We start from the raw sequence: 53,506 nt of genomic DNA on the forward strand, positions 1-53,506 counted from the left end.
CCCCGCCCTCGAATGCGACCACCCCCTCCCCGAAATACTGCCTTAGCAAGTGTAGGAAAGACACTGCGCCCCTCCCCCCATCTTCGTCAAACGAAGTGGTTTTTAAGTATTTAAATCCTTCCCCAAAACTTTCGCTTTTTGATTGATTTGCCTTGCTTGATTTTTTTGTTTTGTTTTATTTTTTTGCCCCCCCCCCCCCCCCCGCATTTTGCTTTGTGGGAAGCTTATCCTCATTTGCAGGATTTGGCACAGGGTGGCTGTGTCTATCGCAGTGGTTTATTATCATCGTGCCTATGTTGGTGCTAGCAAGCACAAATGGCAGTGGGCGCAAAATATGATTCATAATCTCTCTCTTTTGGTTGGATTTGACTAGATTTGCTTAGGCAAGTTTGGGTGCGATATGAGCGATGACTTTTTGCGCTTGGGAAAGCGCACAAGCGATACTTGCACCAGATTTAAACAAAATATCCCCTATCACAAACACACCTTTCACACTGCTTTGTAGATTTTCATCGACTATGGGCAGGCTATTTTCATCTAAGTCGATATGGCATTTTTTTAGAAAATCCACAGGCGAAGACCCGCCGATAGCATATATCGCCCTATCAAACTCCTCCACACTTCCATCGGTAAAGTGCGCATTTATCTTGCCGTTTTCATCGCTTAGAGATTCTATGTCTATGCCTAGCTTGGTTTTTAGCTTACCACTTGCTATGGTTGATTCTAGCTCTTTGGCATTGGTGTCATTTATGCGGGCAAACTCACTTCTGCGGTAGTTTAGCGTTGTGTCATTGCTTTTGGCAAACTCACAGGCGTATTCCACAGCGGAGTTACCCCCACCTACGATTAGTAGCTTCTCGCCCTCTTGGACACTATTTGCGTTGTAGTTTACTTGTCGCAAAATCGATGAGGGAATCTTATAGCTTGGTTTGTTTGGTTGCCCCATTTTGCCTATGGCGATGATGACTGCTTGGGCTTGGTAGGACTTGCCTCCACTAGTGTTTATAGTGAAGTCATTTGCTTCTCCCTCTGTATTAGCCACGATAGATTCTATGTCGTTTTGATAAGCGACATTGATATTATGCTTTGAAAGTAGCCCTCCAAACATTTCCAAAGTCGCTTCTTTGTTGCTATCGCTAAAATCTATTGCGCCATTTAGCTGGATTTTATCGCCTTTGTAGTCTCTATCTACGCGTTTGCCGTCTTTATAAAATTTATTTAGCGTGGCATTGTGCGTAGCGGTTTTTTCAAACAATATTAGGGAATCTATCCCCGCTAGCTTGGCTTCTATGCTCGCACCTATGCCACCCGGACCAGCTCCTATGATAGCTAGTTTGTAAGTTGTATTTTCACTCATTGTTGCTCCTTTATTTGATTTTATAGAGGCTTGATAGGCTAGATTTAAATCATCTTGCGTATCAAACAACGCTCCGTGCGTGATTTTCACCGAGTCATCAAACTGCCCACTTCTCAATCCCCACAAAAACACCACAAGCCCGATAAGCCCTATGGCTACCGAAACGATAAGCATTATAGTGAGGATTGGTGTATTCATCTGCATTTTCCATTTGCTTGGCTTATTATCACTAAATAATCCCCAAAAAAGGCAAAATCCGCTCAAAGCTTAAGCCCAAAGCGCAAGACTCTAGCCCATTTTGAGAGAGGATATAGCCCTTGTGAAATCCCTCGACTTTGACACTGCCTGCACTACCCTGCCAAAGAGATGATTTGACATACTGCTCTATATCATCTTGGCAAAACTCATCTAGCAAAAACTCCGCGCAATCAACATTGCAAAAAAAGCCCTTGTGGCTTTGATAAGCAAAGGCAGTGATGATACTGATAGGATTGCCACTTTGCAATTCTAACATAATTCTAGCTTGTGTTGGTGTTTTTGCTTTGCGAAGCAAAAGATTTGTGCGGGTGTGATTTTTTGTGTTTTGGTTTTTTATGTGGTTTCTTGTGTCGTTATTTTTTGCGTCTTCGCTTTTTGCGTGGATTTGATTTTGGCTAAACCCCACCTCAAAATCCAAACTAGAATCTAAATTTTGAGTGGATTTTGCAGCGATAGCAGTTTTTGAAGCGATGAGAGATTTTGTAGTCAAAGTGGGTTTTGGAGTAGAAGTAGATTTTGAAATAAAGGCAGAATTTGGGGCAATGAGGGATTTTGAAGTAGAAGCGGATTTCATAGCGGAGCTTTCACTAAGATTTTTAGCGATATGTGGCAAATGCACCACCACGACACTATCACAGGCTAAAATGCCCTCTTTTAGCACTTCTTGCATATTTCTTTCTCTAAAATCCTCGCTTGAAGTGAAATAATTTTGCGTGATTTTCTTAAGCACGGATTCTAGCTTGCCCTTAGCGCATTCCCACGCGATTTGCTTAGGATTTAGTGCTAGATAGCCCTCCACATTTTCCCCGATTAGATTTTTGATATGCGCTAAAGTCTTAGATGAGAGATTTTTGCAAAAATCTCCTTGCAGATAAAATCCTCCTTGCAAGCGCAAATCCCGCCCCTCACATTCTCTAAATCCTCGCACCTTTTTTGTCACACTCTCTAGCAATGCTTCAAACAACCCCTCCTCATCAAACCCACTATCAACTTGGCAAAACTCCACACCAAAGCCCTCCAAAATCTTAGCCCGAGTGCTTGAAGTGCTTGCCAAAATCATTTGCTTTGATTGTTTTTTTGGATTTTGTGATTTTAGCGTGCTGGGATTTGGACTTGCATACTTGTTTTATGGATTCTCTCCTCCATATTTTGCTTCTCATCTATCATTTTTAGGGCAAATTTTACGGCATTTTGGTAGCTTTGCGTGCTTGCTATGCCTTGATATGCTATATCATACGCCACGCCGTGGTCTACTGAAGTGCGGATAATGGGTAGATTTAGGCTGATATTTATGCTTTTTTCAAAGTAGAGGGCTTTTAGCGTGGCTAGCCCTATGTCGTGATATGGAGCGACAAATAGCGAAAATCTCGCGCGATTGGCAGGGGTAAAAGCACTATCTGGCGGGACAATCCCACAAAAAACCTCTTTTTTTAGGAATTTATTGACTTTGTTTATGGCGGATTCTATTTTTTTGTCCTCCTTGCCACCGATTGCCCCGCTATCGCCACAATGCGGATTAAACCCAAGCACAAGTGCTTCCTCAAACTTAAAGCTACGATACAAAGCGATTAAAAAGCGCACATATTTATCCGTGCTAATCGCGCTACTTACCGACTTTAGCGGGATATGCTCGCTAAAGAGAGCCACCAGCATTTCCTCACAGCCTAGCATCATTATGGCGTCTTTTTTGTATCGCGCCCTTAGCACTTGGGTATGTCCTGCGTAGTGGATACCTGACTTTTTCCACGCAGCTTTGTGGATAGGGAGTGTGATTAGCGCGTCTGCTTGTGATTTGTCCACCAAGTCAAGCCCGTGAATGAAGCTAGCAAAGCTATATCGCCCGCTTGCTTTGTGTAGCTGTGAGGGTGAGATTTTGGGGATTCTAGTGTCGTGTGGGTGAGAGAAGTGCATATCTTTGGCTATCATCTCTTGGAAGTCTTGTTTTTTACTCAAAGATTTGAAATGGTGCAAAGACTTGGCAAACAAAGTCTTGTGGGCGCAATATATCGGCTCGCAAAGCGTAGAGATATATTTGTGAGATTTTAGGATAATCTCTATCCCCACGCCATTTGTATCGCCTATGCTTATTGCTAGTTTTTTCTTGTGCATTTTTGTTTCCTTTTATGATTCATAGATAAGTCCCGTGCATTTTATGAGGGGATTTGCTAGCTTTTAAGGGAAAATTTTATGGTTTTATTATATTTAAAAGTCGGCAAATATAATAGAAACAAATGCCAAAAACACAAGTGCAATTTTGCTAATGGGTTTTTAGAAAGTCATTTTGGATAATGCTTTTTTGAGATATTTTGCTTCGCTTGATATGACAAAAGAGTATAAATGCTTCGCACAAAGCCATTTAAGCAAAGTCCCTAAGCACGATGACGCTCTACTATATATAGTTTTACAAACTTGTCATATTGAGCGAAAATATCTCTCTTATATTTTCTCACTTTTTAAGCGCGTAACGCAACTTCTTGGCAAAAGCAAAACTCAAATCCACCCATAAATAAGCGCAACTTTTTAGCAAAACCCACCTTTGAACTTACGCCAAAATCAAAAATCTAAAGAAATCTAAGCACTCCCTAAAACACGATTCTACTACCGAGATTTGCTTGCACGCCTATATCTTTGTAGCTAAGCCCATACTTCCCACCAAGTGAAAAATTCACAAACATTCTCCTGCCTAGCTGGACTTCGCCCCCCGCACTTGCTAGAGCGAAAGTGTTTAGATTGTCGCTTTTTTTGTAGTTTAGCGATTCTTCGCCTACAAATCGCACTTGCAATACATCTCCGCCCGTGATAAACATATCTCTTTGCGCACCGACATTGACAAACCAATACGAGCCTTTGGATAGATATTGTCTTGTTTCTAGGGCGAGATTTAGCGCGAAAAGATTGCGCGAAACCTCTGGAGACTGAACGGCTAGATTTTGCGCTGGGGCATTTGGATTATCCGCGCTTAGCACCTGCTTAGAATCCGCATCTAGCGCACCTGTAAATATGTGATAAAAGCTCATTCCCAAAGAAGGCTTAAACACAAAACCGCTAGATTGTGTGCTAAAGATATAGCCATAGCTAGCATTAGCGTTTATGGTGTGGGTATTGTATTTGTAGCTTTGGTCTAGACTGCTTAGCCATACATTGTTTCGCGTGTATAAATCCTCACTATTCATACCAATAGTGTAGCCGACATTTATATCAATCTCATTGTTTGCAAAGATTGAGCGAGAGTAGATTCCCGCATTTACATTATGGCTTTGGTTTTTTAGCAAGTCTGCCTTATAGCTACCATAGCCATAAGAAGCCACAAGCCCGACTATTAGCCCGCCCTCGCCAACAGGGACAAATCTATCATACCCTACATTTGCTCCATATAGCGTGCCATATCCCCCATCTGTAAATGTGGCACTTCCTAGCGCGTTTGCCCAAAGATTGTTATAAAACTCGTGGCGGTTTGAGAACTTATACAAAAATCCAAAATCCCCTCCCGCATCACTTCTAATCCCACCGCTTGCAGCATATCTTTTTTGGCTTAGCAGATTTGCGAAGCGATACTCTTGCTCATCATTATCGATTCTAGCGAGCTTGACTAGCCTTTGAGCTTTTGCCAAATCAGAGGCAAATCTAACAGCCGTAGCCGCATTTGATTTGCGCTCGGTAGATACAAGCTGTCCTAGTGTGTTGTTTAGCTGCTTAGCCGTATCCTCAAAAAATCCCAAATCTCTATCTATGACATTTACCGCTGTCCAAGCGACACCTTTTTGATGAAGTGCTAGGACATTAAACCACTTAAAAATATCAGATTCTATGTGGGTTACTTTCTTTTCTACCGCACTTGCTTTTTCTGTTTCCGTTAGAGTTGTATTGCTTTTTAGTTCGCTTTGTGTAAAATCCCCCTTACCACTTATGGTGTAGATTTTGTCATTTATCGTTTTCTCTTGGGAATCTTTTTGTGTAGTCGTGCTACTTAGCCTTGTTTGTGTTGTTTGCTCGGTGTGTGCGCCTTTTGAGATTCCACCGATTTGGGCTACTGCTTCATCGCCACCTTTTTGCCAAATATAGTAGCGTATATCATCTATATCATAGGGGTTTTTATAGTCTATGGCTGTGGCTTTGATACCGATAGTGGAGTAGTCTGCTACTTTTTCAAACTGCAATCCCAGCTTTGCAGACCTTAGTATGCCATCTTCGCCAAATCCCACATCAAGCCTTGTAGAATCCGCCCCACCCGCATATACACCTACCATATTTTTGATAGTGTTGCATTTTTCTTTATTATCAGTGCAGTGAAAAGTCTCTGTGCTACCACCACTTTTTAGCTTATACTCTATCTCGCCCGCATCTATGAAGCGATAAGTCTTTCCTGCTTGGATATTTAGATTTTCTAGATTGCTACCTGCATAGGCGATAGACAAAAATGGCTTGCTATCACTCGCATCAACATTTAGCGTAACCTTGCCAAGTGTGGGCGTAGCATTTGCCTCATAAGCGCGAGATTTCACTTGGATTTGGCTTGTGGCGTCCATAGTGATATGCCCACCCTCTTGCAAAGTGAGGTTATGAAAGACAGCAGTTGAGAGATTTGACATACTTATGTTTTTGACATTTGTAGTCTGTATGTTGCTCGCATACAGCCCTGCCATAGTGCCTAAGCTTAGATTTTCTATGGTTAGGGTAGAGCCTTTTACAAATGAATTTGTCCCGCTCCCACCTGCACCATTTGTATCTGTGCCACTCGTGCCAAAAAAGCTAAGCCTAGCTGTGTTTGCCACCTCGCAGTGATTCCAAGGGGTAAGCCCACACTCGCCTAGATTTATATTTGTGAAAGTGTAGCTCCCGCCCTCTTTTGTCCATATCTGCGTCCCTGTGCCATAAAACCCACCATTTGTCTGACGAGCATTGATAGTGATAGAATCCGCACTCAAAGTCTTATTTGCATTTAGATAGAAAGCCGAGCCTATGATATTGCCTAGCTTCGCTATTCCTTTCACACCGCTAATATCTAGCATAGCTCCCTCCCAAGTCTGCTGATTGGTAAGGAAACTTATCGTGCCACTATGGGTTAGATTGCCCCCTGCGATGAGCTTCATACTATCAGGAGCACCGATTCCAGCTAGCTGATTTAGCAAGAAAATATCGGTATTATTTAGGGTAATGTCATTGCCCGCTTCAATAGTGGTGGTAAATCTCCCTGCAGTATCTGTGGAGTTATTTAGCCCACGATTTGAGTATATCGCGCCATTTGTCTTCACGCTTATGCTACCACCTGCTTTGATATGCGCATAAGTCCCAAACGCACTGATTCCGTTATTTCCTACTAGCTCTAGTTTGTCAAAAGTTATGTCGCCATTTTCTGACTTCACTTCTATGCGCCCATCCATAGAGCCCACAAGTGAGGAGGCATTTACTTGAAGTTTGGCAGTGCCTAGCTCGATTTTATCTTCTGCCAAAATTTCGATTACCCCGACATATATAGGCGTGCCAGAGGAGAAGTCTAAATTTCCATTGCCTGTGATAGAGCCATTTTGCGCTTTTAGGCGGATAACATTCCCGCGTGAAGTAAGCGAAGAATTGCCCGTGAGGTTGATATTTTTGCCAGAAGTGATTACTAACTCGCCACCAAAATTTGCATTTGAGCTATCAAAGGTAATATCGCCACTACTTGAGCTCAAGTGCATTTTGAATCCATCAGAGCGGGCGTTTAGTTGGGAATTTTTTATGTTTATGTCGTTTGCGCTCACAAAGAAATTGCTATATTGCAATCCTGCGTGGTTAAACTTCAAATCTAGCGATTCTGCCTTGAAGCTATTGCTTGCATTGAAGTTTAGCTCCGCGCCACCACCCGTAGCCCACGCATTCCCCGCACCTATCGTGCCTGTGAGATATATATCTTTTGCTTCAAATTTCGTCTTTATGTAGCCTACTAGCCCACTTTGCCAATCCGTGCCACCAAACCATATATTGCTATCTGTTTTGGGGGATTGCGAAGTGTTACCAAAGATGAGTGTGCCATTTTTGTAGCTTTGGGTAAAATCCGCTCCAGCAGTGCTCCAAGTGCGCGTGCTTCCCACAGAAAAAGTCCCACTACTTTCATTTGACTTATTTTGTAGCTCATATACAGAATTTGTAATGTCAGTAGCCTGCGCATTTGCATAGAGGCTAAGTGCTAGCACCGCACTTAGCGTGATAGGATATTTGGTAGATTTTGATAGATTTGGTAGTTTTGCTAGTATGGTTTGTTTCATTTTGCGACCTCGTTTAGAGTTGTCCTCTTTGGAGTCTATTTTGCTTTAACACGATTGTCTTAAACCCATATTGCTTAGTTTTGCTTGCCATTTGTATGCTTGGCTTTTCACACACCTTATTTGATGTTTAAATAGCGTGATTATAACAAAAAAAAAAAAAACTATACATTTACCTTTGGATTTATTTGGGTTTATTTCTAGGCTTTTTGTCTCATAGCAAAACATTATAAGCGCAAAAATCGTGCCACAAACACAATCCCAAATCAAAGCAAGCTAAATAAGCCAAAATATGTCCTTAGCTTATTAGCAGTGCGTATTGACTAGATTTTGCCTTAGGGATAGTCTTTGTCGTGGGGATTGCTAGGACTTGATATGTCTTGCTTGAGTCTAAAAATCTTAGCGTGATTTTATCACCCACTTTGACTTCTTTGCTAGATTTTGCCACTACGCCATTTACCTCTATCACACCCGAAGCGCACATATCTTGAGAGATTTTGCGTGATTTTAGGACATTTGTGGAGTTTAGAAATTTATCAATTCTCATTTTGCCTCCTTCCTCATTTTGCTCTTGTTTTTTAACTTTCCTTATCAAATCACTTGGATTTTTGGACTTTTTGTATTTTTAGCGATTTTGGCATTTCTAGTGTCGCAGGATTTTTGCCTTTGTCCTGCCTAGCTTGTAGATTTTGCTAGGTTTTGCCTCATATAGAGAATCTATCACGATAATATCGGCATTTTGCACTGCCCACTCTAGTGAAAATGGCTTGCCACTCTCATTTGCCGAAGTGCTATATAGCCCACCAAAATGTGCCAAAAAATCGCTATGTAGCGAGCTAGATTTTGGTATATCACCACCAGCCACGATAGAGCCAAGCCCTAGCACATTAGATTTTTTCTTGTTAGATTCCCTAGATTCTCTTTTGCGCTCCATTGATATGTGTTGTGGTTTTTTTACCACGCGGAAACTTCTGCCATTTGGCAGGACAAAGCTCGTTTTCCTTGCATTTCGCACCATTTTTTTGGCAAATGGTGGAATCCTAAAACGCTTTTTTAGCTCTATAAAATCACTAAGCGCAAGGAGGATTTTTTGATTTTCATCACGCTTTTTTAGCCTATTTAGTTTTTTGGGATTGGCACAGAGAAATCCCGCTGTGGTATCGCTCTGCGCCAAAAATACAGGAGCACAATCATCAAAATCATCTACACAATCTAATAAAGCAAAATCCAAACTAGAATCTAATATTTCCATAAATGCTCCAAAAACTCTGCATATAAATTTCCAAAAGCACTTCCAAAGGCATTTCTAAGGTATATTTCCAAAGATTTGTTTTAAGCATTTTAACCTATTAAAGTTATGATTAAATCTACACGCAAGGCTATTGTGGCTTATAAGCGCGTATCAAAAATACAAAAACACAAAATCTGTGCAAATCTAAGCAAAAAATTGATAAAATACGCGTTTTGCAAAAATTTGCGCAAAAATCTAAATACATAAAATCTTATAGTGAGGTGATTATGCAATATGCGTTTGTTTTCCCCGGGCAAGGCTCTCAAAGCGTAGGTATGGGCAAAGAGCTATATGAAAACTTTGAAATAGCAAAAGAAATGTTTGGCATAGCAAGCGAGAAACTAAAGGTTGATTTTACAAAGCTACTTTTTAGCGAAAATGACTTACTAAACCAAACCCAATACACCCAGCCAGCGATATTTCTTGTAAGCCAAATCGCTCACACCATACTTCAGCAAGAATCCCCACTCCTAGCCAAGTGCGCACTAGGACATTCGCTAGGCGAGATAAGCGCACTATGCGTGGCTTTGGGCGTGGGATTTGAAGATGGGCTTTATCTCACTAGCAAGAGAGGTGAGCTAATGCAAAAAACTTGCGAGGGAATAGACGCAGGAATGCTTGTAGTCGTAGGGCTAGAAGATGACAAGCTAGAAAAAGCGTGTGAAAATCTACGAAAAGAGGGCAAGCAAATATGGGCTGCCAACTACAATGGCGATGGACAAGTGGTGTGTGCGGGGAAAAAGGCGGATTTGGACTTCGCACAAAACACACTAAAAGACTTGGGAGCGAAGCGAGTATTGTTGCTTGCTATGTCTGTGGCAAGCCATTGTCCTCTACTAGAGCCGATGAGGGAGGAATTTGAAGCCTTACTAAAACCAATGCTAAAAGAAAACTTTGCTCTGCCTATCATTTCAAATGCCACAGCACAAAGCTACAATAGCGCAAAAGACGCTCTAAAACTACTAAGCCTCCAGCTTACCTCCCCTGTGCTATACAAACAATCTATCCAAAGCATAGACAACGAAGTGGACTGCTATATCGAGCTAGGGCACGGAAGTGTGCTAAAAGGGCTAAACAAACGTCTAAGCCAAAAAACCACGCTAAATGTCAGCGACATAGAATCCCTAAAAGCCACCATAGCCCAAATAGAACAAAATAGCTAGACAAATCCTAGAAATATCGCGATAAAAGCAAAAAATAGGAAAAATAGAGAATTTAAGGAAAAACAAAAATGCAGCAATCCGCCTCGCAAGATTCACAAAAATCTACTATCACTCCAAACTACCAAAAAATCGGCATCATCGGTGCTATGCAAGAAGAAATCACGCCACTGCTTAGCCTATTTCCCACACACACAGCGCAAGCTATGGGTGGCAATGTGTATTATGAAATCCCTTATAAAAATGCCACGCTATATGTCGCATATAGCAAAATCGGCAAGGTGCACTCTGCAATGACAGCGACCACGATGATAGCTCACTTTGGCTGTGAAGCAATAATCTTTGGTGGTGTGGCAGGTGCGCTAAACAAAGACCTAAAAATCGGTGATATTTTAATCGCCACCAAGCTATGCCAGCACGATGTAGATATTAGCGCGTTTGGGCATCCGCTAGGATTTATCCCAGAGAGCAAGCTATTTATCGAATCTAGCAAGATTCTAAATGGCATAGCTAGCCTTGTCGCACAAGAATACGGCGCACAAAGCGCGGGGACAAAAGAGGGGATTTTGCTAAAAGAGGGCGTTATCGCTTCGGGCGATGAGTTTGTGCATAATGCAGAGAAAAAGCAATGGCTTATTGATACTTTTGGTGCAGATGCCGTAGAAATGGAGGGTGCGAGCGTAGCAGTAGTATGCGATAGCTTTGGCGTGCCTTTTTGCGTGTTTCGCTCTATCAGTGATAGTGCCGATGGTAGCGCAGATGTGAGCTTTGATGAGTTTTTGGACTCAAGCGCGAAAATATGCGCGGAATTTGTCAAAAAAATGCTTGATAAGATTTTAGGCTAGAATCAAAGGTGTAAAAAAGCATAAAATCTAAGCGAGCTAAAAATACATAAAAAATCCACAAAATCTATCTTTAAGGAAAAATATGCAAAACAAAGCAAAATCACTTCAAGGGGCGTTTAGCCTTATTGAGTTAGTGTTTGTCATCGCAGTGGTTGGGATACTAGCAGCCATAGCGATTCCCAAACTTAGTGCCACGCGCACAGATGCCCAATACGCCGCGATAAACAAAGACATACAAGCTATCATCTCATCTATCCAAGTAGCTGCCACCACACAAGACAATCTTGCAAATGTCCTAAATGGTGAGTTTATAATGCGAACCGCAGGACTATCTCCACTGCGCTGGATAGCTCAAGCCAATGGAGTGCGACTAGGCAAAGAGGGCACACTAGATACCCAAAACAACTGCGTGATAATCGACACAAATGCGACAACCCTAAGTATAGAGATTTCCCCTATTGCTAGCTCCCCACTATGCCAAAAACTACTAAAAGCCTACCCCCAACCACTTAGAATCAACCTGCAAGATTCTGTGCTCTAGCCTTGTGCCTAATCATCATAGAGTTTTACTAGCATAGATTTGCAAGCATAAATGAACCGTCATAAATTCAGCACAAAATCAACCACAAAATCCGCTTTTAGCACGATTGAGCTAGTGTTTGTCATCGCACTTCTAGGCGTGCTTATACTAGCTATCCCTAGCTCTTTGCACTTGAGGGAAAAATCCTGCTATGCCACCCTTGCTTCCTCGCTTAGCAACTTGCAAGAAAGACTATCTCTGCTCTACACGGATTTTACCCTACACCCAAAGCCACTAAGTGCTATGAGAGAATCAAGTCTAGCAATCCTAAGCTCCATAAACGCGTCCAATACCCCCAACTGCGCATTAGAGTTTGCCAAAAATCGCCTAGTAGCACGCGCAAATAGACAAAGTGTAGCCTTTAGCATAGAGCCAAATGACTTTAGCGAGCAGCCCGCTTTTAAGTGCAATTTCACTACTAGCCCACTTTGTCGCAAAATCTTAGAGCGCACCAAAATCCGCTAAAATTAAAAATCTTATAGATTTTAGGATTTTTGCGCCTTTTTGCGCGACATTTCCAAGTGCGAAAGGCGCAAAAATCATAGCTAGATTTTATAGCACACCACAAAAATTATCAAATCCAAAAACCACAAAAATCAAATCCCACAAGCAAAACCCAACATTCCCTTTAAGAAAATCATTTTAAGTGAAAAATGATTTAAGATTTTGTGGATTTTGGAGTAGATTTTGCTTTGTGTTATTTAGATTTCACTACAATTCAAGTTTTTTAAAGCCACATAGCTTTTTTGGCTTTTCATAGATTCTACTTGGCTTTCATAGATTCTATCTGCACTATTTGGGGACTTTAGAGATTCTCACAAGCGCAAAAATAGAATTACAAAAAGGATAAACATTGAAACAGCAAAAAATCCAAGCAATAAAATTACTAGCGATAAATTTGGCGATATTGTGCGGATTTAGCGGTTGCTCACTCTTTGATTTTATCCAGCGCAAAGCTACGCAGGGCAATCTCCCAGCAAACCAATGGTATGTCGAAAAAATCATCATTACAGATGAGGAGTTTTTCTCCCCTCAAGTGCTAGCACAAAACGCACAAGAATCACTAAAAAATGGCTTGCCGCAAGAATCTAGCCAAGCACCTAGCAATGCTAGCAACGAGACAGGCACAAGCAATGGCAATAATAATGGCAATGCCAATGGTGGCAGTAACGGAAATGGTAGCACCAGCTCTCAACCAACCCCACTATACGAGCTAGCCCAAATCGACAAAATCGCCACAATGGAATTTGAGACAAAAGAAAATAGGATTTCAGGGGAGAGTGGCTGTGGCTCGTATTATGCGCGGTATTCGTGGAATGACAAAACACACCTAGAGATTGTCCCGGGAAGTGCTACGCGCAAAATCTGCACTCCACGAGAAGTTAGCCGCTTTGAGTTCCGCTTTGTTAGGGGACTTGAGGGGGTGTTTGAGATAACGCACAAAGATGAAAAAAAGCTAACCCTACAAAGTGAAAAAATGACAATCCACCTCTATCGCTAATTTTTTTAGATTTTATAAGATTTCTCTTATGTGATTTTGGTAGTAAGCACATTCATAGTTTCTATCTTTGTAGCTAAACGCAACAAAAATGCTTAACCGCCAAAATCCACTTCCAATCCTAACACACAATTAGCACACATACAAACACACAAAATCTATCCCAAAAACAAATACTAAGATAATACGCAAATATGCTACAATATGCGTTTTGAAATTGTAAAATCTAAAATAGCCACAAGCAAAAATCTTAAGCAAATTAAAAAACAAAATATAGAGCAAAACAAAACTACAAAACCACAGGTAAAGGCAAAAAATGGCAAAAAAATACCGCCCAAATGTCGCAGCTATAATCCTTTCATCACATTATCCCAAAAAATGTGAGTTTTTTTTGGGCGAGAGAAGCGATGTGCGCGGAGCGTGGCAATTTCCACAAGGTGGTATAGATGAGGGGGAAAATCCACAAGAAGCACTATTTAGAGAATTGCTAGAAGAAATAGGCACTGATGAAGTGGAGATTTTGGCGCAATACCCACAATGGATAAACTACGATTTCCCCGAAGATGTGCGGACAAAAATGCAACCCTTTGATGGACAAACACAGCGATATTTTTTGCTTAGACTAAAGCCAAATGCCAAAATCAATCTACAAACAGCACACCCAGAGTTTGTTTCATATCAGTTTGTGGAGATTGCAGAAGTGTTTAAGAGAGTAAAAAGCTTTAAGCGAGATGTGTATAGCAAGGTGCTAAACTACTTTAAAACGCAAGGGTATCTATAATGCTAATCGTGCAAAAATACGGCGGGACGAGTGTGGGGGATTGTGAGCGAATTGATAGCGTAGCAAATCGCGTGATAGACGCACTAAAAACCACGCAAGAAAAATCCACAAATAAAAAAAATGAAAATCCCCAAAATAATCAACTCGTAATCGTAGTATCTGCTATGAGCGGGCAAACAGACGCACTTATCAACTACACCAAATACTTTAGCAAGCTACCAAATGAACGCGAAGTAGATATGGCACTAAGCGCAGGCGAGCGCGTAACCGCCGCACTTCTAGCTATCGCCCTAGAATCAAAGGGCTACAAAGCAATCTCACTAAGTGGCGAAAAAGCGGGCATACTCACTGATTGCACACATACAAAAGCGCGAATCGAATCCATAAACACCGCACGCATAAAAGAACTCCTAGCACAAGACTACATTGTCGTGGTGGCTGGATTTCAGGGCGTGAGCGCAGAGGGAGAGACCACTACGCTTGGACGAGGAGGGAGCGACTTATCAGCAGTGGCGTTAGCAGGTGCGTTAAAAGCGGATTTGTGCGAAATCTACACCGATGTCGATGGCGTCTACACCACCGACCCTAGAATCGAAAAAAACGCACGCAAAATCGACAAAATCAGCTACGATGAAATGCTAGAGCTTGCTTCTATGGGTGCAAAAGTCTTGCTAAATCGCTCTGTGGAGCTAGCAAAAAAATGGGGTGTTACACTTGTTACGCGTAGCTCATTTACCCAAAAAGAGGGCACACTCATCACAAAAGAGGAGGACATAATGGAAAAGCCAATCGTAAGTGGAATCGCACTAGATAAAAACCAAGCGCGAGTAAGCATAGCAGATGTGATAGATAGACCGGGCATTGCCGCAGAGATTTTTAGCGCACTTGCAAATGCCAATATCAATGTAGATATGATAGTGCAGACTATCGGGCGAGATGGCAAGACAGACATAGATTTTACTATCCCCCAAACCGACATAGAGCAAACAAAGCTAGCATTAGAGCCATTTAAAAAAGATGTAGAATCTATCGAATATGACTGCGACATAGCCAAAGTCTCTATTGTGGGTGTGGGTATGAAATCTCACAGCGGCGTGGCAAGTGCTGGATTTCGCGCACTTGCAAACGAAAATATCAACATAATGATGATTTCCACAAGTGAGATAAAAGTCTCTATGGTAATCGGGTTACGACACGCCGAAAATGCGGTGCGCGCCCTGCATAGCGCATACAAGCTAGAATCCTGCCCCGTGTGAGAATATCTAAGCTACAAATCCACAAGCAATGCCCTTAAAAGCAAAAGCGACAAAATCCAAAATCTTAGCTTTATGCAGATTTTGTCTTTATATTTTTGTGCCAATCAAAAAAGCGCGTTAGCTATGTTTTTTAAGTTTGGCTAAAAATATTAGCGAGACTTAAGCTATCACAACCAAAAAGGGAAATATTTTTTAAAAAAGGAGATATTATGCAAGAAGTGTTAGATTTTCGCTCGTGGCTACTAGATAATATCCGCAGTGATTGCAAAAAGTGGGCAAACGATAGACAATGGCTTGAGGTAGCAAGAAATATTTGGGCAGATACTTCACTCCCTGCGATAAAGCATATTTTAGATGGCGGGGCATTGCTACTTGCTACTGATGAGCGTAGGGATTGGTTCATATCTTATGCGCTAGCGAGATTTCATAGCTCTAGCAAACCTCGCCCGATTTTGCCCGTGCTTAGCCTAAAAAGTCTTTTTCCCGCGCATTTTGTGCTACAAAAAGAAAATATGGAAAATATCCGCAATATGCTAAAAATCGCTTACAAAGATTATATGTTTTGGTATGTGGGGCGAAGCGATACGATTATGGCGGATTTGTGTATGGGGAGGGGAAATGGACTTTTTTGGGTGCTAAATGAGGGCGTGCGACAATCTTTTGTGCTAAAAGAAAGCGATGAATTTTTGGATTATAAACTTATTGAGATGCTCCAATTGTTTGAAAAATCGCTATATGCTTCCGTGCTTGGCAAAGTTGTCCTAGAATAGCCAATCTAGTGAATCAAAACAATCGAGGCAAAATGCAATACACAGGCAACATTATCCTAAGCTATGATATTTTTGAAAAAGCACAATCGCTAAAAGATGAGATTGCCTTGCGCAACGAAATCGTGCGTGATTTTGTCTGCGAGGAAGTCAAAATGGAGGACGCCCACGCCATAATCGCCCAAGCCTATATCGCCGAAAAAGAGAAAAAAACTATCATCATTGCTGCACAAAACTTCCGCAACGAAGCCCAAAACGCTCTACTAAAAATCCTAGAAGAACCACCACAAAATATCCATTTTATCATCATCACGCGCAACAAAACCGCTTTGCTACCTACGATTCGCTCTAGGCTTGTGCTAGAGGATTTGCGCGAAAAAAGCGAGATTGCTTCCTTTGGACTTGATATAACAAGGCTAGACTTGGGCAAAATCTTTGATTTCCTAAAAAACATAAACGCAAGCGAGGGGACAAAAACAAGCGGCAAAGAAATGATAGAATCCCTACTACTTGCTATCCACAAAGCAGGCATAAAGCTAAGCGAGGAAGAGCTAGAAATGTTTGATAACGCGCTTTTGGAACTACACAACTACCGCAGAATCTCGCTAGTGATAACCCCGCTGCTACTTATGCTACTACTTAGACAAAAAACAAACAACGCTAAAAGGGTTTTATAAAACCCAAAAACTAAGCAAAATCTAAAAAGAGCCAAAATGCCAAAAAAACCCCCAAATCCCACGCAAGAAGCATATAAGCTATCCCCACAAACAAACACGCAAGATAAACAAGCGAGCACACAAGCTAGCAAAAAAGAAGTGGTTTTGGAGCGAGTAAATATAGATTTGCTTCCAAAATGGCTTAGCAAAATCGGCACAGAAAAAATGGGTGCAAAGATTATGCAAAAAAAGGGCGAAGTGCTTGCTTTCTCACTGCAGGATTTAAGCCTGCCCGCACTAAATATCCTAAAGCAAGAAGCACTAAGTGCAGGAGGGGATTTAGCCACACCAAGAGATGCGATACTAGGAGAGCAAAAGCTATATAATGCCCTGCTTATCGCTACACACACACAGCTAGAAAAAATCATTTACAAATGCAAAATCCAACCCTTTGGACTAAAGCAAATAGCAAAAAAACTGCAATCCCATCTCGCCACCAAATCTAGCCAAAGCAAAATCATTATGCCAATCATCAATATAACCCCTGATAGCTTCTATGCAGACTCTAGGCACAGCTCAAAAAAGGCGATAGAATTCATAATCTCGCTTATAGATTCTGGTGCTACTCTCATCGACATAGGTGCAGCTAGCTCTCGCCCCGGAAGTGAGCTAATAAATCCAAGCGAAGAAAAAAAACGACTTAAAGAAGTATGTGAATTTATAAAAAAAGAAAATCTAGCAAAAAAGGTGTCTTTTTCTATTGATACCTACAACGCTGAAGTAGCGGATTTCGCACTTAAGCACGACTTTGTAATGATAAATGATGTAAGTGGGATAAAAAGCAAAAAAATGCTTGAAGTCATCGCTCACTACCGCGCTCAAGTAGTGCTTATACACACAAAAGGCACGCCAAAAGATATGGCAAATCTTAGTGAATATACTCATCTCATAAGCGAAGTAGATGAGTTTTTTGCGCACAAAATTTGTGAGCTAGAAGCACACAAAGCAAGCAGGATTGTGCTAGATATTGGCTTTGGTTTTGCCAAAACTCACGCCCAAAATCTAGCCCTTATCCAAAACCTAGCGCATTTTAGGCACTTTGGGTATGAGATTTTGATAGGTGCTAGTCGCAAAAGCACTATCGGTGCAATCACAAGCAGACAATCCCCAAGCGAGCGACTAAGCGGTAGCTTGGCTTTGCACTTGCTCGCACTTCAAAATGGAGCAGACATTATCCGCACACACGACTTTGCTGAGCATATTGATATGCTAAAAATCCTTAGTGCGTTTAATGAGCTATGCTAATCTATGCCAGCTTCTGTGCTAATGTGTGCTAATGGATTGACAAAATCTAAAATACCCTTATGTCTTTTGAGTGCGAGAGCAAAAACAAGCTAGCAATAATCTTTTATTATTTTTTTGCGCAGATTTTAATCCACTCACAACTAAAAAATCATTTGATTTAAAAAAAAAATGCTAAAATTTCCTCATATACTTAACTTTAAAAGGAGTAGCTATGAAAAAAATAGCGATTGTATTAGCGTTTGGGTTTTTTGGATTTGTAGCGTTTGGAGAGACTCTAAGCACGGATTCTACCCAAGAGTCTAGCCCAGACTCTCGACAAGAATCTCAAACACAAGTAAATCCTAGCGAACAAGCAGATTCTCAAGCTCAAAATGCCCCTCAAGCGCAAGCTGATTCTAATGAACAAGCTGATTCTCAAGTGGCTTCTAATACTCAAGTAGCCACTAGCACACAAGCTAACACACAGCAAGACATTGGAGAAGGCATCGAGCTAAAATACCCAAATAGCGATTGGGAAGTGTGGAGCGAGATAGATACTAGCGAGTGGAGCAAAAAACAAGCCGAGTGCAATGCCCTAGATAAAGGTGCAGAGCGTGATAAGTGTAAATCTACGCAAGTAAAAAAGTTTCACAAACTATGCAAAAGCAAGGGCAATGACAAATCCTGCGTCCTAAAAGTCGCAGTGCTTACTAGCGAAGAAGTAAAATCCGAAGACATAGACATTCTATACAAAACTTGCGATAAAGAGTATGCTTCGGCTTGTGCTTTTTATGGCAAGGTAGTAGGCGAGCTAGGAGATAAAGCAAATGAAACAAGACTATATGAAAAAGCCTGCGAGCTAGGAAGTGCTATGGGTTGTCTTGGTATGGGGAAATCATACTTTGAGCAAAACAAAGACACGCTTAAGGCAAAACCATACATTGACAAATATATCGACAAAGCAGTGGATTTGGCAGACAAAGGCTGCAAAGGTGGCTTTGAAGTAGCGTGCAAGCAGCTAGAAAATATCAATAAGCTAAAAGCAGAGATTACCGCAAAAGCACAAGCCCAAAGCCAAGCACAAGAAGCTAGTGCGGGTAAAAAGCCAAAAAAATCTAAGAAATAAAAAGCCTAAAATCTACCCAAAAAGTCTTTAGGAAGTATTCTCTACCATATCTCTCCATTATTCACAAGCGAAATGTTTATGATAAATGTTTCGCTTGTGCTATCTAAAACACACCGCAAATGACACGCGATACTTTTTTGCATAGTTTATATACCATTTAGCTAGCGCATTATAAAATCTGTGTGAAACCCTCCCCTACATACCAAAACCTTAAAAACCACTTAAATACCTTAAACCTCGCTTAAACCTCCAAAAATCCCTCAAAAATCATCAAAAATACCTCTAAATCCCCCCAAAAATCCAACTACAAAAAAAAAAAAAAACGAATGTTACTTATCGTAGCTTGAGAAAACCACGCTATACACGACATTTGCACAAATTCTGCAAAAAATCCGCAAAAATTTTTACAAAAATTTTTGCAACTATGTTGCAGACGACAAATGCTGTCGCACCCCTTTTGTATAATTTATCAAAAACAAAAGGAGGCTTTATGGCTTACAGATATGATGAAGATTTGGAGTTTTTGCGCTCTATGCAAAGTGCGGATTTAGACACATTAGTAGAAATACTTACAGGCAAAGACAAGTCAAATGCGACTGAAAATTTAAGTCAGCAAAGTGGCTACAAAGCGCACTATCCAAACCACATAAAATATGTAGATGAGATTATGGAGGAATTGCAACGATTTGGTGGCAATACCTTTGTGAATTATCTTTTTAGGTTTGGCGAAGGTGTGCTTTATAAGGAAATCCTTTGTGATGTGTGTGATAACTTGAGGGTTAATTACAACAAAAATTCATCTGTGGAGCGCATTGAGGGCGAATTGTTTGCAAAGATTTTGGAAAAAGCAATAGAAAAAATGGACTCAAAAGAGCTAGAACAAATAGTCAAAGAAATAAACAAAAACACAAATATTAGCAGTGCGCTAGGATTTGGCAAGCAAGCAGCACTCGTTGCTATGCAAGGCGCAATAAAAGCTGGTGGCTTTGCTTCATATCAACTTGCCCTAATCGTAGCCAATGCTGTGGCAAAGCAAGTGCTTGGCAGAGGGCTTACTCTCGCAGCAAATGCAGGGCTTACAAGGGCTATGAGCGTATTTGCTGGACCGATAGGCTGGGTTATCACAGGGCTTTGGACGGGAGTAGATTTGGCAGGACCAGCATATAGGATAACTATACCCGCTGTGATAGAAGTGGCATATTTGCGACTAAGACAGAGCAACACTTACAATGTGTTTTTGACAGGCGAAACGGGCGTAGGCAAGGATACGATATTTCATATCCTAAAAGAGGGCAAATTTAGTAGTAGCTATAATGCCACAAGCAAGATTGGCAGAGAATCCTTTGATACTTGCCAAAAGACATTGCGCGTGATAAATACTGCTGGAGCTAGGGCTAATGATGACGAAAATATCGAGGCACGCAGGGGCTTAGAATCTAACACAAAATATGTCTATGTCTTTAGAGCTGATGATTATCTCACAAATGAAAAAGTCAAAGAGCAAGTGCAAATGGATTTGCAAAATCATAAAGAGCTGTGCGAGAGAAAAGGCTACACGCTAAAAATCATCGGCACACATAAAGACAAATGCCTTGAGAGCGGTATTATAAGCGAAGATGATATTCAAAAGCTAGAATCTTGGCTTGGCGAAAAGGGTAAATGTCAAATTTTAGATTTAACACAATTCAACGGCAAAGAAAAGCAACAAGAACTTTGCGATTTTATCACGGACTAGGGGGCAATGATGATAAGTGCAACCATACAGGGCATAGACAAGTCAAACAACCGCGCACATATCACCGCGCAAAATGGCAAACTAATTACAGGTGAGGCGCAAAGAGAATGTGTCAATGAGATTTTAAGGGATTGCAAGGAAGTAAGCGCAGATGATGAAGTGTATTGTAAGTTAGACAATGGCAAACTTTTTTGCGCACTTTATCACCCTATAAAAGACGACATAGGGCGAATGCGAATCGCCCTAATAGTTTGGGATAAAGATACTTCAAATGAACTCATACAAAAGACACTTGAGGTAATGGGACTTGAGCTTAAACGCTTTTTAGAGCTAAAAAGCGCATTTGAGGAGCGATTCGTAGCTAGGGATAAAAGTGGCGGTAGAAATATATGGATTGCAGTAGGTGGCGTAGCCTTAGTGGCTTTTGTGGCTTATTTGATATTGAAAAAATAAAAGGAGTAAAAAATGGCACAAGAACAAGAAAAAATTTTCATCGCAGATGAAAAAATGCAAAACGCAATGAGATTAGACCCCGAGTATGCGGACATTAAAAAAGAACTTGAAAGAGAGGACTTTAAGGTAGTTTGCTTTGATGATACGCGCAATAAAGAGCTATTTAGTGGCGATAAATCTACGCCTATTGATGACTATCAAGGAATGGTGATTAGAAGTGATTTATATGTAGATGATAAATCATTTTATCCATTGCGCTATTATTCGCAGAGCTATTTCGTTCAGCTAAATATGCTAATGAAGCGAATCGCTGGATATATGGGCGCGTGTAAATGGGAATTTAGCTATGTAGAGGAGATTTTTGAGTATCTATCGCAAAATGATAGCGCGGATACAAGCGGTAGTGTCGAATCTAGAAGCTGGAGCGAGGGTAGAGGAGCAAACAAAATAACGCACGGAGTGGATTTTGGCATAGGATTCGGCTATGCAAGTGCAAGTAATAGCCTACAAAGCAATGATGCTAAATTTAGCTATCAGCATAGCGAGGAGCTTATAGAGCGTAAAAAGAGTCCGCAAGAACTTGCAGATTTTATCAAAAAGCAAGGAATCAATCTAAACGCCTTTGACCCGTCATTTAAAGAGCAAATATGCGACTATATAAATGGCGAAAAAATCGGCACGACAAGCCAAATAGTCGATAAAAGTGAGCGAATCATAGAGTATAATAAAACTATACGCAAAATAACTGCAAAAACTAATATATGCGAATTTTTCAAGGCTAATTTTAAGCTAGATTTGCAAGATGAGCTAAAGACAGAGCATAGGCAAAGAGTGAAGTTGCTTTATAGAATGAGTTTTGATAAGGCAAAAAATTAGATTTTGCATTGGGCATAAATTAGCTAAGCATATTTGTTTTGCTAGGGGGGTTTTTGTTAAAAAACTTGCTTGTTTTGCTAAAGAAGCCGAAGTTTCTTTAGCAATGACGGAAATATTTGCATTTGCTTTGTTGATAATGTAAGCATTCGCATTGCCAGCAGTTGCGTTTTTGTCGTTTGTAGTTGCTGACTTTGCTTGAGAAGCGGAGGTAGGATTTACCCACCCCCTTACCCCCTCCGCAAGGGAGGGGGAAATTAAAGATTGCCCCTCGTAAGTGGAGGGGGAACTGATTGGTTTGCACTCGCTCGCAATAGAATCAACTTTGTCATATCAAGCTTTCGTAGAAAACCAAAATATCTCTAGATTCTATCAGCCCATTTTCCGTTGTCATATTGATAACAAGCGAAATATCTCTATTTTGCTTTTGAGACACTTTGGCTAAAGCCTTAAGTATGACAATATTTTTTTCTCATTGCGAGCAAATGAGCGTAGCGAATTTGCGTAGCAATCCAAAATAAAAAAATCAAAAAGAAAAAAATAGGCTATTTTAGGCTTAGTCGCAATAGCGTTGCTAATAATATCCTTGCTTGCGATATAAGCCCCACAATAACTTTACTTACAACAGTCTTTCAACAGCCTTGCTTGCGATAAAAAATCTAGCAATATTGATAGCCCCTCTTTCCGTGCTTATGTTTGCACTTGCCTTATGAGTTTTAACCATTTCTTAGCCATTTTTAGCTACAATTCCAAGATTTTCTTAGCTAGATTTTGCTTAAAATATTTATTTGCAAACTTTCTTAACCTCTAGCAAACACCAAAACGACTTAAACACCAAAAGGCTCGCTAAAAATGGCAACTGCAAGGCAAAACATTTATAAACGACTTTTTTCTTTTTTGGGCACACTTCAAAAATCCAAAGACTTGACCGTCGTAGCTTTTTTGCTCTGTATTTTAGTCATCATCATTGTCCCACTCCCCCCTGCGATTTTGGATTTTCTCATCACTATTTCTATTATGCTTTCAATCCTTATCATTTTTATAGCCCTCTATATCACTAAGCCTACGGATTTTTCAGCTTTCCCCACACTTTTGCTTATCGTTACACTCTATCGCCTTGCGCTAAATGTCGCCACCACTAGAATGATTCTAACCGAGGGGTATAAAGGACCAAACGCAGTTAGTGATATTATCGCTGCATTTGGGGAATTTACCATAGGTGGAAACTATGTCATCGGCACGATTATCTTTACAATATTGGTGCTTGTAAATCTACTTGTGGTTACAAACGGCTCTACACGCGTAACCGAAGTGCGAGCGAGGTTTGCGCTAGATGCGATGCCGGGTAAGCAAATGGCGATTGATGCGGATTTCAACAGCGGGCTTATAAGCGAAGATGAGGCAAAAGCTAGACGAGCAGCACTTGCCCAAGAAGCAGATTTTTATGGCTCTATGGATGGTGCTAGCAAATTTGTCAAAGGCGATGCCATAGCCTCTATCATCATAACCATTATAAACATTATCGGTGGATTCCTTATCGGTGTGTTTCAGCGCGATTTAAGTATAGCAGATTCTGCTAGCACTTTTAGTATTTTGACTATCGGCGATGGGCTAGTAGGACAAATCCCAGCCCTAGTCATCGCCACTGCCACAGGCATAGTCGCCACACGCACAGCTGCTAGCGAAAACTCAAAAGAAAGTTTCGCCCAAAATCTCATATCCCAGCTTACTTCGCAGTCAAAAACCCTTATCATCGTAGGTGCGATTTTGCTACTTTTTGCCTCCATACCCGGCTTGCCGACTTTGTCGCTTATGTTTGTAGGCTCACTTATGCTATTTATCGCGTGGGTTCTCTCTAGAGAGGATAAACGAAGTCTTTTATCTATACTCATAGATTGGATAAACAAACGATTCAATATGGATTTGTCATTGCCTAGCTTTGATGAAGAGGAGCAAGTAAAAGAAGCTAGCCACGCCCCCGCACCCAAAGAAGAAAAATCCCCAGAGGAAATCAAAAAAGAAGAAGAGCGAAATCTAAATGACGCACTAAAAATTGACTTCTTAGAGCTAGGGCTGGGATATGAGCTTATCGGGCTAGCCGACCAAAAACAAGGAGGAGTGCTTATCGAGCGTGTGCGCTCTGTGCGCAAAAACCTCGCTTCAAATTTTGGGTTTCTTATGCCACAAGTGAGAATCAGGGATAACCTCCACCTTCCACCACAAAACTACGAAATCAAGCTAAAAGGCGTAGTCATCGGCGAAGGCTCGGTAATGCCTCACAAATTTTTAGCAATGGATACAGGCATCGTTGGCAAAAAAATCGAGGGCATAGAAACCACAGAGCCAGCATTTGGTATGAACGCCCTATGGATAGAGCCAAAAGACAAAGAAGACGCGCTAATGAGTGGCTACACTATCATCGACCCAAGCACGGTGGTTTCTACACATATAAGCGAACTAGTCAAGCGACACGCAGAAGAGTTTATCACGCGTGATGCTATCAAAGAAATCCTAGACAGAATGGCAGAAGACTACCCAGCACTTATCGAGGAAGCACGCAAAATCCCAGCTATGATTCGCTCCGTGCTACAAAAGCTACTATCTGAGCAAGTGCCTATACGAGATATGCTAACTATCCTAGAAACTATCGTAGATAAGCAAAATATGGATATTGACTTAGTCGTAGAAAATGTCCGCTCCAAGCTTGCACGAGTGATAACACATACTTTTGCCGCTGATGATGGAAGCCTAAAAATTCTTACCTTTGCACCACTTGATGAAGAGTATCTAAACTCCAAAATCCGCATAGACCCAGATTTTGGGCTGATTTTGGAGCTAAGCACAGGAGAAACCCAAAAGCTACTAGAAGCGTGCGAATCCAAAGTAGGTGAGCTAAAAGCAAAAAATATCCTGCACTTTGTCATCGTAGCAGGACCAAAGCTACGGCGTCCGCTATACAACAAGCTAAAAGAGTTGCGAATTGATGTCGTGCTTCTTAGCTCCGCAGAAATCGATATAAACTCCAAATATGAGTTTGTAGGAATCATCGAGCCTAGCTTTAGAAGTGCCTAAGCACACAAAGCTAAAAAGAAATAAATCATAAGGAATAAAAATGAAAGTTTTTCATCTCTCTCATACAGATTTGGACGGCTATGGCTGTCAATATGTCGCAAACAAAGTATTTGATGATATTTGCTTTTTTAACGCAAACTACGGCAAAGAAGTGAGCGTGCGACTACAACATATCTGCACAAAAATAGACGCACAACTCACAAAAGGCAGTATGACTTCCACGCTTAGCTTACTAGAATCAAAGTTTCGCCCCAAGCTAAGTGATAAGTCAAATAACAAGGCTGATAAAAAGCTAGATTCTAGCGACAGTGGCGAGCAATTTTTGATTTTAATCACGGATTTAAACCTAACTCCTAGCGAGGCAAAATGGCTAAATGAAAAAATAGCAAGCTATGAAGCAAGCGGACACAATGTCAAAGCCCTACTGCTAGACCACCACATAAGTGGCGAGGAGTGCGCCAAAATCTATGAATGGTATCATCTAGATGATACACGCTGTGCTAGCAAAATCACTTATGAAACACTACCAAAAATGTTTTCGCTAGAAAATCAAAAACTAGAGAATCTATCTAAGCTAAAAGACTTCATAGAGATGATAAATGCCATAGATATTTGGCTAGAAGATGGAGAGAATTTTGAGTTTGGCAAAGTCGCGCTTGGAATGATAGCTATGAGCAATGAGCTAAATCGCTTTATGTTTGATGAACCTCATAGGGCGTATAAATTTGCCCTTTTGGATTTTGCTTTTGAGTATTTACAAAAAGGTGCGGTAGAATTTGACAACGCTGTGTTTATGCTAAAAAAGCTCGCCCTAAAAGGCACGCCAGATAAAGAAACAATGGATAGCGTCTGCTCTCGTATCCAGTGCGAACTTTTGGAGGGAATGAAAGAGAATTGCACGATTTTTTATGGCGACAAAAAGGGCTTTTTGAGCTATTGTATGGGTGGGATTAGCGTGCTTGCCAATCGCTTTTTGCGACAAAATGAGGAGTATGATTTTTATATGGATATAAATATGCGTGGCACGATTAGCCTGCGGGCAAATGGTGCGTGCGATGTAAGCGAGCTAAGCAAAGAAGTATTTAACGGCGGGGGACACAAAAACGCCGCAGGAGGCAAGCTAGATAATTTCAAAGAGGGCTTTTTATATGAGGATATAAAATCCCAAGTCCAAAGTGCCTTACAAGGCTAGATTTTTTAAACTTTCTAGCGTGCGGTTTTTTTGAAATCCAAAAATTACTTAGGAGTTTTTACACAAACAAAATCATTTGAACCTTATTTTTGTCATAACGCGTTTTGCAAATTTCCCTCATAGTAAAACCACTTAGAAAATCTATCTATTTTTAGCCAAATCGCTCCAATGCTCTTTGCAAATCCTCTTTTGTGTCTATGCCGATACTTTGGCTTTGCACGATTGTCATTTGTATGCGTTTGCCATAGTATATCGCACGAAGTTGCTCTAGCTTTTCGATATGCTCTAGCGGACTAGAATCTAGCTCATTTGGCAATGCACAAAACTCCGCCAAAGATTCTGCGCTATACCCATATACACCCAAATGCCCATAATAAATCGGTGGGCTTTTGGACTCTTTATCTCGCCAAAAAGGAATGCTTGCGCGAGAGAAATAAATCGCTTCATTTTGCTTATTTAGAACGACTTTTACAAGATTTGGATTTTCTATTTCGCTTTGGCTTATCACTTTTGCACAGCTCCCCATCCAAGCACCTTTTTGCATTATGTCTTTTAGCGATTCTATCACGGCTGATTCCAAAAACGGCTCATCTGCTTGAATATTTATGATGATTTCTTTGCTATTTAGCCCGAGCTTTTTTGCTGCTTCGTTGCATCTATCTGTGCCACTTTGGTGGTGCTTAGAAGTGATAAGGGCTTGGAGTCCCGCTCTTTTGCACAGCTCTAGCACACCCTCATCATCACAAGCTATACACACTTCATCGATTTTGCTAGCATTTTTAGCAGTTTTTATTAGCATCGGTTCGCCTTGTATATCTGCCAAAATCTTGTTTGGAAAGCGGGTGGAGGAAAGCCTAGCTGGGATAATTATCATTTTTTCTCCTTAAAGTGTTTTTGGGATTTTACTAGATTTGACCTGCTTTTATCTCTGTCAATTCTTAGTTTTTGCTAGTTTTTGCTTCATAGCCCGCCAAATCGCCTAACCCTCTTGCTAAAATCCACTATAATTCGCTCTAGCTCACGCGTGCCAAAATCTGGAAAAAGCGTCTTGCTAAAATACAGCTCCGCATAGCTTGCCTGCCATAGCAAAAAGTTTGATAATCTCTGCTCCCCACCTGTGCGGATAAGCAAATCCACATCTGGCAAATCATAAGTGTCTAAATTCTTGGCTATTAGGGCTTGTATGTCGCTAGATTTTTGTAGCGTTTGTGGCATTTGTTGTGCTTGAGTAGGTTTTGATAGTTGCTTAGATTTTAGGATTTTGCCAAATGCACGGGCTAGCTCATCTCTTGAGCCATAATTGAGTGCCAAAACTTGGGTTAGATTTGTGTAGCTATGTGTGCTAGATTCTAGTTGTGTTATGAGATTTTGCAGTGTCTTGCTAAACGCGCCAATATCGCCAATAGCGCGAAATCTTATTTGGTGTTTATGATAAGTTTTTGCTTCATTTTTTAGGTATTTTTCAAGTAGTTTTAGTAGGAAATCCACTTCTTGCTTTGGACGAGCCCAATTCTCTGTGGAAAAAGCATAAAGCGTGAGATAAGCAATATGATTTTTGGCGCACCAAGTAGTGATTTCGCGCACCTTTTTTGCCCCCTCTTTGTGTCCAGCCTTGCGTCCTTTGCCACGCATTTGTGCCCATCTACCATTACCATCCATTATGATAGCTATATGAGATAAAGAAGTGGCTAAGTCTTTTGCCATTTTTTGCCTTTATTACCAAACCCCCCTGCAATTATGTCCCTAAAACAAATCAACAGCCACACAAAACACAAAAGAAATCTAAAATACAGACTTCCTAAGCTAAAGTATTAGTTAGCTTTGGCACTTGGTGTTTTCTCTGCACTTAGGATATTCCACGCAGTGAGAGCATCTATGGCAGATTTTAGCTGTATATCATCGGCTATGTCTGATTGAGAGATTAGCTTTTGAGATTCTTTTTTGGACTCGGTTGGTTTTTCGCCTTTGTTATCGATTTTGCGAAGTTCATTTTCTAGATGATTTCGTAAATCTGCTTCTTTTATCTCAAGCCCGCCATCACTTTGTGGCACGCTCCCCGGATGGACTATTATATCTGGCTTGACGCCTACAGCTTGTATGGTTCTCCCACTTGGTAGGTAGTATTTGGCAGTAGTTAGCTTGATAGCTTCATTTGAGCTTATGGGGATTACCATTTGCACGCTTCCTTTGCCAAATGTCTCCTCGCCCACCACGATAGCGCGTCTGTGGTCTTGGAGTGCGCCTGACACGATTTCGCTAGCACTTGCTGTGCCTGCATTGACAAGGGCTACGATAGGTAGCTTTGAGTATGGTGCTTTACCTGTGGCTTTGTAGCTTATGTTTTCCTCATTGACTTTGCCTTTTTGGGATACGATGACGCCGTCTTTGATAAAGAGATTTGACAAATCCACCGCTTGGTCAAGTAGCCCACCCGGATTATTTCGCAAATCTAGCACAAGCCCTTTTATCTTTGTGTGCTCTTTTAGGGCTGCGCTTGCAGATTGTGTTACATTCTCATCAAATGAATTTACACGCAAATAGAGATAATCTGTGTCTTCAATCTTTTTGGCATACACGGATTTGACTTTGATGATGTCGCGCACGAGCTTGAACTCCATAGGCTTGCCCTCGCCCTTTCGCACTATGCTTATAGTGATAGGTGTTTTTGGCTTACCACGCATTAGATTTACAGCATCATCTATACTCATTCCTATCGTGCTTTGATTTTCGATTTTTAGGATAACATCGCCACTTTTTAGCCCTGCTCTTTGCGCGGGAGTGTCATCTAGCGGGGCGATTACCGTAAGTGCACCATCTTTTAGTCCCACTGTGATTCCTAGTCCGCCAAACTCGCCTTTGGTTTGGATTTTTAGCTCTTTGTATTTTTTCTCATCAAGGTAGGCAGAGTGTGCGTCTAGATTGCTTATAAGCCCATCAATAGCCTTATCCACAATCTCTTCTACCCCCACTTCATCGACATAGTAAGATTCTATGATTGAGAGGGTTTTAGAAAATTTTTCAATCGCTTGAGCGCGTTGCTTCCTGTCTGCTTGCGGATTTTGTGGCTTTTGAGTGCCTTGTGATATAGCAAACACATTGCTAAAAGCTAGCAAAGCCCAAACAAATGCGATTCCTACGCCCAAGAAAAAGTATTTCTTATTCATCGTGTCTTTTTTCTCCTAATCGTGCTTAAAAATTTGCAAAATCTCGCCTAAACCAAAGTCTTTATCCCAAATATTTTAGGCTTAAAAGCAAAGGCGTATTTTATCCAAAAACTAGCAAATATCAAGCCAAATCCCACAAAAACGCTTAAAAACAAGCAACAAAGCAAAATTATTGCTAGATTCTCACTAAATTTTCAAAACCTTAACAATAAATGAGTAAAAAAAGTTTATATGTTTAGACTAAAGTATTATAATGCCTTTTGTATAAAGTTTGATTTTGACAAAAGCAAACAATACACATAAATACAAAACACTAAAAACGCAAAGACAAAACTTAAAGGAGTGAAAATGCAAAATTCTCTTTTTGACAAACTTACAAATCATTTCAAAGAAACACTAGATTCTGCTGCTTCGCTTGCCCTGCACGCAGGCAATGCCGAGCTCACAAGCAAGCATATCATCTGGGCTATGCTAGCAAATCATCAAAGCCTGCTAAACCAAGCCCTAAACAAAATGGACGCACAAACACAAGCAATAGAGCTAGAAGCAAAAAGCGCGGTAGAGTCCCTACCAAAATCCTCTAGTGTATCAAGTGAAAATATCTCTCTATCAAGCGAGCTAAAAAACGCACTAGATTTAGCCCTAGCCCACGCCACGCAAAATGGCGATAACTTCGTAGCACTAGATAATTTCATCATTGCCAACCTAAAAAGCGATGATTTTAAGCAAATTTTGGGGAAATATATAGACACCCACGAGCTAGCAAAGACACTCGAATCAATCCGCGCAGGAAGCAAAATCCTAAACCAAAACGATGATTCAAACTTGCAAGCCCTAGCAAAATACGGCATAGACCTTACAGCAAAAGCACTAGAGGGCAAGCTAGACCCCGTCATCGGCAGAGATGAGGAGATACAGCGACTTATGCAAATCCTCATACGCAAGACAAAAAACAACCCAATCCTACTAGGCGAACCCGGTGTAGGCAAAACCGCAGCCGTAGAGGGACTAGCCCAAAAAATCATCAAAAAAGATGTGCCACTCTCTTTGCAAAACAAACGCGTAATCGCGCTTGATATGAGTGCGCTTATCAGCGGAGCGAAGTATCGAGGCGAGTTTGAGGAGCGACTAAAGGCGGTTGTCGATGAAGTCAAAAAAAGCGCGAATGTGATTTTGTTTATCGATGAGATTCACACTATCGTGGGAGCGGGGGCGAGCGAGGGCTCTATGGACGCGGCAAATATCCTAAAGCCCGCACTCTCTCGTGGTGAGCTACACACTATCGGCGCGACCACGCTAAAAGAATACCGCAAATACTTTGAAAAAGACGCCGCTCTCACACGGCGATTTCAGCCCGTGCCACTAAATGAGCCAACCGTGAGCGAGTCGCTACAAATCTTGCGCGGACTAAAGGAGCGATTAGAAGCCCACCACAAAGTAAATATCACAGATTCAGCACTTGTGGCTGCTGCTAAGCTCTCATCACGCTATATCACAGATAGATTTTTGCCTGATAAAGCCATTGACTTAATCGATGAAGCAGCTGCCGAGCTCAAAATGCAAATCGAATCCGAGCCTTTTGAGCTTGCAAACATAAAGCGCGTGGTGCAAAATCTAAAAGTCGAAAAAGAAGCCCTAAAAATGGAAAAAGACTCCACAAGTGCGAGCAATCGGCTAAAAGAGATAGAAAAGCAAATCAGCAATGCCGATGAGGAGAGGGCAAAGCTAGAAGCGAGGTTTGAGAATGAAAAATCTGTCTTTGAGCAAATCGCCAAAGCAAAAGATGAAATCGAGAATTTAAAGCGCAATAGCGATATTTTTAAGCGCGAGGGCAAGCTCGAAGAAGCCGCCAAAATCGACTATGACACGCTACCAAAGGCGATAGAAAACGAAAAGGCACTTAATGAGAAATGGGAGCAAATGCAAGATGGAGGCACGCTACTAAAAAACGCCGTTACCCAAGAGAGTATCGCTAAAATCATTAGTCGCTGGACGCAAATCCCTATCCAAAAAATGCTCCAAAGTGAAAAAGAGAAAATTCTAGGCATAGAGGAAAAACTCGCGCAATCTGTCATCGGGCAACAAGCCGCGCTAAAGGCAATCGCTCGGGCAATCAAGCGCAACAAAGCAGGGCTTAGCGATAGCAATCGCCCTATTGGGAGTTTTCTTTTTTTGGGACCCACAGGCGTTGGTAAGACAGAATCGGCTAAGGCATTGGCGCGATTTCTCTTTGATAGTGAGAAAAACCTCGTGCGCTTTGATATGAGCGAATATATGCAAAAGCACGAGGTTTCGCGCCTTGTGGGAGCAGCCCCGGGCTATGTAGGCTATGAAGAGGGCGGGCAGCTTACCGAAGCGGTGCGCAGGAAGCCCTATTGTGTGCTACTTTTTGATGAAATCGAAAAAGCACACCCCGATGTGTTTAACCTGCTTTTGCAAGTGCTTGATGATGGGCGTCTAACGGACAACAAGGGCGTAACGGTGGATTTCAAAAACACCATTATCATTTTGACAAGCAATATAGGTAGCGACAAAATAATGCAAATAGAGGACAAAAACGAGCGCGAAAACGCCGTGAAAGACGAGCTAAAAGGCTACTTTAAGCCAGAATTTCTAAACCGCCTTGATGATATGGTGATTTTTAATCCTTTGGGACAAAGCCAGATAACACAAATCGTGGATATAATGTTTGCCCACATCGCTAGCAAACTCAAAGAGCGCGACATAACTATCACTCTAGATTCTAGAGCAAAGGAGTTTATCGCAAGTGTGGGCTTTGACCCTGTGTTTGGGGCGCGCCCGCTAAAACGCGCACTCTATGAAGAGATAGAAGATAGACTTGCCGAACTTATACTAGAAGACAAGCTAAAAGACGGAGACAAAGTAGAATTTAGCGCGGACAAAGAGGGGATAAAAGCGAAAATTTCACACTAAGGAGTGTGCTTGTAGTCAAAGGGTTGCAAGAAGCATTGCGAAGTGTTTTTGCTAGGTTTGTCAAATAGTCATAAGCAAAAAATTGCGCCACCCACTTTGTAAAAATACTTTTTATAGATTTTTGTCGTGGCGTGTATTTTACACCACCAAACAAAGACTTTTGCAAGCTTCCTTTTGCGCTCCTTTTGCTAATGTGCCTAAAATCTCAAATTGCGCTTTTTTAAGATTTTTACAAAAGCATATTTTATAATCGCACGATTTGCGTGCCCATACCACCTAGCTTTGGTGGCGCATCACAAAAGCTAACCACCTTTGGGTGTGTGCTTAAAAACTCGCGTGTAACCCTTGCTAGCACGCCCCCACCTAGTCCGTGGCATATCGCCACCTCATCAAACCCAGCCACCAAACTTTTAGAAATAAAATCTTCCATAGCCTCTATCGCTTCCTCTACGCGAAATCCGTGCAAATCAAGGCTAGGGCTTGCGCCACTATGCGCTAGCTCTAGAGTGTATCCTTTTGTTGCGACACTTTTTGAGCTATCTTTTTGGAGTTTGTGAGTAGGCAAAAGATTTGAGTGGCTTTTTTCATTTGCCTTTGCAAAATCCACCTTTAACCTCATACCAGAATCTAGCTCTACCAAAAAATGCTTGCTATGGACTTCTAGGATTTTGCCTCTTTTGCCATTATACTTGATAGTATCACCCTTTTTGTAGTTAGATTTTGGATTTGTCTCGTTTGTAGTGTGTGCTTTTGTGTGCCCAGCATTTTTGCCACTCTCATCTCTACTCTCATCATCTTGCGCATAAAAAGACTCCAAAATCTTATGGGCAGTATTGATATTTCTATGCGCTTCACTCATCGTATTTGCTTTTTGCTTCAATACATCTAGTGCTTCTTTGTATGCCCTCTCCATTACCATTTCTTTCTTTGCAAATTTTTCTTTGAGTGCGATGATGAGCTCGTCATATTGTGCTGATTTTTTTTGTAGATTTTCTAGCTCTTTTTGCGCTTGTTCTTGCTTGGATTTTAGCTCTATTTCTAGCTTGCTAGATTGCTCTATAAGCTCATTTAGTCGCTCTTTGTCCTCGCCATAGTGCTTCCTTGCCCTCTCAACCAAAAGAGTAGGAATCCCATATCTCTCCGCACTCTCAAAGGCATAGCTTTTACCAATGCTTCCGTGCAAAAATTCAAACAAAGGTTTGCCTAGATTGACATCAAAAAGTGCCGCACTCATCTGCACACGAAAATCCCCAGCCATAAGCGAAGCAAGTCGTTTGTGATGAGTAGTAAGCACGATTTTATTACCCTTTTTTAGAATCTCATCTAGCAGGATTTGATAAAGCGAGCTTGCCTCATCAGCATCTGTCCCTAGCTCGATTTCATCAATTCCCAAAAGCATATTCTCTCGCCCCAAATTTTGGCTAAACTCAAGCATTCGTCCTGCAAAAGTAGAAATATCATTTTTGGTGTTTTGTGGGTCAGAGATGATAGCAGTGATTTGCCTAAAGTGGGGAATCCTACTTTTGTGAGGATTTATTTTCATAGGCATTAGAAGTTTGGCTAAAAACACCGCACTTAAAATAGATTTTAGCAGCATTGTTTTGCCACCAGCATTTACGCCCGTTAGGATAAGTGCGTCTTTGTCAAAAATGATATTTGTAGGCTTTGGGTTTGCTAAAATCGGGTGGCAAAAATCGTGCAAAATGATTTTTAAAGAGTCGCTATAAAAACTTGAAATATCTTTTGCTTGCTTTGCTTTTTTTGGATTTTGACTAGCGACATAAGGCAAGATAAATTCCAAATTTTTAGATTTTGCAAAATTTAGCCGCGCTTGGAGCAAGTCAAATTTATCAAACTCCTTATCAATAAAGCGCAAAAACAAAATATGCTTTTTAAGCAAAACTGATAGATTTTTAGCGATATTTGCTATCTCTACTTCAAGGCTATCTCTTAGGCTATTTTGTCGCTCATAAAGCCTAGCAATATCACTAGGCAGGACATAAAAATACCCACTTTGCGTGCGCTCTAATATATTGCCATTTAATGCCTTACTAAAACCAGCTTTTAGCAAAAGCGTTTGACACTCATAGATAAAATGCACTTGCTTATCAACCAAATAAGATTCTAAATGTTTGGAATTTAATAGTGCAGAGAGTTCGGATTTTATATTTAAAGCGACATTTGAGATAGAGGATTTTATAGAATCTATTTGCGGGAAAATACCGTCTTTTATCTCGCCATTTTGTGTAAAAATAAGCAGAGATTCTAGCAAGTTTGGAGGAAAAATGATTTTTTCTATCCATTCTTTTAGAGTGCTTTTATCAGGGATTTGAGAGTTTTTTTGGATATGTTTTTGCAATGTGCAAAAATACCCCAAAATCTTGCTAATGTTATAAATTTGACTTAAGTGCAGATTTCCATTTTTGTTTAAGTGCATTAGCGCAGGCTCTAGCAAATCTACGCGTGGGATTTGTGGCAGGTGGATACTATCACAAAATGCCAAATCTAGCTCATCTATCATTTTCTTATACACAGCTAAATCGCCGTTTAAATACATTGGCTTTTTACGCGCAAGAAATGTGGCAAAATCTGCAAAAAAGGACTCTAAATCAAGTTGCTTGATTAGTTTGCAATCCGCACTGCTAGCCAAAAATTCATAGCAATCATTGCCTAGATTTTGCTCTTGCTCTTTTTGTTCTTTTTGTGTATCGCTAAGTGCTTCACAAACTTGTGATTTTATATTTTTGGCGTTTTGTGGATTTTTTTGCGCTATTTGCATTTGGGATTCTTTAACTTATATTTATGAAGTTTAATACCCTATTTCATAGAGTTTTTTGCGTTCACTTGAGCTTGCGATATTGAGCTGTTTTCGATACTTGGTTATCGTCCTGCGCACTATTTTTAGCTCAAATTTTTCCTCTATCATTTTTAAGATTTTTAAATCACTTAGCGGTTTTTTCTTGTTTTCACTTTTTATGATTTCGCTTAGAAAATCTTTTATCGAAGCATTGCTTACATCGCCCTCAATCGCAGTGGTAAAAAAGCTCTTTATAGCAAAAATCCCCCTTGAGCACTCCAAATATTTATTAGAAATCGCTCGTGAAATCGTGCTTGGTGCATATCCTAGCTCTTCAGCAATATCTTTTAGCTTCATAGGCTTCATCTCCCCTCCCATAAAAAAATCATACTGATAATCCACTATCATAAGCCCGACTTTTTTTATCGTGGCTTTGCGCATCTCAAGCGCGTCTATCAAGTCGCGTGCTTCTTTGATTTTTGTTTTTATGTAGATTTGTGTGTCTTTGTCTGTATCTTGGAGTGTATCTGCCATATTTGCATTTCTATTATTTCTTAGTGTATCAATCCTAGATTCTCTATTTTCTAGCTCAATTATCGGGTAGTATTCATCATTGCTTCGCACGATTACACTTCCCTCCTCCTCAAGCACATAAATATCAGGAATTTTATAGCTTTCCTCATAGTCAAAATCTAGCCCGGGTGGATTTTTAAAACTTCGTATGATTTTCATCGCTTCTTCATAAAAGGGCGATTTTTTGTATTGGGTATGCGAGCTTAGGTTGTGGATTATCTGTGTGCAAAGCTCATAAGTATCATTATCCGTGCCACTTGATTCTAGCTGAAAGCAAAACGACTCAAGCACATCTTTTGCCCCCACCCCGCGAGGCTCTAAGTAGCAAAATCGTAGCCTGATTTTCTCATACTCCGCTTCCTCTACGCCAAGCCTCTTAGCACACGCCTCGCTATCCTCTCTAAAATACCCCTCACTATCAATCCCCTCAATAATATCAAAGGCAATTTGCTGACTAATATCTGTGGGAAAAAGCGGGGGAGAAATCTGCGCTCTTAGGTTCTCATAGAAGCTATCTTTTGCGATTGTTAGCTGCTCGATTTTCTCGCTTATGCTAGATTTTGCACTTATGCTATTGCTTTTTTTGCTTGCCTTACTTGCTTTATGAACCCTCCCAAAATCCTCCTCCCTAGCATTTTTTATATTGATAAATGGATTTTGCATAGCGCAATCTTTTAGGATTTCTTCTACTTCGGATAAATCCCCTTGCAAAATCGGTAGCCAGCTTTTTAAGGTATTAGATAGCTTGCCTTTGATATTTTGCCGTAGCCGCATAGAAGCCTGTGCCATTTATCCACCCCTTGCCAAATCTATGCTCTAAAATGCTCGCCCAAGTAGTAGCGGCGCACAAGGGAGTTTTGATAGATTTCATCTGCGCTTCCGCTTGCAAGCAGTGAGCCAGATTTTATCACATAAGCCCTTTGGCATACTGATAGCGTTTCTCGGACATTGTGGTCAGTGATAAGCACGCCTATATCCATTTCTACAAGTTTTTGGATAATCTTTTGAATATCAATCACAGCAATAGGGTCAACCCCAGCAAAAGGCTCATCAAGCAAAATAAACTTCGGCTCTTTGATGAGTGCGCGGGCGATTTCTACGCGCCGTCTTTCCCCGCCACTTAGGCTTAGCCCTTTGCGCTTGCGTATAGGCTCGATATTAAACGCCTCTAGCATTTGCTCGATTTTGTGCGAGGCTGCTTTTTGGTTTTTAAATGTAGCTTCTGCAGCTAGTGCTAGATTTTCCTCTACGGTTAAGTCTTTGAAAATACTTGATTCTTGTGGAAGATAGCCTATGCCTAGATTTGCCCTCTTGTGCAAAGGGTAGTTTGATAAATCCTCCCCATCCAAAAACACCCCCCCAGAGCTAGGCTTTAGCAGTCCGCAAATCATATAAAAAGTCGTGGTTTTCCCCGCTCCATTTGGTCCTAGAAGTCCTACCACTTCGCCACTCTCAAGCGATAAAGAAATGCCATTTACGATTTTGGTTTTTTTGATATGTTTAGCTAAATCTTTCGCTTCTAGCTTATGCTCTCCCAATTTCACTCCTTGTGTTTTGGCATTTCCTATTTAAATGTCCTAATATTTTAGGCTTTTAGATTTTGCGGTTTTTATTAAAATTAGTTAGAACAAAAATTGCTTGGTATTATAGTCGGCATTGTCTTAATTTTCAATGTTTTTAGTGCTTTTATGGAGAAATTTTATAAAATCTGCAACAATGAGCACGAAAATCAATTTTTGCACTGCGCTGTATCACTTCTTTTTTGCACTCTGCATTGTCTTTGTCGCCTATCATCTCATCTAGCAAATCCAAACTCTCCGTGATACTCACTTCCACACACTCAAAGCCACTTGACTTTAGCAATGGCAACACTTGCTCCCCCCACTCGATGAAATGCCAACCATCTTGGCTTAGCCACTCCAAAAGTCCAAGCTCTAAAACTTCATATAAATCTACATTATACAAATCATAGTGATATACTTCTTCATATTTATTTTCGTATTTTTCTTTATCCGCATTTTTGCTTTCATCTTTGCTTGCTTCATTATTTGTGCTTTGGGGCTTTTTGCCTACTCTACCATACTCGTGTCGTATCCCAAATGTAGGTGAGCTAACCGCCATAAACTCCCCACCCATACTTGATAAAATCGCTTGTATAAGCGCGGTTTTCCCACTGCCTACCGCCCCACTTAGCACAAAGATTCTCTCTTTTTTCTCCAAAATATTCAACGCGATTTTGCTTATATTTTTTACATTTGCGCAAAAAATCCTATTTGGCACAATCACTTCAAAGCCACTAAAATCTTGCTTTGGTGTATGTTGATTGTTTTGCATTGCTTAGTTTTATTTGCTTATAAAGTATTTGCTAGTCGTTTTGCACGCGCATTTCTTTCGCGCCAAAGTTTTCCTTGATACTTGCTATGAGTTCTTTATTTTCAGATAGAAATTTTTGTGTAAGATTTTGGGTAGAATCTTGTGTTATATCTGCATTTGTAGAGTCTGCACTCTCTGTATTTTCTGCGCTTTGTGGGGACATTTCTGCGGAGGGATTTGGCTGCGTATTTTGTGTATTTGCTTGTGTTTCTTGTTCATTTGATTTTGCAAAATCTTTATAGGTATTTTTGATTTCCACCTCGCCAAATATTTCTTTTGCAAGCAGAACTATCACGCTATATCCGCGCTTTAGTTGCTCTTTTTGTTGCCCATTTGGATTAGATTTCCAATACAGCACACCACTATCCACAGAGTCAAACTCCACACACGCGCTAAATACCTCTCCCAGCTCATAAGAGCGGTCATAAATCCTTTTTACTAGCTCATCAAATTTTGCTTTATCATTTGCGCTATCTGCGCTAGCATTTATGTGGTTTTGGACTTGATTTTGCAAATTTTGTGAATTTTGTGTTGATTGCGAGTTTTGCGAGAGAAAATCAGCACCTAAGATAGAATCCCCACTTTGTGCTAAATCTCCTTGTGATGATTCTTGCAAGTTTAGTGATTCTTGTGAATTTGATGATTTTTGTGAGGCAGAATCATTCATCGCCACAGCAGAGGTTTGTGCAGGATTTTGAGATAGATTTGAGGTGGTGGAAGCAGTGTTTGAAGTTATTTGCAGATTGCCATTTTTTGCAAGGGCTGATTCTAGGGATTGTATAGCTTCATTTATATCCTTTAGCTTCATAGCTTCGCGCATTTTTAGGCTTATAAGTGTTAGGACAAATGCCCCATCTGGATTTAGATTTAGCAGTGATTTTGCACGCGATAAAATACCTAAAAATCTATCCAAAAGTAGCAAAGGAAAATCCTTACTCCCACCAAAAAGTGCGTCTTTTAGAAATAATAGCATTTCATCAATTATCATTTCGCATTCATACTCACTTAGTGCTTCCAAATCACGCTTTAGCCCCTCCTCATCATTATGCAAAATACTACCAAAAAAGTTTTTTAGCACTTGGGGGTCTACCACTCCTAGCATTTGGGTTACTTGCTGTGTGGTTAGGAATTTATCACAATAATTTATCGCTTGGTCAGTAAGTGTGAGTGTATCTCGCAAGCTACCTCCACCAGCCCTAGCGATAATCTCTAACGCACCATCATCATAGCCCACTTCCTCTTTTTGCAAAATCATCTTTAGATGTGCCACAACAAGCCTATGTGGAATCTTTTTGAAGCGAAAATGCTGCGTGCGAGACAAAATCGTAGCAGGAAGTTTTAATGGGTCAGTGGTAGCTAGGATAAATTTCACATATTGTGGCGGTTCTTCTAGCGTCTTTAGCAATGCGTTAAACGCCTCTTTTGTCAGCATATGCACTTCATCAATGATAAAGATTTTAAATCGTGCCATTGCAGGGGCGTATTTGGTTTGCTCAATCAAATCACGGATATTATCAATGCTACGATTTGACGCAGCGTCCATTTCGATAATGTCGATATTTCGCCCCTCTAGCGTGGCTTTGCAAATATCACATTCCCCACAAGGAGTAGAAATAGGTCCCCTCTCACACTCCAAAGCACGCGCAAAAATCCTAGCCGAGCTTGTCTTCCCACTCCCCCTAAGCCCGCTGAAAAGATAGGCATGCACAATGCGATTTTTATCTAGTGCCATTCCTAGCGTTTGAGAAATCGCCTCTTGTCCTACGAGGTCAGAAAACAGCTGTGGGCGGTATTTGAGTGCTAGGGCTAGCGACATAGATTCTCCTTATAAAGTCCCAAATCGTGCAACCAAACAATACTAAAGTAGCACAAAAATGAAGTTGAAATTATAATGACATTTTTGCAACATTTGCCACAAAACTCTAAAATGTTACTCCCTAGAGGCGATATTATTTTCTCACTATTTTTAAGAATGCTTAAAAAGACAAGCAAGACATATACACTACTAAAATAGTGCAAGTAGTGTAGTTTGAAGTAGTAAGTTTGAAGTGAAGTTTGAAAAGGAAGCGCAAATGACAAAAAATCTCAATAAAATCAGTAGAAACCAAAAAAGCAAAAGAAACCAAAAAATCCCTAGCAAAGATTTAAAATCCATTTTCAAATCCCTCCCAAATATCACACATTCCCAGCTACTTCGCATAAGATTTAGCGCACCAAAAAAGACTTACAAAAAGCTAAAAAATCTCTGCTCTTTCATAGACAAATCCACAATCAATGATTTGCAAAAAGCGACAAACTCACTTATGCAAATCGCCACGACACTCTCTAGCGATGCCGCATTTAGCAACCTAGTCGAAGAAAGCAAGTAAATAAATCATAATAACCTTAGGCAATGCCTAAAACGCCTAATTTGCGTTTTTGGATTCTTAGATTTTGCCTATCTTGCAAGGCATTTTACAAGATAGCGATTTTGTGAAATTTAAGCAAGATAGATTGCAACTTATTAAAACTTCTTGTGATAATATTGCACCTAGATTTTTACAAAACAAATAGTCTTTTTAAATAGTCCTTGATTTGGATAAATCAAATTCTTTTACAGCTAATCATTTTTGCTATCTTTTGCTTCACTTAGCACACTTAAGGCGCACTCACAACAAAAGGCACACAATGAATCTAATGAAATCCCTGCCAAATTTCCTAACCATTAGTCGAATTTTTTTAAGCGTTTTTTTGCTATTTTTTTTGCTACATAGTGATTTGCTACTACCTGATTGGGTGGATAAAAGCTGGGTAAATTACTTTGCTTGCTTGATTTTTTGTATAGCAAGTATCACTGACTTTTTTGATGGCTATATAGCGCGAAATTTCAAGCTAGAATCCACCTTTGGCGCAGTATTTGACCCACTAGCGGATAAAATGCTGATTTTGAGTGCATTTATCGGGCTACTACTTGTAGGCAAGGCAAATGCTTGGGCAGTGTTTATTATTTTAAGCAGGGAGTTTTTTATCACAGGTTTGCGTGTGGTGGTAGCTTCTGCAAAATCAAGCCACAATAGCGATTTTGCAAAAAATTCTAGCCCAAATTCTGCAAAAGATTCTAAAGACACCAACAAAGCAGGCGAGCATATCAAAGCAAGCAATCTAGGCAAATACAAAACAGGCGTGCAAATCACTGCGATTGCGTTTTTGCTAGCAGGTATTTTTCCCGGTGGTGAAGTGCTTTTATGGCTAGCGACTTTTATCACGGTGTATTCGGGGGCTGACTACACGATAAAATACTACAAAGCCATTTCCTAGCATATCCCCAAGCAAACGCAAAAATATAGATTTAAGGACACAAAATGATAGAAGCACTATTGGCACTTTGTTTTTTGATATTTTTTCACGAGCTAGGACACTTCCTTGTAGCAAAATATTTTGGCGTATTTGTAGAAGTGTTTAGCATAGGATTTGGACCAAAGATATGTAGCGTGCAGCTAGGCGAGACAAAATACGCCATTTCTGCTATCCCGCTAGGTGGCTATGTCAAGCTAAAAGGACAAGATGACCTACACCCACTTCACAAAGACTTTGCAGATGATAGCTTTAGCACAAAGCCAGCATACCAAAAAATGCTGATTTTGTTTGCAGGACCATTTTTTAATCTCCTCTTAGCGTTTTTTATCTACATTGCAGTAGGCTCTATGGGTATAAACACACTCTCTCCGCAGATAAACACACCCAAAGAAAACTCCCCCGCAAGTCTAGCCAAACTCCAAAAAGGCGACACAATCCTATCCATAGATAAAGTCCAAGTGCGCTCGTGGGAGGACATAGCCCAAGCTATTTCAAACTCACAAAAACCACAGCCAAAATCTAATGCAGATTCTCCCACCCTAACACCCTTGCGCTTTTTGATAAAAAGAGAATCCCAAACTTTTGAGGTTATCATCACTCCCCAAATGAGCCTTACAAAAAATATCTTTAATGAAGAAGTCGCTCGCCCCATAATCGGCATAATGCCAAGTGGCGAAGTTTTTGAGCGAAAGTTTAGCCCAAGCGAGCTAGTAATATTTGCATTTGAGGAGTGCAAAAAATCCTCAACTTTGATTTTTGAGGGGGTAAAAAAACTCATCATCGGCACGATTCCGCTTGGCGAAGTGGGCGGAGTGGTAGGCATCGTAAATATTATGGCAGATATTGCACCAAGTGGGTTTGTCGCCTTTGGCTTACTTGTCGCACTTATATCTATAAACTTAGGCATTCTAAATCTATTGCCAATCCCCGCACTTGATGGCGGACAAATGCTCATCACTATCTATGAAGCAATAGCCAAAAAGCCTATAAATGAGCGTGTGCTATACCTCATCACTACCGCAGGCTGGGCATTATTGCTAGGGCTTATGCTACTAGGACTTTACAATGATTTCTCACGCATATTCCCCGAGTCGCTAAAATCCTTGCCACGCATAGGGCCATAAACTTTATCTAGCATAGTGTAAAGTAAGGAAAAATATGACACCTTTGAGTGTGAGTGCGCTAAACACACAGATAAAATCCCTTATCGAAACGACTTTTTTGCAAGTATCGCTAGAGGGGGAAATCAGCAACTTCACGCTACATAGCTCAAGCGGGCATTTATACTTCAGCCTAAAAGACGAAAAAAGCGTGATTTCGTGTGTAATGTTTAGAGGCAATGCAAAAAGTCTAGATTTTACCCCACAAAACGGCGAAAAAGTGCTACTAAAAGGCACACTAACTGTGTATATCCCGCGCGGTAGCTACCAAATCATCGCCCAAGAAATGCGCCCAAGCGGACAAGGCGAGCTAGCTCAAAAATACGAAGCCCTAAAGAAAAGTCTAGAAAAAAAAGGTTACTTTGCAAAATCGCTAAACCCAAAACCCTTCCCTGCTTTCCCCAAAAAAATCGCCCTGCTTACCTCTCTAAATGGTGCAGCCCTCCAAGATATGCTAAGGGTGGCAAACACTCGGTGGAATCTAGTGCATTTTGTCGTGTTTGATACACTCGTGCAAGGCGAAGAAGCAAAGCACAAAATCGCCCAAAATATCGCTTATGCCGATAGTTTCTATGGCAGCAAAGAAGCCTTTGATATTATCGTGCTAAGCAGAGGTGGTGGGAGTATGGAGGATTTGTGGGCATTTAATGAAGAAATCGTAGCAGAAGCGATATTTCACGCACGCACACCTATCATCTCTGCAGTGGGACACGAGATAGATTTTGTCATCAGCGACTTTGTAGCAGATATGCGAGCACCTACACCAAGCGCGTGTATGGAGATGATTTTGCCAGATAAAAAAGAGTGGCTTATAAGGCTTGATGATTTAGCCCAAGCACTAGATTTTGCCTTTGGCAAAAGGCTAAAAAAGGCAAGCGAGGCTTTGAGTGATTTGCGCTTGATATATGAGTCTATAAGCTATGAGACAAAGCTAAAAAACCACACCAAACAGCTAGAATTGCAAAAAGAATTGCTAAATAATGCGATAAATGCACGACTAAAAGAAAAATCCCAAAATCTAGCCTTGCTATCTCAAGGTTTTAACCTAGATATGATTTTTAAGCAAAAAAAACTTATCCTAGAATCACTAAGACAAGCCCTGCTTTTGCAAAATCCACAAAACAAAATCAAAGCAGGCTATGCCCAAATCTCACGCAAAGGCGCAATCACTCCATTGCAAGACTTGCACATAGGAGATGAGTTTGAGCTATGTGATGGCAAGCTAGAAGCAAAAGCCAAGCTGATATGAAGCCACTAGATAAACCAAAATCACAAAAAACTACAAAATAGCTTTACAAATCTAGCGTTTTTCACAAAAATCTAAGCACAGCTTATGATAAATCACTGCACAAAACCTAGTAGGCACTCATTCTCTTACCACTCACTTTGCCTGCACTAAAAATTTTTGAGAAATTTATCACAAGCAAAGTCTAAAAACCACAAAACCCCACCCTATCATTGCTAGTTTTTGCCTAGCTTTTTTACAATTTTCCTCTATGACTTTTTTGCTTTTTTCTCTCAAGCCTTTCTCAAATCCCCTCAATATATTCGCGCACTTTTTGGACAATCCAATCAGGCGTGCTAGCCCCCGCTGTGATTCCACAAGTCTTTTTCCCGCCAAACCACTCCTTTTTGACTTCGCTCTCATCTTCGACTAGGTAACTGTCCTCGCAATTTTGTTTAGCGATATGTAGCAGTTGCTTGGTGTTTGATGAAGTCTTGCCACCCACGACTATCATAATATCTACTTTTTGGCTTAGCTCTCGTGCGGCGTTTTGATTGTCAAAAGTGGCATTGCAGATTGTGTTAAAAATCCGCACTTCTTGGCATTTGGCGATGAGAAAAGAAGCGATTTGGCTAAAGGCTTGGATTTGTTTTGTGGTTTGAGAGATGAGGGCGACTTTGCGCGGGAGCTTTATCGTTTCTAGTTCGCTAGGGCTTGAAATCACTATCGCACCGCCATTTGCATAGCTCATCACGCCTTTTATCTCTGGGTGCTCTATATCCCCAAAAATCACGATTTTATACCCCTCATCACTCATTTCTTGAGCGATTTGTTGAGGCTTGGTTACAAATGGACAAGTCGCATCGACAAGATTAAAATCTTTTTTTTGAATCTCTTCTAAATCATCTTTGGGAATCCCGTGCGTGCGGATAATAAGCGTGCTTCCCTCTTTTTGATTATCGATTGCTTCTCTAAAATTCTCGTGCAAGCCCACGCTAAAATCCCGCTTCAATCGGTTGATTTCTTGGTAATTGTGTATGAGCGGTCCTAAAGTGTGTGCGCCTTTGTTTTTCTCTGCGATTTTTATCGCCCTCCTCACACCAAAGCAAAATCCGTGTTTTTCAGCAAGTAGCACTTCCATAGTATTCCTTTGTAGTATGCCTTTGTCATCTATTTTGCAATCTGTATTTCTGCGACTTGAGATAAAATCTCCAAAAAATTAGGAAAAGAAATATTCATACAAGATTCATCATCAATTTGCAATGGCGTGATAAGCCCAGCGATAGCAAAGCTCATAGCGATTCTGTGGTCACCAAAAGATTTGATTTGTGGAATATTTTTTTGCCCTCCTTGCCCGCTCTTGCCAAAATCGCCCTTTTTATTATCGCTAAAAAACCCTCCACCATAGATGATATAGCCATCTTCCCTCTCCTCATATCCCACACCAAGTGCGGATAGATTTTGTAGCACAGCTTTGATTCTATCGCTTTCTTTTACGCGCAGTTCTTTTGCGTTTTTTACTTCACTTACGCCATTTGCCAAAGCCATAGCGATACTAAGCGCAGGTAGCTCATCAATAAGCCACGCAATATTTTCCTCTACTTTTACACTTGAGAGAGTGCCACTAGCGACATATATGTCGCCCACTTCCTCATATTGTGTTTTTACATTTTCATAGCGGATTTTCGCGCCCATTTTTTCTAGCACTTTGTATGCTTCTATGCGCGTGGGATTTAGGGCGACATTTTTTAGTAGCACTTCGCTATTTGGCGTTATAGCTGCTGTAAGTGCGAAATAAAACGCGCTTGATGGGTCAGCAGGCACGACAAAATCTAGCGGTTCTAAAGCACGAGATAAAGGAGAAATATAGATTTTGCGTCCGCTTAAATTTTTTGGGCTAGAGCCCGCGCTATCAAAATCGCAAGAATCTGCTTTGGCTAGACTTTCTACCTTTATAGGTGCATTCATACCTGCTAGCATTGTCTCGGTATGTGCGCGAGTGAGGGTTGGCTCGATATATACGCTTGGGGATTTTGCGTGCAGGGCGGAGAGAATCATAGCAGATTTCACTTGCGCACTTGCTATTTGGCTAGTGTAGCTAAAGCCCTCTAGCTTCTTAGCAATGATACTAAGCGGTGCTAGCCCACCACAGCGACTAAAGATACTAGCACCGATACTCCTAAGGGGCAATATCACGCGATTCATCGGGCGAGCACAAAGGTATCTATCCCCACTTAGCACGCAATAAAACCCACCCTTTTCACTAGAATCGCTAGAATCCACATTTGATTCTTTTGGCATTTTCTCACTTCCTGCTAGCCCTGCCAAAAGCCCGATATATAGCCGCATAGCTGTCCCTGCATTACCACAATCAAGCACGCAATTTGGCTCGATAAATTTCTTTGGTGGGGTAAGTTTCATCACACTTAAGCCACTAGAATCTAGTCTAGATTCTACGCCCAAACCCAAAGACTTAGCAATATTTAATGTGCTAATAGTATCCCCAGCTTGCAAATAGTTGCGCACGATACTTGGTTTATCACAAAGCAGGGCAAACATAGCACTTCTATGCGAGATAGATTTATCAGGGGCGATAGAGTCTAGCTCTAAACAAAAATGCGACTTCGCTTTGGGAGAAATGCGTATCATACTTTTAGTTTTGCACCAAAGGTGGATTCTAGGAGTGCTAGCACGGCTTGGATACGACTAGATAGCTCCTCCTCACTAAGGCTAGAATGCTGTGGCACAAACACAAGCCTAATGGTAAGCGCAAAGCCATCTTTCTCATAAATGTCAAGCGGATATGCTTTGAATAGATTTTCTATACCCGCTTGCAAAATCGCATTTTGTATATCTATGAAAGGAATGTCCTTGTCTATTAGCACCGTTATATCACGCTCATTTGCGTGCAAGCGCGAAGTAGGCAGGGCTTTGCTCACTGCAAGGCTTGGAATCTCATAGATTTCAGCAAAAAAGCTCTCATCTATTTCTAGCTTTGCTTGCAATGTTGGATTTAGCTTGGCTACTATGCCGACTTTGTGCCATAGACTTTGGCTAGATTGCTCCAAATCTTTTGCTTGATTGTCTTGCGCTTGGGATTCTTGGGCTTCTTGGCTAGATTCTAGCACGATAGATTCTAGCACAATAGATTTTTGGCTTGGCACAAAGACTTCAGCGCAGATATATGGGTGGGCTTGGCTTGGTGGAGTGCTTGGCTTTGATAGCCTAAACTCACCGATGATACTAGATAGCACTTCACAAAAGCTATAAAAATCCCATTTTTTTCCTTTTGGGTAGGGATAGGATTCCCCTCTTTCTAGCCCGCTTACTGCAAGCGCGAAATGCTCTTTTTGCTCTCTTTTTGCGTCATATACTGCACCGATTTCAAACAATCTAGCATTTTTATAGCCTAGATTTTGGTTGCGCTTGATTGTCTCAAAAAGTGCGGGCACAAGGCTACTTCTAAGCGTGTCTAGCTCGGTTGTGATAGGATTGCTAAGCTCTAGGGAGGACTCTAGCGTATCATATCCCCACTCTTGCAGTGTGCTTTTTTGCTGAAACAAAAAATGTATGCACTCATAAAATCCACTTGCCAAAGCGCGAGTGGCTAAATCTCGTTTGTTTAGATAGGACTTAAGCGTGGGTGTGTGAGTATGTGGCTGTATGCCTAGATATGGCACAAGAGGGATATTTGCTATGCCATACACTCGCAAAAACTCCTCTGTAATGTCCTGTTGGGAGTGAATATCGTGGCGATATGCTGGTGGAATGATACGAAAAATATCCGCCTCGCCATTTGCTTCTATGCGAAAATCTAGCTGCTTTAGAATCTGTGCGATTTGCTCCTTTGAGACGGACTTGCCTACGGCTTGGCTGATAGCTTCAAAAGAAGCTGTTATGACAATCCTATCTTTTGCTTCTTGCATTTCAAGCTCTTGATAGCCCGAGTAAAGCAAACAATCACTTCGAGAGTGCAAAATCTCACAAAAGAAATTCATACCTACAAAAAGCTGTGGGTTTGCCCCACGAATAGAGCGATAAGTAGTGGCTTTGTCTTGGGCGATTTTGTGTGCGAAAAGGCTTTGGGCTATGATATGAGGAGAGAGGAAACTCGCTTGGATAACCACAAGTAGCGAAGTATCCTCCTCTTTGTCCTCGAAGTCTTGTGCATCTTGCTCACTATCTTGCTCATCATCATCTCGCCCTACAAAAGATTCTAGCTCGTATTTTTTTTGCGGTGCAAAATCACTTGAATCGCCATTTACTGCTTCGCTATTTGTAGCGACTTCTGCATTAGCTTGCTTTGATTTTGCGCTTTTAGAAGCACTTGAATCCGTGTTTTGCGTTTTTGCCCCCTCCTCTATGAGAGAAAAATCCGAGCTAAAATCCGACCCCTTAAAAGAGGTTTTTACCCCTATGACACAAAGTTTGTTATCCTCTTTGTCATAGACACACTCAAAGCCTTTTTCATCTTTTTGCACCTTTAGCGTAGCAGGTAGCACGCTATTGCTAGGAAGCGCGTAAATATCAAGTAGCACACCTGTCATAAAGATAGTGAAATTTTTGTGATTTTCTAGAATGCTTTTGGATAGTAAGCCGTTGTATGAGAGGATAATCTCCTCAATGATAGAGGGATAGACTTTTTCTATTTTTGCGACTTTATAAAGCAAAAGCGAGTCGATATTGCACTTTGCTATGATATTTAGCACTCTGCCTACACCTAGTGCTACCGCGCTTTCTCGCTCTCTTGGCAATGATATATATGTGTCAAACACCCCTGCTAGCTCGCGTGCGATACCTAGCACACATAGACAATCACCACGATTTGGTGTGAGAGAAACCTCCAAAAAATATTGATTGAAAAAGGGATAATCACTTAGCTCCCTGCCAAGCTCTAGCTCACCCACACTAGAATCGAGCACCATAATGCCATCATTTGTCTTAGCACAGCCTATCTCACTAGATGAGCAAATCATTCCATAGCTTGTTACCCCTCTTAGCACACTTTGCTTGATTTCAAAAAACGCCCTTTTTTCGTCTTTTGCATCCTCCTTTGGTGGTAGCTTCGCACCCTCCAAAGCAAGTGCTACAAATTGATTTTGCGCTACATTTTTTGCGCCACACACGATTTGCAAAGTCTGACTTCCAATATCCACTTGACAAACGCTAAGTTTATCTGCATTTGGGTGGGGGGACTTTGAGACGACTTTGCCGACAACCACACGCTTAGAAACCTGAAGTTTCCACACTTTTTCCACTTCGATTCCAATGTCGTTTAGAACCTTAGTGATTTTGTCTATGTCATAGCCCTCTAGATTTACAAATTGGGATAAAAGATAGGTAGAAATAACCATCTAAGATACTCCTAAAACTGCTCTAAAAGGGCTAAATCATTCTCATACAAGCTACGCATATCGCTAATCCCAAGACTTAGCATACAAAGTCGCTCAATCCCCATACCAAAGGCAAATCCACTCACATTCTCATACCCCACAGCTTTGAACACATTGTCATTGACAAGCCCACAGCCAAGCACTTCTAGCCAGCCACTATGAGAGCACACACGGCAGCCATCTCCCCCGCAAAAAACACACGAAATATCCACTTCCGCACTTGGCTCTGTAAATGGAAAAAACGATGAGCGAAATCGCACTTTCACTTCGCCAAACATAAATCGCAAGAAATTCTCTAGCACATATTTGAGATGAGCAAAGCTCACTTTGCCTACCTCATCGACTAGAAGCCCCTCGATTTGATGAAACATAGGCGAATGTGTCAAGTCATAATCTCGTCTAAAAGTCGCCCCCGGACAAATCATCTTGATAGGTGGCTTTTGAGATAGCATCGTGCGGATTTGCACAGGGGAAGTATGTGTGCGAAGTAGTTTAGAATCATTGAAATAAAAAGTATCTTGCATTTCTCGTGCAGGGTGGTATTGGGGGATATTTAGCGCGGTAAAGTTGTGAAAATCATCTTCTACTAGCGGTCCCTCACACAGCTCATAGCCCATACTTATGAAGTATTGGATAATCTTATCTTTGGTATAGTTTATCGGGTGTCCCACACTGCGCCTTTGCGTGCCACCAAACAAACTCACATCGATTTTTTCACCCTCTAGTGAAGCGTGAAGTTTGGCAGATTCTAGCTTTTGCTTTTGTATGGTATATATGGATTCAAATTCATCTTTAAGTGTGTTTAGCTCTTTTGCTTTTTGCTTTTTTTCCTCTTGGCTTAGCTCTCTAAGAAGTGCAAACTGCTCTGTCAAAATCCCCTTTTTGCCCAAAATCTCTATGCGTAGATTTTCCAAATCTTGCAGATTTTGGGCAGACTTTAGCTTGTCCCAAACCTCATCAAAAGCCTTATCAAAAACAGCCATTTATACGCTCCTAAAAATAGCTTTATTCGCAAAAGCACACAAACAAAATCATCTAAGCCAAAATCGATTTTGGCAAACTAAAAATAAAGACTTCACACCAAAAATACAAAATCAAGGCACAAAATCCCAAAAAAATCCTAAACCCCCCTAAAAAAGCCTAAAAAACCTTAAAAAAAATAAAATCCAAAATCCCCACTACCATAGAATCCAAATAACTCCCCTCCAAAATCAAAAAAGAAAAATCAAAAAGCAAACCCCAAAAGCTATCAAAAGCACTATGCAAGCAAGCCTAAAAACACCATTATCCCAGACATTATCTCTTCGAGAATTGAGGGCTTCTGCGGGCTTTTCGTTTGCCGTATTTTTTGCGCTCTACCACGCGTGAATCGCGTGTAAGCAAGCCTTTTGGCTTAAGTATAGCGCGGAAAGCAATATCATAGCTATTTAGAGCTTTAGAAATCCCGTGCCTCAAAGCCTCTGCTTGTGCAGAATACCCACCACCAAAAGCACTAGCTTCAATATCTACGGATTTTTCTTGCTTGGTTAGCACAAGCGGTTGTAGGACTTTTTTCTTTATCGCTTCGTGTCCGCCTAGCCACATATCTAGCGTTACGCCATTGATGATTAGCTTGCCACTGCCAGATTTTAGCCAGACTTTAGCGATTGCGCTCTTTCGTTTGCCTGTTGCGTAGATTTTTTTTGCCATAGTGTCTTTCTCCTTTATTTGTCTTTGCTTGTTTTATTTGTGTTTTTTGAGCTACTTTTGGCGATTTGGGCGGTGTGTGGGTGCTCCTCGCCTGCATAGACTTTTAGCTTTTTTATCATAGCTCGTCCAAGTTTTGTTTTGGGTAGCATTCCGCGCACTGCGAGATAGTATAGCTTTTGTGGGCTTTTTTCTAGCATTTCTTGGAGTGTCTTTGATTTGGTGCTACCAAAGTAACCAGAATGCGTGAAATACTCCTTATCTTGTAGCTTCATACCAGAGAAAGCCACCTTTGTAGCATTTACCACCACTACGAAATCCCCACAATCCACATTGGGCGTGAAAGAGGGCTTATGCTTACCTCGCAAAAGTGTGGCGATTTGGGTGATTAGCCGTCCGAAAGTCTTATCCTTTGCATCAAGCAAATGCCACTCACGCACGACTTCGCTAGCGTTTATGGATTTTGTCATTTTGTCTGTTTTTGCCATTTTTGTGTCCTTAAGATTAGCGTTTGTTACAAAGGCAGAATTATAGCGTTTTTATCTTAAGCCAAGCTGAAATTATGCAATTTTTAAGGTTTGGCACTCTCTAAGTATCACTCTACCAAAGCGACAAAATCAAAAAACCTAGAATTTACCAACGCAAATTCTCACAATAACGAAAAAGTGGCTAGCAATGACAAGTCGCTTAGTTCCCCCCTCCCTTGCGGAGGGGGTTTGGGGGTGGGTAGATACCACCTCCGCACTTCAAGTAAAGCTAGCAACTGCCAATAAACACAGCACTTCGTCATTGCGAGCAAGTCGCAAGACTTGCGTGGCAATCCATAAGAAAGGCAAAGACATAGATTGCCACGAATCGCTTCGCAATTCTCGCAATGACGAATCTTTCCACGCTTTTTACGATGCAAAAGACACCCACCCCCAAACCCCCTCCGCAAGGGAGGGGGCTTCAAGAAGTTTTCCTGTAAATAAAACTATTTGTCATACTGAGGGCGTAGCCCGAAGTATCTCAAAGAATATCTCAAAAGATTCTGCAAACAATGCAAAACAAAAAAAAGAGATATTTTGCTTGTCCTCAATATGACAAAAAATCAAAATGTGCAAAATCCTTTGGATATTTCGGTTTTTGCGAAACCTCAATATGACAAAGTTGATTTTATCGCGAGCGAGTGCAAACCAATCAGTTCCCCCCCCCCCTTAGCACGAAGCGATTTAGGGGTGGGTAAATCCAGTCATTCCACAAATCCTCTACATTTTGCACTAAAACTGTGCAAATCACACTCACACTACCCAAAACCTAGCAAAATCTCTAATAAATCCACAAAAATCAACATTTTTTGCACAATCTTAACAAAAACTACGAAAAATCTAAAAACCTTAAAAACCGCGTAAATCACGCGCTTTGCGCCCACAAAATTTTCCGTTTTTTTTTTTTTGTTTTTTTGCTTCGTTTAAGGATTATTTAAGATATATTTACCTATCATTTACCCTGTCTTTTTGATTTTATTTTGTGAAATATCGCGAAATAATCGACACATACCAAAAGGAGCAACAAATGAAACAAAACCAAAAATCTCTACGCGCAAGCAGTGCAATCTCGCACCAAACGAGAGAGAGAGAGAGAGAGTAGCTCACGACTAGAAAGTTCCCCCTACTTTGCAGGTAGCAACTCCACTTATTCCCCATCCACTTACGAAGAACAATCTGTAATTTCCCCCTCCCTTGCGGAGGGGGCTAGGGGGTGGGTAAATCCTACCTCCGCGCTTCAAGCAAAGCTAGCAACTGCAAACGACAAAAACGCAACTGCTAGCAATGCAAATTCCGCAAGTATCTCAAAAGCAAATATCTCAAAGCTAGATTCTGTCATAAGTGCAAAATCTGTCAAAGACACCCACCCCCAAACCCCCTCCGCAAGGGAGGGGGCTTTTAAAGTCGCCAACTCCGTAATTTGTCATACTGCAAAAACACCTTGTCATACTACAATTTCTTGTCATACTGGGGGCGAAGCCCGAAGTATATCAAAAGATTCTGCAGATAATGCAAAATCTATTATTTGTCATCTTAAGCGAAGCGAAGCATCTCAAACAAAACAAAAAAGAGATATTTCGCTTGCGCTCAATATGACAACAAGAAAATCGCTCAATATGACAAAAAATCCAAATGTGCAAAATCCTTTGGATATTTCGGTTTCTACGAAACCTCAATATGACAACCCAATCGTCATTGCGAGCAAGCATAGCGAGCGCGGCAATCCACAAAATAAAAAACCAACCTCCCGCAAGATAGCCCTATCTCTCCTCACAGCAAGTGCGCTTGGCAGTGCTAGCCTAGAGCTAGCCATAGCTGGAGATTGTGTCATATTGCAGCATAGCACTACTGTTGGTGCTACAAGCAAAAGAGTAGAGTGCACAGGCTCTTTTAGTGCTAGTGAGTTTCAAAG

The 53,506-nt window shown here is 41.0% G+C and carries 45 protein-coding genes and 1 pseudogene; 24 read left to right on the forward strand and 22 right to left on the reverse strand.

Annotation, left to right across the window (positions count from 1 at the left end):
- Positions 1-175: 175 nt before the first annotated feature.
- From CQA40_RS11200 to pdxA, 4 genes are read right to left on the reverse strand one after another with little or no spacing between them, the layout of a single operon-like run.
- Complete coding sequence (locus tag CQA40_RS11200; protein ID WP_181882881.1) at positions 176-343, reverse strand: hypothetical protein; 168 nt, start codon at positions 341-343, stop codon at positions 176-178.
- Positions 344-379: 36 nt separating this feature from the next.
- A complete protein-coding gene (gene ccoS / locus CQA40_RS07280) occupies positions 380-1,555 on the reverse strand; it encodes a cbb3-type cytochrome oxidase assembly protein CcoS (RefSeq protein ID WP_181882879.1) in 1,176 nt (391 codons plus the stop codon).
- Positions 1,556-1,586: 31 nt separating this feature from the next.
- Positions 1,587-2,669, reverse strand: coding sequence for a Maf family protein (locus tag CQA40_RS07285; protein ID WP_181882880.1), 1,083 nt, complete (start codon positions 2,667-2,669; stop codon positions 1,587-1,589).
- A gap of 38 nt (positions 2,670-2,707) precedes the next feature.
- Positions 2,708-3,724 carry a 4-hydroxythreonine-4-phosphate dehydrogenase gene (pdxA, locus tag CQA40_RS07290; RefSeq protein ID WP_115520232.1) on the reverse strand — a complete coding sequence of 339 codons (1,017 nt, stop codon included), beginning with the start codon at positions 3,722-3,724 and terminating at the stop codon, positions 2,708-2,710.
- Between the two features lie 187 nt (positions 3,725-3,911).
- Between pdxA and CQA40_RS07295 the strand changes: the two genes are divergently transcribed.
- Entirely contained in the window at positions 3,912-4,121 is a 210-nt protein-coding gene (locus tag CQA40_RS07295; RefSeq protein ID WP_147290180.1) for a hypothetical protein, read from the forward strand.
- A 76-nt stretch (positions 4,122-4,197) separates the two neighbouring features.
- Here the strand turns inward: CQA40_RS07295 and CQA40_RS07300 are convergent, their stop codons facing one another.
- The 3 genes from CQA40_RS07300 to CQA40_RS07315 form a co-directional block, all read right to left on the reverse strand.
- The gene (locus CQA40_RS07300; protein WP_115520234.1) at positions 4,198-7,860 is read right to left on the reverse strand and encodes a vacuolating cytotoxin domain-containing protein; all 3,663 of its coding nucleotides are present in this window, start codon (positions 7,858-7,860) and stop codon (positions 4,198-4,200) included.
- 295 nt (positions 7,861-8,155) lie between these two features.
- Positions 8,156-8,404 carry an RNA-binding S4 domain-containing protein gene (locus tag CQA40_RS07310; RefSeq protein WP_023927195.1) on the reverse strand — a complete coding sequence of 83 codons (249 nt, stop codon included), beginning with the start codon at positions 8,402-8,404 and terminating at the stop codon, positions 8,156-8,158.
- 96 nt (positions 8,405-8,500) lie between these two features.
- The gene (locus CQA40_RS07315) at positions 8,501-9,109 is read right to left on the reverse strand and encodes a hypothetical protein (protein ID WP_115520236.1); all 609 of its coding nucleotides are present in this window, start codon (positions 9,107-9,109) and stop codon (positions 8,501-8,503) included.
- 266 nt (positions 9,110-9,375) lie between these two features.
- On the opposite strand from CQA40_RS07315, the gene fabD reads away from it, so the two are divergent.
- The 14 genes and pseudogenes from fabD (at position 9,376) to CQA40_RS07385 (ending at position 22,165) form a co-directional block, all read left to right on the forward strand.
- Positions 9,376-10,311: an ACP S-malonyltransferase gene (gene fabD / locus CQA40_RS07320; RefSeq protein ID WP_115520267.1), complete on the forward strand. Its 936-nt coding sequence runs from the start codon at positions 9,376-9,378 to the stop codon at positions 10,309-10,311.
- Between the two features lie 68 nt (positions 10,312-10,379).
- On the forward strand, positions 10,380-11,153 hold the full coding sequence (locus CQA40_RS07325) for a 5'-methylthioadenosine/adenosylhomocysteine nucleosidase (protein ID WP_115520237.1): 774 nt from the start codon (positions 10,380-10,382) through the stop codon (positions 11,151-11,153).
- 82 nt (positions 11,154-11,235) lie between these two features.
- Positions 11,236-11,694, forward strand: a complete 459-nt coding sequence (locus CQA40_RS07330) for a type II secretion system protein (RefSeq protein WP_115520238.1) — start codon at positions 11,236-11,238, stop codon at positions 11,692-11,694.
- Between the two features lie 51 nt (positions 11,695-11,745).
- A complete protein-coding gene (locus tag CQA40_RS07335; protein ID WP_115520239.1) occupies positions 11,746-12,198 on the forward strand; it encodes a type II secretion system protein in 453 nt (150 codons plus the stop codon).
- A 388-nt stretch (positions 12,199-12,586) separates the two neighbouring features.
- Complete coding sequence (locus CQA40_RS07340; protein ID WP_115520240.1) at positions 12,587-13,234, forward strand: META domain-containing protein; 648 nt, start codon at positions 12,587-12,589, stop codon at positions 13,232-13,234.
- Positions 13,235-13,547: 313 nt separating this feature from the next.
- Entirely contained in the window at positions 13,548-14,012 is a 465-nt protein-coding gene (locus tag CQA40_RS07345; RefSeq protein ID WP_115520241.1) for an RNA pyrophosphohydrolase, read from the forward strand.
- Positions 14,012-15,268: an aspartate kinase gene (locus CQA40_RS07350; RefSeq protein ID WP_115520242.1), complete on the forward strand. Its 1,257-nt coding sequence runs from the start codon at positions 14,012-14,014 to the stop codon at positions 15,266-15,268. Before CQA40_RS07345 ends, CQA40_RS07350 begins: the two co-directional genes overlap by 1 nt.
- 209 nt (positions 15,269-15,477) lie before the next feature.
- A complete protein-coding gene (locus CQA40_RS07355) occupies positions 15,478-16,038 on the forward strand; it encodes a HobA family DNA replication regulator (RefSeq protein ID WP_023927186.1) in 561 nt (186 codons plus the stop codon).
- An 8-nt stretch (positions 16,039-16,046) separates the two neighbouring features.
- On the forward strand, positions 16,047-16,712 hold the full coding sequence (locus CQA40_RS07360) for a DNA polymerase III subunit delta' (protein WP_115520243.1): 666 nt from the start codon (positions 16,047-16,049) through the stop codon (positions 16,710-16,712).
- Positions 16,713-16,850: 138 nt separating this feature from the next.
- Positions 16,851-17,996, forward strand: a complete 1,146-nt coding sequence (gene folP, locus CQA40_RS07365) for a dihydropteroate synthase (protein WP_115520268.1) — start codon at positions 16,851-16,853, stop codon at positions 17,994-17,996.
- Positions 17,997-18,207: 211 nt separating this feature from the next.
- The gene (locus CQA40_RS07370) at positions 18,208-19,101 is read left to right on the forward strand and encodes a sel1 repeat family protein (RefSeq protein WP_115520244.1); all 894 of its coding nucleotides are present in this window, start codon (positions 18,208-18,210) and stop codon (positions 19,099-19,101) included.
- Positions 19,102-19,591: 490 nt separating this feature from the next.
- Positions 19,592-20,314, forward strand: a pseudogene (locus CQA40_RS11655) (DUF3944 domain-containing protein); the annotation flags it as partial.
- 531 nt (positions 20,315-20,845) lie between these two features.
- Positions 20,846-21,289, forward strand: a complete 444-nt coding sequence (locus tag CQA40_RS07380; RefSeq protein WP_115520246.1) for a hypothetical protein — start codon at positions 20,846-20,848, stop codon at positions 21,287-21,289.
- A gap of 12 nt (positions 21,290-21,301) precedes the next feature.
- A complete protein-coding gene (locus tag CQA40_RS07385; protein ID WP_115520247.1) occupies positions 21,302-22,165 on the forward strand; it encodes a hypothetical protein in 864 nt (287 codons plus the stop codon).
- Positions 22,166-22,262: 97 nt separating this feature from the next.
- On the opposite strand, the gene CQA40_RS10895 is transcribed toward CQA40_RS07385, so the two are convergent.
- A complete protein-coding gene (locus CQA40_RS10895) occupies positions 22,263-22,466 on the reverse strand; it encodes a hypothetical protein (protein ID WP_147290181.1) in 204 nt (67 codons plus the stop codon).
- Positions 22,467-23,014: 548 nt separating this feature from the next.
- Here CQA40_RS10895 and flhA point away from each other — a divergent pair.
- Positions 23,015-25,234 carry a flagellar biosynthesis protein FlhA gene (gene flhA, locus CQA40_RS07390; protein ID WP_115520248.1) on the forward strand — a complete coding sequence of 740 codons (2,220 nt, stop codon included), beginning with the start codon at positions 23,015-23,017 and terminating at the stop codon, positions 25,232-25,234.
- 40 nt (positions 25,235-25,274) lie between these two features.
- Positions 25,275-26,426 carry a DHH family phosphoesterase gene (locus tag CQA40_RS07395; protein ID WP_115520249.1) on the forward strand — a complete coding sequence of 384 codons (1,152 nt, stop codon included), beginning with the start codon at positions 25,275-25,277 and terminating at the stop codon, positions 26,424-26,426.
- 151 nt (positions 26,427-26,577) lie between these two features.
- On the opposite strand, the gene kdsB is transcribed toward CQA40_RS07395, so the two are convergent.
- From kdsB to CQA40_RS07410, 3 genes are all read right to left on the reverse strand, one after another.
- Entirely contained in the window at positions 26,578-27,300 is a 723-nt protein-coding gene (gene kdsB / locus CQA40_RS07400) for a 3-deoxy-manno-octulosonate cytidylyltransferase (RefSeq protein ID WP_115520250.1), read from the reverse strand.
- An 86-nt stretch (positions 27,301-27,386) separates the two neighbouring features.
- On the reverse strand, positions 27,387-28,130 hold the full coding sequence (locus CQA40_RS07405; protein ID WP_115520251.1) for a di-trans,poly-cis-decaprenylcistransferase: 744 nt from the start codon (positions 28,128-28,130) through the stop codon (positions 27,387-27,389).
- 107 nt (positions 28,131-28,237) lie between these two features.
- The gene (locus tag CQA40_RS07410; RefSeq protein ID WP_115520252.1) at positions 28,238-29,590 is read right to left on the reverse strand and encodes a S41 family peptidase; all 1,353 of its coding nucleotides are present in this window, start codon (positions 29,588-29,590) and stop codon (positions 28,238-28,240) included.
- Positions 29,591-29,938: 348 nt separating this feature from the next.
- Here CQA40_RS07410 and CQA40_RS07415 point away from each other — a divergent pair, with 348 nt between their 5' ends.
- The gene (locus CQA40_RS07415) at positions 29,939-32,524 is read left to right on the forward strand and encodes an ATP-dependent Clp protease ATP-binding subunit (RefSeq protein ID WP_115520253.1); all 2,586 of its coding nucleotides are present in this window, start codon (positions 29,939-29,941) and stop codon (positions 32,522-32,524) included.
- A gap of 244 nt (positions 32,525-32,768) precedes the next feature.
- On the opposite strand, the gene CQA40_RS07425 is transcribed toward CQA40_RS07415, so the two are convergent.
- From CQA40_RS07425 to CQA40_RS07445, 5 genes are all read right to left on the reverse strand, one after another.
- Positions 32,769-35,303: an endonuclease MutS2 gene (locus tag CQA40_RS07425; protein ID WP_115520255.1), complete on the reverse strand. Its 2,535-nt coding sequence runs from the start codon at positions 35,301-35,303 to the stop codon at positions 32,769-32,771.
- Positions 35,304-35,333: 30 nt separating this feature from the next.
- On the reverse strand, positions 35,334-36,683 hold the full coding sequence (locus CQA40_RS07430; RefSeq protein ID WP_258864499.1) for an RNA polymerase factor sigma-54: 1,350 nt from the start codon (positions 36,681-36,683) through the stop codon (positions 35,334-35,336).
- A gap of 20 nt (positions 36,684-36,703) precedes the next feature.
- On the reverse strand, positions 36,704-37,432 hold the full coding sequence (lptB, locus tag CQA40_RS07435) for an LPS export ABC transporter ATP-binding protein (protein ID WP_023927165.1): 729 nt from the start codon (positions 37,430-37,432) through the stop codon (positions 36,704-36,706).
- Positions 37,433-37,580: 148 nt separating this feature from the next.
- Positions 37,581-38,228 (reverse strand): tRNA (adenosine(37)-N6)-threonylcarbamoyltransferase complex ATPase subunit type 1 TsaE, encoded by a 648-nt coding sequence (locus CQA40_RS07440; protein ID WP_115520256.1) that lies wholly within the window; start codon positions 38,226-38,228, stop codon positions 37,581-37,583.
- 31 nt (positions 38,229-38,259) lie between these two features.
- Complete coding sequence (locus CQA40_RS07445) at positions 38,260-40,083, reverse strand: DNA polymerase III subunit gamma/tau (protein ID WP_115520257.1); 1,824 nt, start codon at positions 40,081-40,083, stop codon at positions 38,260-38,262.
- A 256-nt stretch (positions 40,084-40,339) separates the two neighbouring features.
- Here CQA40_RS07445 and CQA40_RS07450 point away from each other — a divergent pair, with 256 nt between their 5' ends.
- The 4 genes from CQA40_RS07450 to xseA all read left to right on the forward strand — a co-directional run bounded on the left by CQA40_RS07450 (position 40,340) and on the right by xseA (position 44,012).
- Positions 40,340-40,636: a hypothetical protein gene (locus CQA40_RS07450; protein WP_115520258.1), complete on the forward strand. Its 297-nt coding sequence runs from the start codon at positions 40,340-40,342 to the stop codon at positions 40,634-40,636.
- Between the two features lie 307 nt (positions 40,637-40,943).
- Positions 40,944-41,564: a CDP-diacylglycerol--glycerol-3-phosphate 3-phosphatidyltransferase gene (pgsA, locus tag CQA40_RS07455; RefSeq protein WP_115520270.1), complete on the forward strand. Its 621-nt coding sequence runs from the start codon at positions 40,944-40,946 to the stop codon at positions 41,562-41,564.
- A gap of 44 nt (positions 41,565-41,608) precedes the next feature.
- Positions 41,609-42,727: an RIP metalloprotease RseP gene (rseP, locus tag CQA40_RS07460; protein WP_115520259.1), complete on the forward strand. Its 1,119-nt coding sequence runs from the start codon at positions 41,609-41,611 to the stop codon at positions 42,725-42,727.
- A gap of 34 nt (positions 42,728-42,761) precedes the next feature.
- On the forward strand, positions 42,762-44,012 hold the full coding sequence (xseA, locus tag CQA40_RS07465; RefSeq protein WP_115520260.1) for an exodeoxyribonuclease VII large subunit: 1,251 nt from the start codon (positions 42,762-42,764) through the stop codon (positions 44,010-44,012).
- 280 nt (positions 44,013-44,292) lie between these two features.
- Here xseA and CQA40_RS07470 read toward each other — a convergent pair whose 3' ends face one another.
- From CQA40_RS07470 to rplM, 6 genes are all read right to left on the reverse strand, one after another.
- Positions 44,293-45,129 carry a 4-hydroxy-3-methylbut-2-enyl diphosphate reductase gene (locus CQA40_RS07470; RefSeq protein ID WP_023927153.1) on the reverse strand — a complete coding sequence of 279 codons (837 nt, stop codon included), beginning with the start codon at positions 45,127-45,129 and terminating at the stop codon, positions 44,293-44,295.
- Between the two features lie 29 nt (positions 45,130-45,158).
- Complete coding sequence (aroA, locus tag CQA40_RS07475) at positions 45,159-46,637, reverse strand: 3-phosphoshikimate 1-carboxyvinyltransferase (protein ID WP_115520261.1); 1,479 nt, start codon at positions 46,635-46,637, stop codon at positions 45,159-45,161.
- The gene (gene ytpR / locus CQA40_RS07480; RefSeq protein ID WP_115520262.1) at positions 46,634-49,342 is read right to left on the reverse strand and encodes a YtpR family tRNA-binding protein; all 2,709 of its coding nucleotides are present in this window, start codon (positions 49,340-49,342) and stop codon (positions 46,634-46,636) included. The genes aroA and ytpR overlap by 4 nt, the downstream gene beginning before the upstream one ends.
- 11 nt (positions 49,343-49,353) lie before the next feature.
- On the reverse strand, positions 49,354-50,364 hold the full coding sequence (pheS, locus tag CQA40_RS07485) for a phenylalanine--tRNA ligase subunit alpha (protein WP_115520263.1): 1,011 nt from the start codon (positions 50,362-50,364) through the stop codon (positions 49,354-49,356).
- Positions 50,365-50,677: 313 nt separating this feature from the next.
- Complete coding sequence (rpsI, locus tag CQA40_RS07490) at positions 50,678-51,070, reverse strand: 30S ribosomal protein S9 (protein ID WP_115520264.1); 393 nt, start codon at positions 51,068-51,070, stop codon at positions 50,678-50,680.
- 14 nt (positions 51,071-51,084) lie between these two features.
- Positions 51,085-51,537, reverse strand: coding sequence for a 50S ribosomal protein L13 (gene rplM / locus CQA40_RS07495; RefSeq protein WP_034560772.1), 453 nt, complete (start codon positions 51,535-51,537; stop codon positions 51,085-51,087).
- Positions 51,538-51,742: 205 nt separating this feature from the next.
- Between rplM and CQA40_RS07500 the strand changes: the two genes are divergently transcribed.
- Both CQA40_RS07500 and CQA40_RS07510 read left to right on the forward strand, forming a co-directional pair.
- Positions 51,743-52,150: a hypothetical protein gene (locus CQA40_RS07500; RefSeq protein ID WP_115520265.1), complete on the forward strand. Its 408-nt coding sequence runs from the start codon at positions 51,743-51,745 to the stop codon at positions 52,148-52,150.
- A gap of 505 nt (positions 52,151-52,655) precedes the next feature.
- On the forward strand, positions 52,656-53,506 hold an 851-nt coding region (locus tag CQA40_RS07510; RefSeq protein ID WP_147290182.1), incomplete at its 3' end, for a hypothetical protein.

The sequence above is a fragment of the Helicobacter sp. MIT 01-3238 genome (genome assembly GCF_003364135.1).
Classification (GTDB): Bacteria; Campylobacterota; Campylobacteria; order Campylobacterales; family Helicobacteraceae; genus Helicobacter_B.

Coding starts and splice junctions, on each gene's coding strand:
- rplM (WP_034560772.1), bottom strand. CDS start 51,537: ATGACAAAATCCATAAACGCTAGCGAAGTCGTGCGTGAGTGGCATTTG.
- CQA40_RS07450 (WP_115520258.1), top strand. CDS start 40,340: ATGACAAAAAATCTCAATAAAATCAGTAGAAACCAAAAAAGCAAAAGA.
- CQA40_RS07355 (WP_023927186.1), top strand. CDS start 15,478: ATGCAAGAAGTGTTAGATTTTCGCTCGTGGCTACTAGATAATATCCGC.
- CQA40_RS07300 (WP_115520234.1), bottom strand. CDS start 7,860: ATGAAACAAACCATACTAGCAAAACTACCAAATCTATCAAAATCTACC.
- CQA40_RS07415 (WP_115520253.1), top strand. CDS start 29,939: ATGCAAAATTCTCTTTTTGACAAACTTACAAATCATTTCAAAGAAACA.
- pheS (WP_115520263.1), bottom strand. CDS start 50,364: ATGGCTGTTTTTGATAAGGCTTTTGATGAGGTTTGGGACAAGCTAAAG.
- CQA40_RS07370 (WP_115520244.1), top strand. CDS start 18,208: ATGAAAAAAATAGCGATTGTATTAGCGTTTGGGTTTTTTGGATTTGTA.
- ccoS (WP_181882879.1), bottom strand. CDS start 1,555: ATGAATACACCAATCCTCACTATAATGCTTATCGTTTCGGTAGCCATA.
- flhA (WP_115520248.1), top strand. CDS start 23,015: ATGGCAACTGCAAGGCAAAACATTTATAAACGACTTTTTTCTTTTTTG.
- CQA40_RS07410 (WP_115520252.1), bottom strand. CDS start 29,590: ATGAATAAGAAATACTTTTTCTTGGGCGTAGGAATCGCATTTGTTTGG.
- CQA40_RS07310 (WP_023927195.1), bottom strand. CDS start 8,404: ATGAGAATTGATAAATTTCTAAACTCCACAAATGTCCTAAAATCACGC.
- CQA40_RS07430 (WP_258864499.1), bottom strand. CDS start 36,683: ATGGCACAGGCTTCTATGCGGCTACGGCAAAATATCAAAGGCAAGCTA.
- CQA40_RS07385 (WP_115520247.1), top strand. CDS start 21,302: ATGGCACAAGAACAAGAAAAAATTTTCATCGCAGATGAAAAAATGCAA.
- CQA40_RS07405 (WP_115520251.1), bottom strand. CDS start 28,130: ATGGCAAAAGACTTAGCCACTTCTTTATCTCATATAGCTATCATAATG.
- ytpR (WP_115520262.1), bottom strand. CDS start 49,342: ATGGTTATTTCTACCTATCTTTTATCCCAATTTGTAAATCTAGAGGGC.
- fabD (WP_115520267.1), top strand. CDS start 9,376: ATGCAATATGCGTTTGTTTTCCCCGGGCAAGGCTCTCAAAGCGTAGGT.
- CQA40_RS11200 (WP_181882881.1), bottom strand. CDS start 343: ATGAATCATATTTTGCGCCCACTGCCATTTGTGCTTGCTAGCACCAAC.
- CQA40_RS07445 (WP_115520257.1), bottom strand. CDS start 40,083: ATGTCGCTAGCCCTAGCACTCAAATACCGCCCACAGCTGTTTTCTGAC.
- CQA40_RS07350 (WP_115520242.1), top strand. CDS start 14,012: ATGCTAATCGTGCAAAAATACGGCGGGACGAGTGTGGGGGATTGTGAG.
- CQA40_RS07330 (WP_115520238.1), top strand. CDS start 11,236: ATGCAAAACAAAGCAAAATCACTTCAAGGGGCGTTTAGCCTTATTGAG.
- CQA40_RS07315 (WP_115520236.1), bottom strand. CDS start 9,109: ATGGAAATATTAGATTCTAGTTTGGATTTTGCTTTATTAGATTGTGTA.
- CQA40_RS07425 (WP_115520255.1), bottom strand. CDS start 35,303: ATGCAAATAGCGCAAAAAAATCCACAAAACGCCAAAAATATAAAATCA.
- aroA (WP_115520261.1), bottom strand. CDS start 46,637: ATGATACGCATTTCTCCCAAAGCGAAGTCGCATTTTTGTTTAGAGCTA.
- rpsI (WP_115520264.1), bottom strand. CDS start 51,070: ATGGCAAAAAAAATCTACGCAACAGGCAAACGAAAGAGCGCAATCGCT.
- CQA40_RS07395 (WP_115520249.1), top strand. CDS start 25,275: ATGAAAGTTTTTCATCTCTCTCATACAGATTTGGACGGCTATGGCTGT.
- pgsA (WP_115520270.1), top strand. CDS start 40,944: ATGAAATCCCTGCCAAATTTCCTAACCATTAGTCGAATTTTTTTAAGC.
- CQA40_RS07380 (WP_115520246.1), top strand. CDS start 20,846: ATGATAAGTGCAACCATACAGGGCATAGACAAGTCAAACAACCGCGCA.
- CQA40_RS07440 (WP_115520256.1), bottom strand. CDS start 38,228: ATGCAAAACAATCAACATACACCAAAGCAAGATTTTAGTGGCTTTGAA.
- CQA40_RS07335 (WP_115520239.1), top strand. CDS start 11,746: ATGAACCGTCATAAATTCAGCACAAAATCAACCACAAAATCCGCTTTT.
- CQA40_RS07470 (WP_023927153.1), bottom strand. CDS start 45,129: ATGGAAGTGCTACTTGCTGAAAAACACGGATTTTGCTTTGGTGTGAGG.
- pdxA (WP_115520232.1), bottom strand. CDS start 3,724: ATGCACAAGAAAAAACTAGCAATAAGCATAGGCGATACAAATGGCGTG.
- rseP (WP_115520259.1), top strand. CDS start 41,609: ATGATAGAAGCACTATTGGCACTTTGTTTTTTGATATTTTTTCACGAG.
- CQA40_RS07345 (WP_115520241.1), top strand. CDS start 13,548: ATGGCAAAAAAATACCGCCCAAATGTCGCAGCTATAATCCTTTCATCA.
- CQA40_RS07500 (WP_115520265.1), top strand. CDS start 51,743: ATGACAAGTCGCTTAGTTCCCCCCTCCCTTGCGGAGGGGGTTTGGGGG.
- xseA (WP_115520260.1), top strand. CDS start 42,762: ATGACACCTTTGAGTGTGAGTGCGCTAAACACACAGATAAAATCCCTT.
- CQA40_RS07325 (WP_115520237.1), top strand. CDS start 10,380: ATGCAGCAATCCGCCTCGCAAGATTCACAAAAATCTACTATCACTCCA.
- kdsB (WP_115520250.1), bottom strand. CDS start 27,300: ATGATAATTATCCCAGCTAGGCTTTCCTCCACCCGCTTTCCAAACAAG.